Source organism: Haloarchaeobius baliensis (genome assembly GCF_052060055.1).
Lineage (GTDB): Archaea > Halobacteriota > Halobacteria > Halobacteriales > Natrialbaceae > Haloarchaeobius > Haloarchaeobius baliensis.
Map to the genome: position 1 here is coordinate 1 of NZ_JBPPFR010000005.1, position 55,053 is coordinate 55,053.

Genomic DNA, 55,053 nt, shown 5'->3' on the forward strand with positions numbered 1-55,053 from the left:
ACGGTTGGAAATATGACAAGAATGCCGCTTGGAGAGAGCATTGAGGTAGTTTCTGCTGACTAACTCGGCAAAATCCACGCATTACAGCCCTGCTATACCTGTTGTAGTCTCAACTTCCAACGCCAGATAATCCATATAGCGATATACGATATACAATTCCTTTTAGTGCGGAATTTCGACGCTATGAGCCTCCAGATACTCGATTTCTCCCGATGAGACGAATACAGCAAGTGGTCTTGATTACGCCGGTAATCACGACCACTTTGAAGTACCCCGCCGCCGTCGGTGAAGCACGAATGCTGCAACCGCCTCACGACGGCGCTTCCCCTGGGGTAGAGGCACCGAGACCGGGCCCGCAGGACGGTGGAGGGCCGGTGAATGCCTGACCGGGCGCTTTCGACGCCGCTCGACGATAGCTTCGAGCGCTACCTCCAAGACAAGGGGAAAGGCCGCGGCGGCGACGGTGGGAACTATCGACGTAACGCTGCACGCGAGCTCGAACGGTTCGCCGAGTGGGCCGCCGGCGACCGCGGCGCCGACGACTGGACCGGGATCGTCCCCGACGACGTCGACCGCGAGCCGACCTTCGACGATCTCGACGAACGCGTGTTCCGGGAGTACGCCCGACATCTCGGTGGAGATCGGGGACTCAAGCAGAACACAGTACAAACCTATTACCGCTATATCTCTGCCTGGTGTGGCTGGTGCGTCAACGAGGGATATCTCGAGGCGCATTACGCGCAGCGGGCCAGTGCGATGGCGCCGCTGCCGGAGGACGACGGCCGCAAGCCCGGCGACCAGCAGGCCTGGACGTCCGAGCAGCGCCACGCCCTCACCCGCCACGTCGACGAACGGGCCCGCTACGCCGTCGAGGCGTACACGACACTCCCGGAGGGTACTGACCCCCTCGACAAGCAGCGAGCACGCTACGCGGCGCTGAAGGCGGCTCGTGACCGGGCGCTGGTGTTCGTCCTCGCGTACACCGCCGTCCGCGTCGGCGAACTCCTCCGCGATCCGAACGACCCGCGCCGGCGCGGCGTCCGCTGGGAGGACCTCTCCCTCGACGACGGCAGTATGGACGTCTACCGGAAGAAACAGCAATGGGACGCCGCGAGTCTCCCCGACCCGGTGATCTCGCCGCTGCGGAGCTACCGCCAGCTGATGGACCCACCGACGGGGCGCTGGCCGGTGTTTCCCACGTTCGACCAGCGGACGCTCGCAGGGCTCGTCCAGGATGAGCTCGCCGACCGAGGGGAACATACGGAGGCAATCGCCGAACGCCGTGAGGAGTACGCTCGCGACCTCCTCCTAGCGCTCGATGAGGATATTCGGCCGCCCTCGATTACGACGGACGGCACACGATCGATTCTCCAACGGCTCTCAGAAGCTGCAGAGATAGACATCGACCATCCGAAACACGATTACCTTGCTCCACACGGCGGCCGGCGTGGAATGGGTGAAGTTCTCGTTCGAGCATTCGGATACACGGTTGCCGCCCGGTATCTCGACAATTCAGAGGAGATGGTGAGAGAGCGGTATTCACATATCGAGGCCGGAGAACTCGGTGATGTCGCTACTGAGGCGCTCGAGGAGATCGATAGTATACCGTAGTAACATATTTCGAGTGTGAGGGGTAGACCGTCGCGTTCACACCGCGTCGACGGTGAACAGCGAGTCGTCGCTGAGGACGACCTGTACCCGGCGGTGCCAGGCGTCAGCAAAGGCCTCCCGTTGCTGGTCGCTTGCCGATCCGTCGAGAATCCCCTGGAGGTTCCCGATCGCGGGTCCACCGCCAGGAACATCGCTGACGTGGTAGGCCACTTCGACGGTCTCGTCCGTGTCGGTTCGCCGGAACCGGAACGTCGGGTCCGCCGTGTCCGGGTCGAACGCGTCGAAGACGAGGAGGTCGCGGCGGCCGCCATAGCCGCCGGCGAGCCCGCTGAATCCGTCATCGCCGGTCGCGCCAGTCACGTACGAGATGATGCGGCTCATCACGCCGTACGCGGCATCGTCCTGCGGGCCGGCCGTCTGGACCTCGATTTTGCTCCGGACTGGATAGTCGTCGGGATACAGGGCGTCGAGCCCGAGCTGGACGATCCGGTAGGCGCCCGAGGCTGTCGGACAGGAGTGGCCCGCTTCTTTCACCGCGTCCCGGTAGGTGACGACGAACGGTTCGCCCGGTTCGAGGACGCCGAGGGCCTCCGCGACGGGGTCGCGGATTTCGATCGGGTCGACGTCGTAGTCGACCTGCCAATTGGTTCTCGTCTGGGTCGTGTCAGTCGCAGTCGAATTCGATGTCATGAGTTGTGGTTGTGATCGTGTCTCGTGGTCAGTAGCGGAGCAGTCGCATCCCGTTGAGGATGACGAGGAGGACGCTGGCCTCGTGGACCAGCATTCCCGACGCGAGGGTGACGTAGCTGGTGAGCACGCCCGCGAGGAGGACGGTCACGGTCAACACTGCCAGCCCGACGTTCTCGAGGACGTTCCAGCGCGTCGCCTTGCTGAGTTTGACCGCGTACGGGATTCGTTCGAGGTCGTCGGCCATCAACGCCATGTCAGCCGTCTCGATGGCGGTGTCCGTCCCCGCAGCACCCATCGCGATGCCGACGTCGGCGGTCGCCAGCGATGGCGCGTCGTTGATGCCGTCGCCGACCATCGCGACGACGTGGCCGTCGGCCTGGTAGCCCTCGATGACGGACTGCTTGTCCTCGGGGAGGAGTTCGGCACGGTACTCGTCGATACCGACCTCCTCGGCAACGGCAGCGGCCGTCCGCTCGTTGTCGCCGGTGAGCATCACCGTCTCGATGCCAGCGTCTTGGAGCGCCGCGACGACCCCAGAAGCGGCCTCCCGGAGCTCGTCCCGCATCGCAATCGCGCCGATGATGTCCCCGTCCCGAACGACGTGGACGACTGTCTCGCCGCGCCCCTCACGCTCGCGGACGTAGTCGGCGACCCGGCTGGGGACGTCAATGTCGCGGTCGGCCAGCAGTGCGCGGTTGCCGACAACAACTTCCTGGCCATCGGCGTGGGCGATGACGCCCTTGCCAGCGACTACGTCGAAGTCATCCGGATCGGGGACCGACCTGCGCCCCGCGTCCGTATCGTCCGCTTGGGCGACCGTCGTTCCGCCGTCCGTCGCGGCGGTCGGATCCTCGCGGGCCGCGTCGACGATGGCGTCAGCGAGGTGGTGTTCGCTCTTCTTCTCGGCGGTCGCCGCGAGTGAGAGGACCTCGTCATCAGCAACGCCGAACCCCTCAACATCGGCGACGGTGGTCTCGCCCTTCGTGAGGGTGCCGGTCTTGTCGAAGGCGACAAGGTCGATCTTGCCGGCGCGTTCGAGGTGTTCGCCGCCCTTCATCAGCACGCCAGACCGAGCGGCGTTGCCGATGGCCGAGACGATGCTGACCGGTGGCCCGATGACCAGCGCGCCGGGACAGCCGATGACCAACAGGGTCAGCGACAGGATCGCGTTCTGCGTGACGGCGTACGCACCGATAGCGAGCACGATGACGGCCGGCGTGTAATACTTCGCGAACCGGTCGATGAGACTCTCGGTCGGCGACTGAGCCTCTTGGGCCTCCTCGACACGGCGGATGATCCGTTCGAGCGTCGTATCCGAGCCCGCACCCGTCGTTCGGATCTCCAGTGCGCCTTCTTGATTGACCGTCCCGGCGTAGACCTCGTCGCCGTCGGCCTTGTGGACGGGCGCGCTCTCGCCGGTGACTGGTGCTTGGTTGACGGCGCTCTCGCCGTCGACGACGGTGCCGTCAACCGGAATCTTCCCGCCCGGCTTTACGACGACGACTTCGCCCTCTTCGACCTCGCGGGCGGGGACTTCTTGGAGTTCCCCGTCGCGACGGACGGTCGCCGTGTCGGGCGTCATCTCCAACAGCTCCTGGAGGGCAGTCCGGGTCTTCCGCATCGTCCGTCCCTCGAGGTAGCTGCCGAGGCTGAACAGGAAGACGACGGCGGCGGCCTCCCAGTACTCCCCGATGATGATGGCCCCAATGGCGGCTAGCGTCACCAGCGTCTTGATTCCGAGCGTCCGGTTGGTGACCTCGTGGTAGGCGGTTTTGGCGATGTCGTAGCCACCCACGAGCGTCGCCAGGACGAGGATGGCGGCGCTGGCCGTATTAAAACTCGTGAGGTAGCCCAGACTCCAGCCACCGCCGTAGAGGAGACCGCTCGTCGCCGTGACGATGGCCTTCCGGTGTTTCCGGTAGTACTGCGTGATCGATTGTTTGTTCATGGTGTTAGGCGGGCTGGGGCGTGTACCCCTGGTTTTCAATGGTCTGTGCGAAGGTGTCGGGGTCAGCGACGCTGTCGTCGTACTCGATCTCGACGCGGCCGGTCGCGTAGTGGACTTCGACGTGCTGGACGCCGTCGACGTTCGACAGGGCGCGTTCGACGGTGCTCGCGCAGGTCGGGCAATCGAAGTCGAGGACGCGGAATTGGGTTGTGTCGCTCATTACAGTTTGAGGTAGTGCCCATACCCCAATAAGTATTTTTTAGATGATATGTTTGAATTCGGAGACGGGTCGTTGGAACAGTCAAACAGGTCGTCTAGGGCTTTTGCTATCGTGGGTCTATTCTGTACTCGATTCCTCGACAGACACCTACCCGACTCCTGCCCCGCTACCTTTTCCCGCGTGCTCGCGCTCAGTTCTCGTATGAGTGATTTCGATACTGACCACCGTCTCGACGACATCGCGGTGCGAGACACTCGGGTTTCGGATGCCATCGACGAGCCGATGCGGGCGATGATCCTCGATATTCTGGCCGAGGAGGCCCTGACCGCGACCGAGGTCCACGAACGCCTCGACGTTCGCGGCGTCGACCGGACGGAGAACACGGTTCGCCACCACATCAACGAGCTCCGGGACGCCGGCCTCGTCGACGTCGTTCGGTTCGAGGAGGGTCGTGGTGGGACGACGAAGTACTACCACGCAAACACGATCGTTCTCTCGTACTCACTACCAGATTCGGCCGACGCCGCCGTCGAAGAGATGATCGACGCTGTCCAGCCCCAGATCACGGACGCGCTCACTACGCTCACCGACGAGTACGACGACGCTATTGAGGAGATCGTCGCGGATATGCAGCCCTGCGAGCACTGCCGGACCCAGAAGTACGAAACGTATGTGCTTCTGACTGTCCTCCGACGTGCGTTCGTTCGTGCTCACAGAGACTCCTGAGCGAGAAAACTCGGGACTATTGGGATTTCATCAGATACGACACGACACGAAACCACCGGTCGTTGAAGGCTGCGAATTGATCACTCAATTTCTAACTGACTGCTCCCACCGTCCTCCCTATTGTCGTTCTCATCCCATTCGAGTTCGAACTCGATACTCAATTCACCGGGTCCGTCCGTTGGTCCCTCGCGCTCGGCTTTGACCTCGAACGTCGGGCGCGCTGGTGGTTCCATTGTCACGGACTCGGAACCGGATTTGAGTGTGACTGCGTCCCCTTGTTCGAGTTTATCAGCGACGCTACGGAGATACGACGCGATTTCTTCTCGAGTCTGGCCACTCTCTGATTTGAACAGGACTTCTTCAGGCATACTGAACGATACGCTGCCTGTACCGATAAGTGAATCCCCTAAATCACCCTCGCTTGAGCCAGAATCATCATACACCAATGTTATCAACAGAGCTGAAACCAACCTCCGGTCACAGTTCCTCAGGTTGCCGTACCGTTGTCCGTCGGTATCCCTCGTACAAAGCTGGTAATCCGAGGGGGAGTGCGAGGAGTCCAAATCCGAGAAGGGCATACTCATCTGCGTCCTGATGTCGCATGGCGAGGAGCGTCGCGACGATGCCGAGAAGCGCAATTACGTAGGCTGTATTACTCCAGACCACGTCATATGAGGAGCAGTACAGCCAGCAGACGAACGTGTAGGAGGGGGCATTCCAGGTCGGTGGATGGAGTTTCGGCCAGAAGAATCGACAGTACGTCGTCCAGCCGAGCATCGCCAGCGTGGGAAGTCCCGCGAGCCATGTCGTCGAGCCGAATGGCGTCCGAGCACCGAATCGTCTGTAGCCAGCAAGGAACAACGCCGGAAATCCGAGGATCCACAGCCAGATGCCGATAGTGTATGACACGGGCCAGTGCTCGATCCGTGGTTGCTCGAAGGGAAGTCGGAGCGATTCCGGCAGCGTCGCCCAAGGGAATGAGGGATCAGGGACTGGACTTGTTACGAATGCGATCAGACAGAGTCCCGTCCCGACGAGTAGTCCGTAGAGGCCCAACGTTGTATATCGGCTGAGCCAGGCCGGGAGCGACGGGTGCACCGTTGTGGTATGGCGATCGGGTGTGCCCGTCATTCCTCGAATCAGTCTTCCTGTGACTCCGTGTCGCGTTCGAGTGCTTCGCGTCGCTGTTCGTATTCCTCGTCGGTCAGCTCTCCGCGGGCGTAGGCGACCCGGAGCTCCTCGAGGGCTTGGTCTGAGCTACTCTCACTTCCCGTAATCGCACGATAGATGAGGTAGCCACCGCCGACGAGGGCAGCGAGGAACAGTAACTGCATCACGATGCCGACGATGAACATCCAGCCAGGCATCGTCCCGTCACCCCACATGTGACCGCCCCACATCCCGCCCATCATTGGGCCGAACCCCATCATCCCGAAGCCCATGAAGAACAGAGGGACGATGAATACGGCACCGATGATAACGAGGAGGAGCGTAACAAGTCGCGTGTCGTCTGAATTTGTCGGCATATTGTAATCCCTCCGTGAGTTTGGGTCTCAAGTAATACTACGTCCTTACTATTCAATGCGGTTGTGCCTTCGACCTGCGTGTTCTACCCACCGCTAATCTTTTGAATTCACACTCTCAACGGCTCTAACCTGAACTATCTGAAGGAAAACTGCAAAAGATAATCCGTACGATGATACATCTATGCAGGTGACGATGGTCGAGGGCATCTTCGAAGCCCTCCGAATCGGTGTAGGATTCCTCTGGACGGCGGCGTGGGCGATCATTATGGGTCTCACGATCACGAGTCTGGTCCAAGTCTATGTCTCCAAGGAGCGAATGGCACAGGTGTTGGGCGACGGTGATCTGAGCGGGCTCACCAAGGCGACTGCGTTCGGTGCGGCGAGCAGCGGCTGCAGTTTCGGCGCTGTCGCCATCGGGAAGGGCCTGTTCAAGAAGGGAGCGCACGCGGTCAACTTTCTCGCGTTCATGTTCGCGTCGACGAATCTGATCGTCGAACTCGGGCTGATGATTCTGATTCTGCTCGGCTGGGAGTTCCTCTTGGCGGAACTGCTGGGCGGTCTCATCCTCATCGCCGTGATGGCGGTGATCGTCCACCTCACGCTCCCCGAGAATCTCTTTGCCGAAGTTCGAGAAACGCTCAACGAGCGCGACCGTGAGGCGGGCGTCACCGAAGACCCGACCTGCGGGATGGAAGGCAAAGACGAATACACGCTCACGACCGACGGCGGTGAGACGCTCAAATTCTGCTCGGAGGGCTGTATGGAGACCTACCGTCAGGAGACGTCGAGTCGCGGCGGGTGGCGTGACGAGTTGCTGTCGTGGGGTGGCTGGTACAAAATCGGGAATCAGTACCGCAAGGAGTGGTCGATGATCTGGAAGGACATCGTCGCTGGCTTCCTTATTTCTGGGTTCGTCATCGTTTTCGTCCCGCAGTGGGTGTGGAACACGCTGTTCATTCAGGGCGACGGCCTGCTCGTGACTGCCGAGAACGCGATTATGGGTGTCACCATCGCCGTCCTCAGTTTCGTTGGCAGTATGGGTAACGTCCCGTTCGCCGTCGCGCTGTGGGGCGGTGGCGTCAGCTTCGCCGGGATCATCGCGTTCGTCTACGCTGACCTCATCACGATTCCCGTGCTGAACGTCTACCGGAAGTACTACGGCTGGAAGATCATGCTGTACATCCTCGGCGTCTTTTTCATGACGATGGCGTTCACCGGCTTCCTCATGGAGCTGCTGTTCGACGCGCTGGGAATCGTTCCGGATCTGGCGGGCGGTGAGACGGCGACGGAGCAGACGTACTTCAAACTCAACTACACGTTCTATCTCAACCTCATCGCGTTCGCGCTCTCCGGGTTCCTGCTGTATGTTTATCGTCGCGGTCTCGGTGCGCCCGGCCAGTACCGCGACCCCGTCTGTGGGATGCGGACTGACGACAGCGAGCCATCGGCGGCGCACGACGGCGAGACGTACTACTTCTGCTCGCAGACCTGCAAGGAGACCTTCGGGGAAAACCCGGACGAATACGCCACCGGGCATCCGATGGTGATGGAGGGACACGACCACTGACGGACAGCTCGTTGATGGTTCACAGTCTCGATTGAGTACGTCAGTCGTGCTTGGACACATCCGCTGACGCGGCCATACTGAACACGCTACCGTGACTCTTGAGCAGAGAGAATTGGAAGCCGAATTTATGTTACCCGCCTTTGAATTCTGACTGAATGTACGACCGAATTCTCCTGTCGACCGATGGAACTGTTGCGTCTGAAGATGCTGAAACGCATGCACTCGAGCTCGCAGCCGCTCACAACGCAGTCCTCCATGTGCTCTACGTCGTTGACGAGGATGTCGTAACTGCGTACAGCGGGGACGAGTACGTCGACGAAGCCGAAGGTCCCGAACACGGCCTCGAAGAACACGGCGAGGAGACGCTTTCCGAACTCCGACGTCGAGCCGCAGAAACCGATGTCGATGTCGAGACGGCAATGCAACATGGCCGCCCCGCTGAGACCATCGTGGACCACGCAGACGACTGTGACGCCGATCTCCTCGTGCTCGGTACCAAACGCCGGCCCGACGAATATCGTGCGTTGCTCGGAAGTGTCACCGACCGCGTCCTTCGGCTGACGACGCGTCCGGCAACCGTCGTGAAAACAGAAGTCAGCGAGTAGGAAACGACCGTCCGTTACCGTCCATCATCTGGTGTGAGACGGGCGCGACGGCGGTCAAACTCCTCGCCGTCGATCTCGCCACGGGCGTACCGCTTTTGGAGGACGGCGAGTGCGCAATCCTCAGCGGGGCCGTTCGATTGCGACCGCGTTCCCAGCCAGTAGATGAAACCGAGGGGGACGGCGACGAGGAGTGCCATCCACAGGAGCCCGAACAGCATCATCCCCCAGCCCCAGCTACCCCATCCGGCCATGTGGCCGTCGTTCCACATCCCGTCGTGCCACCCCCACATCATTGCATCTGGGACAGTCGCGTGTGTTAGCGCCATTCCGGCGACGACGGCCAGAGCCAGCGCTCCGACGACGATGAGTCCCAGAGAACGAATCCCGCGTGCTTGAATTGGATTTTGCATTGTTGTACTCCCAAAGGTCTCGGCGTGGTTAGCCGAGGATGTATTCGAGGGCGGGGTAGCGCTCGACGAGCGTCTCGCCGCCGACGTCGTAGTTCTCGATGTACTGGTCGAGGCCCAGGATGCGGCCCGCGGCGAACGCGGCGACCGCGAGGAACACGAGCATGTACGCGAAGTCCCCGTTGATGAACCCGTGACCCATATCCCAGTTCCCGAAGTAGAACATGAGCATCATGAGCGCGCCGAAGAACGCCGCGAGGCGGACGAACGCGCCGACGAGCAGGCCGAGGCCGATGAACAGCTCGCCCCACGGCACGGCGACGTTCGCGAACTCGACGAACCACGGCGTGCTACCCATCCACGCGAACATCCCCGCGAGCGGGTTGCCGTTCGTCGCCGCGACGTTCGTGAGGTAACCGCCCGCGGCGAACTCGCCGGTGATCTTCGTGAACCCGGAGTACGCGAACGCGTAGCCCATCATGAGACGGAGCGCGAGCACGAACCACGCACTGAGACTGTGAACTTTCCCGCCGACGGTCAGACCGCCGACTCTGCTCTCGAGCTGATTCATGTCGGAGTCGAGTGTGGACATAGTTATTGCACCTTCAACTATCAGTACGGAGGCAGAGACGATATAACGGCGAGCCGGCGTTCTGAGTCAGAAAATCGGCGGGCTATATTACGCTCCTGTCGCGAGTAGAGACGTGTGACCGAGGAGTCCGACCCGTCGGAAATCTTCGCTACACTCGACGACGAGTACGCTCGCGACATCCTCGTGGCGACGAAGACCGACCGACTGTCTGCGAAGGAACTCAGCGAGGAATGTGACATGTCACGCCCGACCGTCTCGCGCCGTGTCACCCGCCTCGTCGAGCAGGGCCTCCTCGAAGAGTATACGCACGTCGACCCCGGAGGACGGCACTACAGCGAGTACGAGGCTCGTCTCGAACGTATTGAAGTCCTCCTCCAGGCAGAGGGCTTCGATGTCCAGGTCGATGTCCGGGCGGACCCCGCCGACCGGATTACGACCATCTTCGAGGAGATGCGGGGAGACTGACTTATGGAACACACGCTATTCGTCATCGGCAAACTGTTCACGACCGCGTTAGCACTGGTCATCGCATATCAGGCCTATCGCGGGTACCAACGACATCACACGCAGTTACTCCTGTACGTCGCCGCGGGCTTCGCGCTGGTCGGTCTTGGTGGCCTCCTTGAAGGCGTTCTCTTCGAACTCCTCCAAGTGTCGATTTTCGAAGCAGGATTCGTCGCAGCACTCGTCACCGCCGCCGGGATGCTGTCGATCCTCTACGCTCTGTATGCCCCAAACCCCTGAGGATTCGGGACGTTCATTCGAGAAGCGGCCTCTGGGCGTTGTTCCTCATTCGAAGTCGCTATTGTTTGGATTCCCCTTATTCTCGCCAGTGTAGGGTCGTAGCGGGAATTATGCCCATACCAGTCGTACAGTATCGTATGATTCGAACACTCGTGGGTGTCCTTGGCGCTCTCTCAGCGCTGTTCCCGGACAAAATCGTCAAGCTCTTCGAGAAACTCGCGATTGCGAATCCAAGCGAGGGAACGGTGAGAGGGTGGGTCGGCCCAGCTATCCGGTCTGAGGGCGTTCTGATAGCTGCGATTTCCCTCCTCAATGGGCGAGCATACGCGTGGCTGATGAATCTTACCGGTGTGTTCGGCGCTATCGTCTTCCTGTTTCCCGATCTGTATCGAAGATTTGCCACCGCGTTCCTATACGAGCGTCCGGAGTCGATCGAATGGAACGAGCGATTCCGCTCGGGTATTCGGGCTATCGGCGCACTATACGTCTTTTTAGCGGCGAAGACGTATCTGGAGCGCCACAACGATACCTGGGTCTTCCCGCCATCGTCAATTGCTGAATCTGAGATTTGGTTCGTTGCCGCTGCATGTATCGCTTGGAATCTAAAGTTTGACCCCCAAGAGACCTGTATAATCGAAGGGGAAATCCGCTAAAGAGAGGGAGCCGTATGTACCTCTGTATGACGACGACCATCACCGTGGAAGGAATGTCGTGCGGTCACTGTGAGCAGACGGTCGAAGAGGCCCTTGAAGAGGTCACTGGCGTAACTTCCGTGACCGTCGACAGGGAGAGTGAACAGGCAAGCGTCGACGGTGAGGCAGAGGTCACGGCCCTCGTGGCGGCCGTCGAAGACGCAGGATACACCGCTCACGCCTGAGTATCGTGCGCTGCGGATAGCACAAGTCGCTTCGAGACGACGACTAACCGTTGTCTTCGGAGCTTGTCTACGCTGGTCTTGCTGTACGGTTTCAGGGCCGAAGATTCAGGAAGCCGGCGGAACCACCTCAATAGAGAACATGACTCATGGACGACCACAAAGATACAACTGAGAATTCCCCGGGAGGAGAGGACCAGCCGGACACCACCAGTCACCAGCACGAACACGGTGAGCAAGATGAAGCGGTCGCGGAATCTGACGAAGAAGGGGTAGAACAGGAGCTACTAGAGGAGGAGGCTCACCCTGCTGCGGCAGGTGAGATGGCGTCCCACGAACAGCACGAACACGCCGGCCACGAGGGCGACGGGCACGGCCACGATTCCCACGAGGGACACGGCGAGGGCCATGGCGGGATGCACGAAGGCCACGAGCAGATGTTCCGCCGGCGTTTCTTCATTTCGACGCTCCTGTCGATCCCCGTCCTCCTGTACAGCGAAATGCTACAGGAGTGGCTCGGCTTCTCCGTCCCTGTATTCCCGGGGAGCGAGTGGATCAACCCCGTCTTCGCGGTGATCGTCTTCGCGTACGGTGGGATTCCGTTCCTCAAGATGGCACTTCCGGAGCTGAAAGACCGTGCGCCGGGGATGATGACGCTCATCTCGATGGCGATCACCGTCGCGTTCGTCTACAGCCTCGCGAGCGTGGTTTTCCCCACACAGTCAGCGTTCTTCTGGGAACTCGTCACGCTGATCGACATCATGCTGCTGGGCCACTGGATCGAGATGCGGTCAGTCCGGCGGGCCTCCAGCGCGGTCGACGAACTGGCGAAACTGATGCCAGACACCGCCGAGCGTATCACCGACGACGGGGAGACCGAAGAAGTTCCCGTCAGTGAGCTCTCAGAAGGCGATCTCGTGCTCATCCGGCCGGGCGCAAGTGTCCCTGCTGACGGCACCGTCGAGGAGGGTGACTCCGACGTCAACGAGTCGATGATCACCGGCGAGTCCAAGCCCGTCTCGAAAGAGCCTGGCGACGAGGTCATCGGCGGCACCATCAACGGCGACGGCAGCCTCCGTGTTCGCGTCGGTGCGACGGGCGAGGAGACAACGCTCGCGGGTATCATGCGCCTCGTCGAGGAAGCTCAACAGAGCAAGTCCAAGACGCAAGTGTTGGCCGACCGCGCGGCCGGCTGGCTATTCTACGTCGCGCTCGGGGCGGCAGTCGTGACCGCGATTGCGTGGACGGTCGCAGTCTCGTTCGACGCAACGGTCATCGAACGAGTCGTGACGGTGCTCGTCATCGCCTGCCCACACGCTCTCGGGCTCGCCATCCCGCTGGTCGTCGCGATCAACACCTCACTTGCAGCGCGCAACGGGATGCTCGTCCGCGACCGAATCGCGATGGAGGACGCACGGAACCTGGACGCCATCATCTTCGACAAGACAGGGACGCTCACCGAAGGCGAACACGGCGTCGTGGATATGGCGACCGTCGACGGCGTCGACGAGGACGACGCGCTCGGGCTGGCGGCAGCCGTCGAGAGTGACTCCGAACACATGATCGCCCGAGCGATCCGTGAGGCCGCCGACGAGCGAGATGTAACTACTCCTGACGCGACAGCCTTCGAGGCGATCAAAGGACGAGGGGTCCGGGCGACCGTCAACGGAAACGAGGTGTACGTCGGCGGGCCGAACCTGTTGACCCAGCTCGATAGCGAGATCCCCGACCACCTCCAGCGCTTCGCTGACGAGGCCGGACAGAACGCCCAGACAGTGGTGTATCTCGTTCGTAACGGAGAGCTAATCGCCGCCTTCGCGATGGCCGACGTGATCCGCGAGGAGAGTTTCCGCGTCGTCGACGCCCTCCACGATCTGGGGATCGAGGTGGCGATGTTGACTGGGGACTCCCAGGACGTCGCCAACGCCGTCGCCGACGAACTGGGCATCGACACAGTGTTCGCGGAGGTCCTCCCCGAAGACAAAGACGAGAAAGTCCAGGAACTCCAGGACCAGGGGAAGCTCGTGGGGATGGTCGGCGACGGTGTGAACGACGCGCCGGCGCTGACGCGAGCTGACGTCGGCATTGCGATCGGGAGCGGCACCGACGTTGCGGTCCAGTCGGCCGACGTCATCCTCGTCCAGAACAACCCGATGGACGTCGTCCGGCTGGTGAAGCTCAGTAAGGCGAGCTACCGGAAGATGCAGGAGAACATCGTCTGGGCGGCCGGCTACAACGTGTTCGCAATTCCGCTCGCAGCAGGCGTGTTGGCACCGATCGGGATTCTGCTGTCCCCCGCTGTGGGTGCGCTCTTGATGTCGTTGAGTACAGTCATCGTCGCGATCAACGCCCAGCTGCTCCGCCGCGTGGACCTGTCCATTCCCGAGCTTCCAGGCGGGACACCAGCGACTGACGCACAACCTGTAGACTGAAACGCTCCCGAACGCTTCGGAGCTTCTTTCAATTGAGTCCGGTTGGTGGACAGCAAATGGCGACACTGCGTGATTTCGGTGGGTATCGCTACGCGGTCACCGGTTCCACAGTTTTTCCGAAGGGTGCATAGTTCGGTATACACAGACGCTCGTCTGATGGGCTACATTGCTGCGCCAGCACTAGGTTTATACCGTTAGACGGGTTTCTTTCCAATATGAGCCTCGAAGAGACGGTTGACTACCTCGCCGAGGAACTTGACCTCGAGCGAAGTGAACACGTCCGTGAGGTTGGTCAGTCGGTCGCCGAGCTTCGCGACTGATCAAAACATTTCTCTGAAGTCTCGTTCGACCAGTCCGTTCTCCAGATACGTGATGAACTCTTGTTTCGTTGGTCCTTGACGGTCGAGCAGATCGTCCCGTCCTGCTCGTTCGAGAACTGCCTGCGCGAAGTCCGTACAGTGGAATTCGTGCTGCCCAGCATACTCTGAGAGGGCTTCTCGCCAGTGCATATCCAGCTCGAACTCGGCTAACCGGATTTGGATCCCATCTTTCCGTTCGACGAGGTCGACGTCCAGCTCTTCGAGTTGCTTGAAACGGAGGTTGTTCCGGCGGACCGTGATGAGCCGTTTAGAATCGACGATGTAGGGATTGACCCACTCTCGCCAGGTATCGTCGTCGACGTGTGTTCGTGGCATCTCAAAATCCGGGTTCACACTCTCAATACAGAACTGCAGCATCGCGATGCCAGTTCGATGATTCGCATTCGGGAGGGAATGTCGGAGGATCAAATTCGACATCACTTCTCCAGCGACGGTCGGAAGTGGTGCTCCCCAGGAGACGTGATCGAGTGCCTGTTGGATCTTTTGTGGTTCGAACTCCTTGTAGAGCCGAAACTCATCCTCATCTCGAACATCGACAGCTGCTTCGAGCAATTCCACTAATCGGAATGTGACAACTTGCCCAGCACGAGGGAGATCACGAATACGGTCGCTCAGCCATTCCTGATCAAAGTCGATGTCTTGGGCAGATTCGAGCTCTGACTCGCCTTCATAGAGTACATAGACCGGTGTTTCGAAGGGGTAGCCGATGAGCTTTGTCGACTCGTCGGACTGCTCTCGTTGAGACAGGATCTCTGCTACCGATGCCGAGCTATATTTGAGTGAGAAATTCTCGGCCTGTGGGTGATGATAGAAGACGAGCCGAACCATCTCAATGCGTCTTCGGGGGAAGTGGGTAAAGCAGTCCCGCTTTTATATTGAGTTCTACTCGCCTGGTTCTACGACGTAGTGGGTGCGTTCACGTCCTCTAAATACTGGCTTTCCCACTCACGTCGCGCCTCGATTTCCCGCACTCCGCGTTGTGTGACCGTGTACACGTTCGTCCGTTTGTCGAGTTCAACTTTCTCCAGGGATTCATCTCGCGCCTGAAGGCACGGGTATTCTCCTTGCTCTTTACAAATTCTATTTCGAAGATAGAGTGTTACAAGTTATCAAATAATACTATGAATATAAGTGTCCGCAACAAGCAGTCATCGAACGCACGTGGCAGAAATGGTTGTTGCATATCACCACTACAAAAGATGACACGGAACACTGTCAACACGACCGTCTCGCTCAGGCCCGCAGACGCGGTCTTCTTGGAATGGGCGAGCGGCGTCAACGCCTCTGGTCTCTTCCGAGAAGAACTCGCGGACCAAATGGCCTACCGGGGTATCGACCGTCGGCAGCTGGTCTCCCTCGTCGATCAGGCTCTCGACGCGGGAGCCGACCTCGACGATCTACTCGAACAGACCACAGACATGGACGACCTCGAAGCACTCCTCGATACTAACAAGAAAATAGATGATGACAACTGACACGACGGACGACCACGACCGGGACGATTCGACGACTGACAAGCACGACTTCAAACACCGCATCGCACACCAGCTCCCACCTGAGGCCGTCTCACTCGCTGTCGGCCTCGGATTCCTCATCGTTGGAGTTTCCCCCGTCCTCGCAGCTCCAGACGACGTTGGGAACGTCTACTGTGACACCGGTGTCGAGACCGGCATTGATCTGGTCTTCGGCGCTGTTGCTGGTCTCGGTCTCCCAGCTACCGGCTACTACATGAGCAAGGGCGGACTCTCGTACATGCGAGCGGGCGGGAATCCTGAGAAGAAAAACCAGGCCAAAGAGCGTCTCGTCATGTCCGGGGTTGGATTCGCCATCGTCGTTCTGGCGCTCCTGTCACCCGAACTTGTCGACAAAATCGGTTCCCAGATGGGCTTCGGGTTCTCCGATTGTGTGAAGCCTTTCTAACGATTATATTTCATGTCTGCCCTCCGTTCGTTGACTCTCGGCGTGTTCGCCCTCGCCCTCGTCGCACTCGTGGGTAGTGGAATCGGGAGTGCTGACACTGTCTCACGGACGGCCGAGCCAGCGCCGAACAACACGACAGTACCCGACGATGGCCCAGCGTACGGCGTCAACAACAGCACGTTCCAGCGGCTCTGGTCGGGAGACTCCGATCAACCCGACCTCTCCAGCGACGCGTTCAACTCCTGGAACACCTCACGACCAGAGTTCTTCCGCCGACTCGCGATGACGACCGACGTTCCCTTCGATCGGCCGCCAGAAGCAGTCGAAGCCTGGAACAGTGGTGACCTTCGCGATTTCGCTCCCGGGAATCACTCTCGGTCGATCCATCCGGACGGCGTCCGCCTCCGGAATAGTGAATTCATTCGCGATGCGTACCTCGCAGTGTACGCAGTTCAGCCCTCGACGATAGTTCACCAATCGAACGGCACAACCCACTACATCGCGCCCGACGGCGAGGTCCTCACGACGGCTGACTTCCGTGTGCAAACCCCAGATGGTGACCCAATCGGACCGATTCGCCGGTCATGGGACATCAGCGAGGCCCGCATTCAGACGGTCGCACTGGAGGCACAGAACGAAACACAGGACACCAGCTCCGGGCACACGACGACGCTGGAGTACGCGGGGCTGAGCGGGAATCGGACGCTGACTGTGCGCGCCGAAATCGTCGTCGAGGCCGAGGAGGTCATTCGCTCGTGCAACAACTTCAACGGAAGCACCCGCGAGTGCAACGAGGAGTGGAACGTCACCATCAACGAGCATACGGACAGCGTGAACGTCACCGCCAATCGCACGGTCCAGGTGAACGATCTCTCCACCGCAACCATCGAACGTGTTGCGTTCAGGGATGGGTCGGAACGTGACGGTGCGATACTCCAGCCGAATTCGACATGGGGGCGAATCATCGTCGACGATGCAGACGGCGTCGGCGTTCGGAGTGGCTACCTCTACTACACGGCAGGAAACGAGAACTGGCATACCCTGACGACCAGCGCTGCAATCTGGAACGAAACCCACGAGTCCTCGGTTCGACCGCTCCAGGTCCATGCCTTCCCTCGCCCGAGTGGGACTAGCATCCTTCACGGCAGCGCAGACTGGTCCTGGAAGCCACTCAGAATCCAGCACAGCGAGGCGACAGAAGTCGCCGCGCCCACCATCCCGCCGAACTTCCACGTGGATAGTGGTGCGCCGTATTCGGAGACAAATCGTCTCGTCGTGACGTCGACTGAGTACGACACCGGGACGTTCCAACAGGCGACTGTGTACGGTGTTGTTCGCTCGCAATCCCGGACAGTGTCGTCGAGCTCGGTGAAGACCGTCCAGGAGACCATGGTTACGGTGGACATTGTCGCGCCGGAAGCAGCCGGGACAACGCTCCGAATCTGGGTGGGAGAGACGGATGGAACACCGGTCCAGCACGGACGCGTCCACGTCGGGTCGAGGACGGTGCGGACGAACGATGACGGAGTCGCGTTTGTCACCATACAGAACCCGCCCAGTCTGGTCGAAGTCGCGTATGACCCGCTCCCGTGGTGGAGTACGGACCGACCACACACCCCATCGCGCGAAATCAAACAGATGCCACTCGATCTGCCGTCGATGACCGACATCCTCAACCTCACCATAGTGACGCTGCTGTGGTTCATCCCGGTCGCAGTCCTCCTGTTCGGGGTCGATTACGCCTCTGACGGTGCACTTCTCGGTATTCGCGAAACAGAAAGTCATGAGTGAGAACACAGAATCCACAGACACGAGTCGTATCGCCCGCCGAACACTGCTGAGTTCGATAGCTGCCGGGTCAGTCATGTTGGCAGGCTGTTCATCCGATTCTTCGTCGACAGCCACCTCGACTTCGGAGTCGGAGAACTCGTCCCAAACTGAGCCGAATACACAGCTGACGACACCGGACGAAAGCAGTGTCTTCGCCGACATCCGGGTCGGAACGACCCACATCGAAGTCGAGCTTGCAGAGGGGAGCTCGCTCGACCGCGTGAACCTCATCAAGCCCAATGGCGAACTCCAGAGCCGGAGCGGTGTGAGTACAGGAGTGAGGCAAGTCTCACTCCGCTTCTCCGATGACTGGGAGTACACCATGGGCGGATACAGCCCGGGGACGTACCGGCTGGTCGCAATCGCTGGCGGCGAGTCCGTCGAAGAGGCCGAGATAGAGCTTCGTCCCGATGTGTCGATTACCGACGTTCGCTGGGCGAAGAACCATCCCGATATGCCCTACGAGCCGGGTGATCCACCATCGGACCTTGCTCGGGTCATCCTGGAGAATACTGGGACTGGCCCAGCCTTTGTCGAGGAGCTGCATCTGGCCGACACTCCATTCAATCTGACAAGGTCTCGTGACGGTTTAGTTTCGCCTATGCTTCAGACGATTTCTCCAAGAGAGACAGTTTCGCAAACAACAACGAGCATATTTAAAATCACCAACGCTGGTGCTCCCGGTCTCGACTGCGAAGAATACGAGACAGTCACGTTCACCGTTACAGCTCGGCTTCAAGTGAGTGATTCGAACCCAGCCTACTCACAGGCCGTCAGATACGGCACAGATGACAATGGTAACTGTGATCTCTCCCTTGTTTCAGGAGAGGAGGGAACAAGCGAGGAGGGAGGGGAATAGGCGATGGGATGGTTCGCCGACCAGATTGTCAGCGGGGTAATGTCTCTCATCGAGGTGGGAATTAGCCAACTCCAAGACCTAATAGAGTCCCTCATTGGATTCCTCATTCAGAAAATCGTCGGTGTTCCCTATCCAGAAGGGTCGCGATATATGGTCATCGGAAGTCCGGAAGACGACCTTTGGGGACCACTCTACTCGGACGTGTATCTCCAGTATATCCTCCCGCTCTCACTGGGGATCCTGTTCATCGGTGTTGCCTATATCGGTGTTAGAAGCGGGTCGGTTAGCCCCTATCGGCGGAAAAAGCTGCTCCGCCGCGCAGGCTTAGTATTCATGGGTATTTTCGTTTGGTTTCCACTGGTGTCCATTCCGCTACACTTTGTCCACGACATCGGAATGACGCTGGCACCAGTAGATGAGATGACTAGCTCGTTCGGTGGAGCCCTGAAGGGTTTGACCGGCGGTGTGATTCTTATTTTAATCATCTACTTCGTCGAGAATGTATTGCTGATCGCTGCGGCACTCGTCTACGCTCTTCGATGGCTCGGCATCATCGTATTGACGCTCACGATGCCGTTGCTCGGTGTGTGTTGGGCGTTCGATGTCTGGCCCCTCAGCCCCGTCTCTCAGATTGCTAAACGAGCCGCGGCTGTATATCCCGGTCTCATCGTGGCGGGACTGCCCGCAGCGGTGCTGTTCCGAATTGGCTGGGAAATGGAGCTGTTCTCGCTTGATGCCGAGGCGCTCACGTTCAATGTCATCATGGCGGTGATGTTGATTCCGGGAGCGTGCATCGCGAGTATTCTCACAGTTTACTGGAGTAGTCCGATGATTCAGCGCGTTGCACAGAAGGGGGCAAATCCAACAGCCCGTGCAGCCTCAACTGCGGCCTCGAACACCAAACAGTCAGCAAAACGCGGTGTCCGCGGAGCAATACAGGTCCATCGAGACCTGACACGGAACCCGAACCCACCCACGAGACCCGCAAACGGTACCGGTGACGGAGATAGACCGGACGATCCATCGGAGGGTGTTAATGCGGTCTCTCGTCCTGGACGCACAGTCAAGCAAGACGCAGAGACACCCGCACTCCCTGGCCGAACTTCCGGCGACACGAACACAGGCACGAACAGGTCATCGAAATTCGACAAGGCCGCGTTCAAACGCACCCAGCGGAAGGTCATGCGGTGGACCGACGACTAACGCTTCAGACACACCATGAGTACGAAATCGAATCCAGGCGAGTACAGCGCCCGACGAATTCACCAGTCACTCGGTGGCACGACAGCCTTCCTCCGGGGCTACAGCATCGCCGAACTCGTGCTGTTCCTCGGCGTCGGCTTCGTTACCTTCGTCGCCGCGGCACTCGTTCCGGCGACACTCACGATCCCCGCGTTCGGGTTCGGGCTGATGCTGCTGTTGCTCTTGCTGTTGCTGCACAAAGCCAAGCCGAACCACCTCTGGCTCACCGAATGGCTCCAGGCCCGACTCTCCTGGGCACTCAAAAACAAATCCTACACCCACGGCGGCGAGGACAACAGCGAAGTCAGGTACATGACTCGACTCGACCGTGTCTACCCCTACGGTATCGAGCGTACTGACGGCGCGCTCGTCGGTGCGGTGAAGGTGACGCCGGCGAACCTCTCCCTGGAGGACGGCGACGCCTGGTCGAGAGCCGTTCAGTCGTTCTCCGAATTCACGAATGCCACCATCGACTTCCCCGTGACGATCTACACGACAAGTCGAACGGTCAACCAGGACGACCTGGTCCGCACGTACCGCGACCGACTCGGGGACGATGACGTGCGCTCTCGCCCGATTCTCAAGCGACTACTGGAGACACAGGTCGAGGAGAACACTGACGACCACGGCGAACCGGACTCCGACACTACGACCGTCCGCGAGTTCTACATCATCACCGAAGTCAGGGACGCCGATATCGAGGCAGACACCGGCGCAGACGACAGCGTCCTCTCCTATCTCGGGAACCTCCCCGTCGTTGGGTCCACCTTCGGCCGATTCCAGTCGAACAGTCTCTCACCCGAAGATCGTGACCAGCTGAAACAGTCAAAGCTCGAATCCCAGTTGGCACAGCTCCGTCGCGGTGGGTCGTCGCTCTATCAATGCTCGGTCGCACCGGTCGACTCCTACGAACTTGCCCGCGTGACCAAGGAGTACTGGAGCTGTGAGCGCGAGACCTACGGCGACCTCTCGAACGCCATTGGCACGTTCCCAATCGTCTCTCACGGCCTGAGTGACGGTGTCCCGTCGACGCCGCACCCGGACGATGTCGTGAGTGATCTCGGTGACCCTGCAATAGACGACCCTGAAGACGAGTGGGAATTCCCGCTCGAGGATGAAAGCAATGGAGAAGACGCCGGGAATGCTGACGATGAACAGGAGGGGACGGAGGACGCATCGGACGAGTCGTCGACGACAGAGACGGTCGACGACATCACGACCCGTCACCAGTCCATCGTCGCGCCGTCGACGGTCGACTGGAACAAGACATATGCGGTCATCAATGACGACACCTTCGTCCGCACGTTCTGGGTCGACCAGTTCCCCGAACAGCCCATCGAAGGGATGTTCGAGCGAGTGCTGCTCGAAACGGATTTGAACACGGACATCAGCATCCAACTCGACCCGTTCGACAACCAGTCCGCCAAAGACATGATGGCCGACTGGATCTCCGATTTGAAGGTCAACCAGCACGACGCTGCTGGCCTTCACGCCGAAGACCTCGATGACGACATCCAGCGAGCGAAGTACATGCGCGGGCTGGTTCGAGCGAACAAAGCATCGTTCTATCGTGGGGGTGTGTTCATCCGACTCACCGCAGAGAGCAAGGACGACCTCGACTCGCAGACGACGCGCCTGCGCTCGCTCGTCAAGGACGCTCCGTCGAACTGCACACTCAAAGTAGCGAATCGCTGGCAGGAGAAAGCCCTCGCGACAGTCTCCCCCCTCGGCCGGAACGAACTTGGTCGCGACCGGATGTCGACCATGACCAATCAGGCCGTCGGCGCGATGTTCCCCTTCTCGTCGGACTACCTCATGATGGACGACGGAATCGACTACGGCTACCACGGCCACAACGGCTCTGCCGTCCAGGTCAACCCGTGGGACCTCGAAACCGGGCACAGCGAACTCGTACTCGGAATGCCGGGCGGCGGGAAGACCTTCGGTGGAATCTTGCGCCAGCTTCGGACGATGAAGCTCCGCAGCGATACGATGCTCGTGCTCATCGACCCCGTCGGCGGCTTCGAGGGCATCGCAGACGCGCTGAACGCGAAGACGATCAGCGTAGGCGGAGACACGAAACTGAACCCACTCGAAATTCGGCAGACGCTACAGCACGTTATCGACGCTGACGACGGTATCTCACCAGTGTCGGCGAAGAAAGACGAAGTGTTCGCTGTCCTCGAAAACTTCCTCGATGGGCGGGACATCACACTCGGTGCACAGACCGGCGTGCTGTCCTATGCGGTCGACGAGGCGTATCGACAGTCCGGGGTCGTCGCTGGCGATGCGAGCACCCACACCCCGGCGAACTCGCCGACGATGCAGGACGTCCTCGGTATCCTCGCAGACATCTCCGACCACCCCGACACGCACAACATCGCAGAATCGGAGTCCGCTCGGGAACAAGCAGCGCAGTACGCCGATGACCTCGCCATCGCGCTCCAGCCATTCAGCGAGGGTGGGTCGTACGAGAACCTCGCGAAGCAGTCCGAGGTCGATATCCTCGAGGGAGACAACAAGGTCGTCTACATCGACCTCGGCCAGATCGAGGGCAGCGCGTCGGGCATCGACCGCCAGACGTTCCTCATGCAGTTGCTGCTGTCGACGGTCTACCAGCAGGCGAAAAAGACCGACCGGAACGTCGAACTCGCCATCGACGAGGCCCACTACCTGTTCGAGGATAAAGCGAACCTGGACTTCCTCGAAACGGCGTTCCGCCATCAAAGGCACGCCGGGTTGCGAATGGTACTCCTCTCCCAGACCGCTCAGGAGTTCTACGAGAGCGAGCAGGCCGAGAAGATTCTCGGGATGTGCCCGATCAAGGTGTTCCACAAGCTGCCGGACCTCGACGACGAGACCGCAGACAAAATTGGGCTGACCCGAGAGCAGCGCCAGTACGTCCGTGGAGCCGACGCAGGCAAGGAAGAACTGGGCTACTCGGAAGCTCTGGTTCGCGTCGAAGAGCAGGGTACGTACCCCGTTCACGTCATCGCTGACGAGTTCGAAAAACGCGTCATCGAATACGAGCCCGACGACCAGGCATTCATCGAGCAGGCCGTCACCGATGTCCCCGACGAGTACGCGGACTTCGAATCGTTCGTCGAACACGAGGCACAGGCGAACGCGCTCACGAACCGCTACGGCTTCTCTCCGGAGCGTGCGGAAGCACTCCTGAACGACGGGTTGACTGCGGATGAGCTACTGCAGGCCGCCGCAGGGAGCGCCCACCCACAGTCGGACGTGGTCGCACGCGCAGACGGCGGGGCCATGGGAGGCGAGTCCAATGAGTAGTGGATTCCTCGACCTCCTCGGTAGTGACCCGCAGTACGAGGCGATACAGCTCGACCGCGACGAGCCGCTCGTCTGGTCACAGCAAGACACTGGTGGAACGCTACTCAGGATTCGACCGTACAAAGAGAACGACGGCATCGTCGACGGCGCTGGCGTCCTCCAGTCAGTTCACGACGTGACGACCAATCGTCGTGGGAAGAACACGAGCGATCACCACTCCTTCGAGGTGTGGTTCGACGGGGGGAAGGTCAAATTCTTCATGCACGCCGCGACCGACGCAGCAGCGGACAAGTTCCGGCGACGTGTCGGGAACAACTACGCCAATTCGGAAGTCTTCACAGTCGATACCGGGGCCGCCTTCCCGCGCATCGAGCCCGACGAGTACGTCGCCGGTGGGTGGCTCGAAATGGAGAAGATGCCGTACTACCCGATTCGTCACCACAACAGCGATGGCTGGGAGACGGACCCCTACGGTGAGATTACCAGCGAAATGCTCTCACTCGACGACAGCAAAGTTCTCACACAGGTCATCTTCAGGCCCGCCAAGCAGTCCTGGACCGACGGCGACCGCTTCAAGCACAACGGTGTCGACGACCTCGCCCACGGGCTTCGCCAGGGCACCTCAGTTGGCTGGCTGAATCCGAAAACACGCCCCGCGAGCGAGAAGGACAAGCAAGCTGCGAAAACTATCGAGCGACAGCGCGGCCAGCAAGGCTTCCACGTCAACATCCGCGTTCTCGCGATTTCTCGTGAGCAAGCCGAAGCCGAAGCGCGTGCCCGCGGCGTCGCCGGAATGTTCAGGAAATACTACAACGCCATCACCGAGCAAGGACTCGACGACACACCTGTGTGGCACCGACGTGACTCGAAACGGCAGTGCAAGCTCTCCGAGTTCGTCGAGCGGATGGCCGACCGCGAATGGGTCGACCGCGAGATGATCATGACCGTCGACGAGCTCGCCGGGGTCGCCCATATCCCGAACGACGAGATTACGACCCCGAAGATCGACTGGCGGTACACCCAGCGCGGTGATCGTGTCCCCGCCGATACGGGCAAGCACGAACACACCCAGACCAGGCCACCAGCCGATGTCCACTGGGCCGGACAGGGAGGGCAGGACCGTGTTTGATCGGTTCATCGGTAGCGACGATGACCAGGACGGTGAACCGGACAGCGCATCAGCGACCGACGACACGACACCCGAAGCAACGACTGACGGCACCCCTGAAAGTGACGCAGACCAGCGAGCCGCGACCAATCCTGGCCCACGAACACTGCTCGGGGAGACGTACGACATCACCGAACAGGAGACAGACAAAGTCGGGACCAGACGCGTCATCACCGAAACAGAGAGCGAAGGCACTGTCGCCGGCCCGTACGTCCGCGAAATGCTCGAAGCCGGCGTCAGCCGAGACCCGGCACCGCTGTGGATCGGCTACGACGAAGACCCTCAGACTGGGTTCCGCGAAGCCCCACTCCGCTTCGAGTCGCTGTTCCGCCACATCTGGATTACCGGCACCACCGGCTACGGCAAGACCACTGAACTGCTGAACATGATGGTCCAGTGGGCGTACTCGGGCTACGGTTTCGTCTACTTCGACCCCAAAGGTCGTGACTCGCGCGAACTCCTGCGGAAACTCCCCGAGGACCGCCTCGACGATGTCGTCTGGATCGAACCCGGCTCGTCCGAACACGACAAAACTGTCGGGCTGAACTTTCTCGAAATCCCCGATTGCAACACCGAAGAAGAGCGTGAAAACGAGATCGAGAACCGCATCGAGAATCTCAAAGCGATCTTCGACACGGACGAGTACTGGGGCATCAACATGGAGTCCATCACCGAGTCGATGGGCCGGGCGATGATGCAGTCCGACCAGCCGTTCTCGGTGATCGATATGTACTTCACGCTGTTGCACGCCGAACGGCGCGAAGAGTTCGCCCTCGACGTCGAAGACCCCTACGTCAGAGAGTTCTGTTTCGAAATCGCGCGGATGGACGACGAGACCATCCGGCCGCTGCTCAAACGCATCAAATCCTGGGTCGAAAACTCGGTCATCCGTCGCATCATCTCTCACCGCGAGAGCACTATCGACTTCCGCGACATCATCGACAACGACCGCATCGTCATCGTCCGCACGCCCGTCGAGAACACCGACATCAAGAAGATGGTCACACTCGGCGTGATGCGAAACCTCTGGAGTGCCATCCAACAACGCTCCTACGAGAACGACACCGACCCGGACCCATACTTTGTCCTCTGTGACGAGTTCGACGACATTGCGAGCAAAAATCTCGATATCGAGTCGATGCTCGCTCGCGCCCGGTCCATGCGCCTCTCCGTCACGCTCTCCTCCCAGTACCCATCCCAGTTCGAAGAGGACACGCGCAAGGCGATGCAGAACAACTGTGACAATCTCATCGCCTTCTCCGTGAACGACATCGACGACGCCCGACTCCTGATGAAGCGGTTCCGCAACTACACCGCCGAAGACCTCATCTCGACCGACCAGTACAAAGCCTGGACGAAACTCCCACTGGAGGGCGGTCGCTACTCCGAGCCGGTCCTCCTCCGGACGTTCCCAGCCTATCCCCCGCTCCGCTCTGCGGATACCGTCGACGACATCATCGAGACGAGTCTCGACCAGTATGGCACCGACCCGCTGACCGACGCCGAAATCATGCAGAACCTCATCTACAGCGACGCCAACGAGGCAGCTGACCCAACCCAGATTCTGGATGTGACGATGGCCGAAGCGATTCGCGCCGTCCAGATTCGGGAAGGCTCGCGGGAAGCGAACGACTGGGTCGGTGTGGCTCCCGTTGACGAAGAACTCTCGACGCGCCTCGAAAACAACTATCCCGACATCGACTACGCTGACGACGACCTACCCGAGATACGCGACGCTTCGCCGCTGATCGATGTCGAGTTGCACGACGGCGATGTCGTGACGCGACTGTCCGAGGCTGGCGAAGCCGAAGTCCAACCGGACACTGGGTCGGTACCGTCGGCAGGTGGATCCGACCACGATTCAGTGCTCGTCGAGACCGAGCAGGCACTCACCGAGCGCGGGTTCAGCGTCGATATCCTCGAACAGGACGGCAGCGAGCAGCCCGACGCCACCGCGACCCACCCCGACCACGACACCGTGTTCAACATCGAGGCCGAAACGACGACACCGGACCGGCCCGCAAAGGTCTTGCAGAACCTCACACGGGCACACGAATCCGAGCGCGTCCCCATCTTCGTCGTTCGCGCCGGTAACACCGACGAGGCGGACTGGGCCTCCCGCGTCGAGAACATCCTCTCGGTGCCACTGCGAGAGCTGGCCGATGGTACCGAACAGTTCTACAACTGCGACGAGGTCGTCAGCTTCGGCGGCGGTGCCACAGCCCACGGTGGCGTCACCGGTGTTCGACCTGCGTCCGACACGAATCGGACTGTCTGGACGCGTGAGGACGACGAGCGTGTGCTGTCCGACGGTGAAACGGAGTTCACCCGGGTTTCCGACGAGGGACCGCTCTCGAAACACGACGTGCCGGCCTACTACACGCACGACCGCGAGTCCGGCCAGTACACCGTCTTCGAACACGGTGACACCCACAGCTTCGACTCACGAGACGCCTTCAAAGCGGCGTGGACACCCATCAAGCGGCCGTTCATCCCCGATGTTTCCCTACCAGACTCGACGTCCACGCATGACAGCTACGTCGTGATGATTCTACCAGCGGAGGGCCCCCCGATGCTCTTCCAGAACGGCGAGACGTATCCCCTGGGCGAATCCTCGGACGACGTGGACCTCTGGCCGGACCCGCCATCCGATGTGTCGTCAGCTGCGGCTGCACCGGATTCACCAACCGGTGACGAGACGGTAGACATTGATCCGAACGACGATGGTGTGGAAGCGTTCGCAACGATGTACGTGAAGGAGACTGATGGAGTACAGGTCCCGAAGAACGATCTGTTTCAGGCGTATTCCAACTGGATCGAGACACACGATGTTGACGGAACGAACGATGTGTGGTTCGGTCGGAAGCTGGCGGAGGTTATCGACTGTGGTAGTGACCGCGTCAGAGACGGCGACGAGAAAGTAAATGTCTACACTGGTATCGACCTGACGACAGACGGACACCAGCTACTCGAACAATGAGAAACATCAGATTTGTGGGTGTTTCTGGCCGGGGCGCACTGCGATCCTCCCCCGCCTGGACCCACAAACAGAGACCCGCTGTTTGGTGTCCGTTCTATAGCGAAAAACAGGTTTCCGGTGCAAACGTCCGGGGTAATCCGATGTCCGGGGTAAACCCGTCATCGTCTGTCCGGGGTAAAAATCACCATACTGCAGGATTGTCCGGAGTAAATCGGCGGTCAAAACCAACTAGTATAGAACGGGTTGACCCCGTTGGAAAGGGATGGGAACAGCACAGCAGCCGCAGCGCATTCTATCAACATAGTGATAGAGGATATGGAATGTCCAGAAGGACGCTCACCACGAGGGTGATTGACCGTGTCTGAGTCGCTGATTCCTGTCTCGGTACTTCCGGAAGTGATCCGCGAACGCGAGCAGTGGGTGTGCTGGCGCGAAGAGAAACGGGAGGGGAAACCGACGAAGATTCCGGTGATGCCGGGGACCGGGAGATTCGCTTCGTCGACGGACCCAGAAACGTGGGGTGAGTTCGAGCAGGCACTCGAGTACGCCGAGACGGAGTACGCTGATGGTGTCGGGTTCGTGTTTACCGACGAGGACCCCATCGTCGGTGTCGACCTGGACGACTGTCGTGACCCCGAGACGGGCGAGGCCAATGACGCAGCGCGGGACATCATCGACCGATTGGACTCCTACACGGAGGTGTCGCCGTCCGGGACTGGCTTTCACGTACTCATCAAGGGGAACCTCCCCGAGGGACGGAACAGACGCGGCAGCGTCGAACTGTACGACACAGCGCGGTTCTTCACCGTCACGGGCGACCACGTCGCCGACACTCCCAGCCGGATAGCGCGTCGACAGGACGCTCTCACAGCGGTTCACCGTGAGTACGTCCAGGACACCGATACGGACGCAGAGTCCGACTCCGGGCACCGTGACGCGGCTGACGAACGGTCAGCAACGACCCGGCCGGTCGATGTCGACGGTGACCTCGAGGACGAAGAACTCCTGGAGAAAGCCCGGAATGCCTCGAACGGCGAAAAGTTCGACCGGCTCTGGAACGGGAGTACGGCCGGGTACGACAGCCAGTCGGAAGCCGACATGGCACTGTGTTGTCTGCTGGCGTTCTGGACCGGCGGCGACCAGACGCAGGCGGACCGCCTCTTCCGCCGTTCTGGACTGCACCGTGAGAAGTGGGACGAAGTCCACTACGCCGACGGCTCGACGTACGGGGAGAAGACTATCGAACGGGCAGTCGCAACCACCTCGGAGTTCTACGATCCAACCAGTAGCGTCGACACCGCAGACGACCGCAACAGCACTACGAACGCTTCCTCGGATGTCGACGGCGATGACTCCCAGCCGAGTCGGGCGTATCTCGTCGAGAAGAATCAGCTGTTGACCGACCGCGTCGACGAACTCGAAGCGACAGTGGCAGAGAAACGTGAGCGGATCAGCACGCTCGAAGCGGAGATCGAGCAGCTCACCGAGGCACTCGACCGCCGTGACCAAGACCGAGAGGAATCTCACGACGCGGGTGCTGTGGATACCGGTGAACGCGATGGCGAGTCCGAGACCTCGTCCGTGTGGGGGCGGACGAAACGATTGTTCGGAAACTCTGAGTAACGGCGTGACACCGATGTAGTGTTTCTCAGGAGGGCGTCTCATGTACCACGTCAATACGGAAACTATTCCCCGAGATAAGAAATATATCCACCGAGTCGAAAGAACACGTATGGCCGATTCAGAATCCACGACCGGACCACCGCCGTTTGAGGACGCCTTCAGCGGCGAGGATGTCGAACAACGCATCTACGGGACGGTCCTCCAGACCCGGGAGCCAGCGACGGGGAGCGAAATCGCGGAGCGTGTCGATTGTGACCCGAAGACAGCCCGAAAGTACCTCAACTGGTTCGCGGACCTCGGCATCGTCACGCACCACGACGGGCATCCGGCCACCTACGAGCGCAACGACGCGTACTTCGAGTGGCGTCGCATCAACCAGCTCGCTGCAGACCACTCTGTCGAGGACCTCCAGCAGCGCGTCCGCGAGCTGACGACCCGAATCACCGACTACGAGGATGCGTACGACGCCACGACACCGGCCGCGGTCGACGCCGTCGCCGCCACGGAGGCGAGCGACGAGCGGACAATTGACGACGTGTACAGTGACCTCGCCGACTGGGCGACCGCACGCGAAGAGCGCGAACGCTACGAACGCGCCCGCCAGCAACGCGCCAGCACCGACGGCGAACACACCTCAGGGTAGGACTAGCGATGGCACCACCAGCTGGAGATGGGAGCAGCCCCGCCCCCATCGACCGTCCGATCCTCGAATTTCTTCAATCCCGGCTGCAAGCCACACAGCAAGTCGAACGGGCGACCACCACGGACGCCAACGGGCATCTCGAACTCCGTGTTGTGTTCACGTCGGCGTACTATCCCGCGACTGTCGACGAGGCGACGCTTGCTGTTCGCTGGTATACGAATGACGACTTCAAAATACACTATCGAGAGGTACACCCAGAGCGCACCTGGGAGTGCCGGTGGGATCGGCACCCGAATCCCCACAACACGCGAGACCATTTTCACCCCTCGCCCACCGCCCCGACGCCCGGTGACGACGCTTCGTGGCCGACTGACCACCGTGATGTCCTGCGACTCGTCCTCAACGAGGTCGAGAAGCGGATCGCAGACCTGTGGGACGAGTAAGGGGGTCCACCACCCGTGACTGTTGATCTACGCCAGGAGGTGTGGTTTTATCGCCACCAGGTATGGTGAGGCGCGTCACCAAACCCGCCTCAAGTGATTCTAGTATGAACGAATACCTAGACAACGACGAGTACGTGAACATCGGACCCGAAACCCTTCCACCTGCAGTGGCTGAAATCCCTGCTGACCGCGTGGACACTACCGAATCAACTCTCTCAACTGACGGGCACTACGAAAAGCTAGCAAAACACGAATTCGCACTTCGAAAAGAACGCGGCGAAGAAATCCCGGAGTCGCTCAGAGAAGCCGTCAAAGACCTATAAGCGGGCTGGTTCGTACATCAGTCGGCCTTTTTCTGCCACGGTATGTCTGTCTCGCCCACCAGGACCGTGAGTATGGCAGCATCATCGCAGCCCGTCAGTCCGGTGTGTCCGCAGCGGTCCGTTCGGGGTGGACTCCTCGGGTTGTGCGCGCTCCGGCCATGCAGACCGTTCCTGCCGGGCCCGGGCTTTCGCGTTTCCGTTGCGTCTGCGACGGACGGGACACGGTCCTGGGCCGGGTCGGGCCGAGTGCAGCCGCCCGATACCGGATTCACCCGAGAGCGGGCCTGCGAGCCCTCGGCCCGCGACCGGGCTCACCCGGGGCCGGGCCGGCTGCATCTTCGCCTGCGGGAGCCGACGCTCGAAACCGCCCTCGCGTCGGCTCCCGCTGGGCTCAGACGCGGCCTCTTTCGCGGTCCGGGTCGGGCTGCTCGCCGTGCCGGCGACCCCGACGACCGCTGCCGGGGTCGCCGTCACCCACGCTCGTCGGCCATCGGTCCCTCGTTCCTCGGAACCGATGACCGTCCTCGCGGGGGCTGGCTGCGCTGCCTGCCGGGCGTGCGCTCAAACTCGCTCGGCGCGCGGGGACGGTGCCGGGCTGCGGCTCCCAGCCCCGAGCTTCCACGCTCGCGAACGAGTTCGCTCGCACGGACTCCTCGGGGGCTGGTCGCCGGTCCGGGCTGTGTCCCGCGCGCCCTCACTCGCTGCGGCCTTATGCGAGGCCGTTCACCGACGTAAACCGTGCTGCTTGCCGTCTCTGTCCCGCCTGCGTTGCGTCTGCGACGGACGCGGCGAGACAGACCCGCGGGTCAGCAGGATTACGTCGGTGAGCGCGCGCTCACCACGAGCTTCCACCCCTCACTGGATTGTCTGGGAGTGTCGCCGGCGTCGCGGCGCGCCAGTACTACACCGAAGGCGCGCCGCGACCGCCTCGGGGACAACGTCCCTGAGAGGACGATGTGACGAAAGCCATGGCTGGAGAGTCGTGGTGTCGGAAGAAGACGCCGAGTGAGCGCCTTCAGAGAAACTACAATGTCATCTAAGAACCGCTTCGGTAATGAAGTTTCGGTCGATGAACAGGCATTCGAGAAACACGAGGAAGTCGAATACGACGAAGACGGGTTCGAAGTCGTCGACGAGACCCCAGAGTTCCGGGCGACGGTCGAAATGGAAGTGCAGGCGAAGGTCGATTCGAATCATCCCGACGCTCGTGTCCAAGACGGGTCGGACCACATGGTCGGGAAGACGCTCGAAGAAGAAGAGAAAATCAAGGCGCGCGAAGCCGAACTGGAACACATCAGTGCTCAAAGCATCCTCGGAGAACAGGTGGGTCGAGAGGTGCGGACCCGAACCGTCGCAGCCACTCACAGTGCGGAGCGGCGCGAAACGTTCCAAAAGCGCAGAGCGAGCGTGAACCCCCTGGCTCACCCGGACGAACCGGACCCCCGTGAAAAACTCGAACGAACGCAGCTGGCGGCTGTGAACAAACAGTCGATGCGGCTCGTGGAAAAACTCGATGGCTGGTCACGGGCGGCCGTCAGTCGGCGGCTAGCCGAAGCGGTCGTCACCGGGATGGACATGATGAGTGCAGTCGTCAGCGTGTTCGAAGAGCTACAGACGGCACCTGGACAGATGCTGCCACTGGGGAAGATCGAGGACGTGGATCAATACGAAGTGTGCATCCAAGGGACGGTGACCCAGCTGTGGGAGCCGTCAAACTCGGCCATTCAACAGGTCGGACTCATCGAGGACGAGACGGGGAGAACGAAATTCACGGTCTGGAAGAAGTCGAACCAACCCCTGGTCGACGAAGGCGAGCGCGTGCAGATTCACGGTGCAGCGCGGAACTGGTACGAGGGGCGCGTCTCGGTGGCCCTGACCGGCTGGAGCATCGTCCATTTCCCAGAACGCGGGCGATGGTGGGAAGCGTAGCCGGCTAGCGCGGTCTCCCCTTTTTTGCTGTGCCCCAACACCCACGACCCGCCGCCCCACCCACCTCCACGTACCGGGCGGTTCACTGCGTTCACCGCCGGGCTTTCGCCACCGCGTTCGTCAAGACAATCTCGAATAGCGGAGAAAAATTGTCTGTCGGTAGTCTGAAGTACATGGACTTCGAACTAAAAAGTATGACCTCAGATTACGATCAACTACGCTCAGACGGTGGAATCAGGACACTCGACCCACCCCCAATCGACGCACTCGACGAAGAGACGCTCGAGCCGGAAACGCTAGCACAAAACGCCTCGCGGCTCGAAACCATCGTGGAACTGCTCAACCACCCAGCACTCGCCCGAGTCTACGTCTACGTGTGCTACTGGGGACCGGTCGCCCCGCCGGCAGTCATGGAGGCACTTGACCTCTCGAAATCGACCACTTACGAGTACGTCGACCGACTGGTCGACCTGGGCCTCGTCGACCGTGACGACTCGACGCGCCCCCAGCAGTTGACTGCCGATCCGATCATCATCGTCGAGCAGTACATCCCGATCGTCATCACGCCAACCGTCCTCCACGCGCTCGCGCTCCAGGAGATCGATGAAGACATCTCGTACTTCATGGACCGCTACGGCATCGGGAAGCTCATTGCCGCGTTGCGAGGTGCCGGGCTCCATTTCGCGGGAGAGACCACCCAGCGGATGGTCGCCAGCGACATCGACGTGCGCGAGACGGAGGCGATGATGATCGTCTACGCGCTCGAACCCGCGCTGGCTGTCGGCCGGGAACACGACCCATTCTTCGAGTACCTCTTCCCGGATGTGCATGACGAGATGGAACTCCCCGATCTTGACGAGATAGCTGGTGCCCCGACGGATTCGGCGGACACCGACGAGTGAGTCCGATAGATGGGTCGAGACACACCATTATCCCCCGACCAGGATATCCTCGTCGACGCGAACATTTTCTACGCAATCGGCCGTCCCTCGAACCCCCAGTATCGCCGCTTCCGAACTGCAGTTCAGAATGCCGGCGTTGTCTGCAAAGTTCCCCAGCGCGTAATCGGAGAACTCGGTGGCCCAGAGACGGATCGAGTCCGGACGGCTCTCGACGACGGCTGGGCCGAAATCATCGAGGCAACCCCACCGACGGACGGGGACGCTGTCGCCGCGAGCGATATCGCCAGACGGACTATCGCGAGCGAAACCAACCGAGCAGAACACGAGGTCGAAAAGACCGATGCGATTCTCGCAGGGCTCGCCATCCAGTACGTCAGAGACCGCTCACCGTCGACCGTTGTCGTACTCACTGATGATAAACCTGCCAGAAAGGGCATCAAGAACGCAGCTCAATCGCAGGGGTACGAGGAGACGATTACGGTGTACGGCTTGGTGGACATTATCGGCGACGATGCCGGTGACTCAATGCGACTGATATAGGCCGAGTGGGCCGATGTTCGAAATCTCAGCGCGCGGTCAGTAGTGGGACGCGTAGCCGGCTAGCGCGATCCCCTTTTGCTGTTCCCCAACACCCACTACCCGCTACCGCACCCACCTCCACGTACCGGGCGGTTCCTGCGTTCACCGCCGGGCTTTCGCCACCGCACCGCCGAACAGCTACACCGCACCGTTGGCTGTTTATCTCCCCCTGATTGGGTGAGGGGGACAGAGAGAAACGACCTCCTCCGAGAACACTATGGCAACCAGCGATATCTATCCGACCACGTTCGACGAGGACGTACCGACTGAGAAGACCACCAACCACTGCCCGGAGTGCGACGGACGCGTCACGCCGGCTGGTGACGAATCAGTCTGTGAGGACTGTGGGCTCGTCGTCGACGAACAGCGACTCGACCGTGGGCCCGAGTGGGGGAGTTACGATGAAGACGAGCGCAGGCGCACTGGCGGCCCGCGCACGGTCGCCAGACACGACCGTGGTCTCTCGACCACCATCGGGTACGGAACCGACTCTCGGGGAAACCAGCTCTCCAGACGCAAGCGCCGGCAGCTCGCGCGGATGCGTCGCGAACACTCCCGTGGTCAGTACGAGTCCAAAGCCGACCGCAACCTCATGCACGGGTTCACAGAAATTCGGCGCATCGTCGGTGCCTTGAGCCTCGGCGATTCGCTCCGTGACCAGGCGTGTTCGCTATTCCGAACGGCACAGTCCGAGTCTCTGCTTCGAGGCAGGTCCATCGAAGGCATCGCTGCTGCCTGTGTCCACGCGGCAATCCGATGCAACGGCCTCCCACGAACCCTCGACGAGGTCGCGACGCTCGCGCAGGTGTCCCAGTCCCGTGTGAAGTCCTGCTACAAGTCGCTCAACGCCGAACTGGGACTGCCCGCAAAGCCGATGAACCCGAGCGAGTTCGTTCCCCAGCTCGCCTCGGACCTGGACGTCCCCGATCGGCTTCGACACCGTGCTCGAGAGTACGCGCGTCGGGCACAGGAGAGCGGTGTGACGACCGGCGTGCGTCCCTCCGGGTTCGCAGCGGCCTGTCTGTACAGAGCCGGTGAGAGTACGATCCTCACACAGGACGACGTGGCCGAGGCTGCGGACACCACACCGGTAACAGTGCGCACGCACTGGCAGACGCTCAATGAAGTCATCGACTGAACGTTTATACTCACCTGAACGGGTGAGGTGAGACAGAATTCCCACCGAGAATCATCCCTTATCGCAACTGTCGTTCACGAACCGAGTCCGCAAACGCGCCGAGTACGAAGCCTTCGAGTTCCAACTCACCGGCGACGCTGTCCTTGTGACCAACTGCAGCCACGACGACCCGAACGAGCATCGGTACCTGGTCCGCGCCGTCGACGGCGTTCCGACCCACTGTACGTGCCCTGCTGACGAGCACTACGAGGAGGCCTGTAAGCATCGCGTCGCCGTCGCCATTCGGTGTCCTGTCCTCGATGCGGCCGTCGACGCAACGGTCGCGACGGACGGCGGGAACGTAGTCAGCAAGACAGAGAAGACTGGAGCAGAGGATGACCCGGGGTGTGAGTGTGACAATCTCCCTGATGGAGTCCCGTGCTGGCCCTGCTACCGTGATGCGGAAGCGACGTTCGAACCTGTCGACCGATCATCGCACACTCCCTGACAGACCGCTCTGTGAGTCCACTAGTTGACCCTAACGCTCCGGACCCACCGAGACACACTCGACGAACTCGGCGTTTGAAGACAGCCGCACACTGAGACTTTGTTGCCGGAGTACCGTTCACGCTCACGCCCGAGTTTAAATACTATGCCGGGGCAAGCCTCCCACAATGACCGACCACTCCGAAGATTACGAAGAACTCCGACCGCTCGGTGAAGCAACACACGTTCCCGACGAACAGACCCCCACGCACAACAGTGGAACGGCCCACCGCCAACGCCTGGCTGGCGTCGATGCTGACTATCCGGACGACCTGATGGCAACCACCACCGACTGTCCCTCCTGTGGCGCGTCGATCCCCGCCAGTCTGACCAGGTGCCGGTTCTGCCTCACGAATCATCTCGACCCAGCCACCGACGACCAGGACAGCTCTGACTCGGAATCTGACCTCCTCCACGTCGTCCACGCGCTCGTCGAGGCACCCACCTTCTACGGTGCCGCCGCAAAGGGGGCCGCCGCGGCCTCGCTCCTCGCACAGTCGGGTTCCGACTGCACCGTCAAGGACTGCCAGCCCATCTACGACCTCGACGACGACCCGGCCGCTCAGCTCCTCAACCAGTGGCCTGCGCTCCCCCCAGCAGCACGAGTCTCCTCGGAAATCGGGGGCAGAGTCCTCGCCGCCGCTCGCGACCGAACGGTGTGGACAGACTCGACACAATCGTGTTGCGATGACGAACACTCGACGTTCCTCTATGACGAAACCGGGACCGGGATTCTCGACGAAGAAGATCTTGAGTCGCTCCTCAAGGACGCAGACGATGACATCTGGCTGGTGCCAGCGATTGCCCTCCAAGAATCCGTCGACGAGCCCAGTCCCGAGAGCCCGCAACACAAGAGTCCAACCAGAACCGAACTCAACTGCTGGGAGTGCGACCGCGACACCACCCACCGATTCCGACGATTCGTCGACGGACCTAGCGAGGAGTGGCCCAGCCAACCCATGTGGAAATGCCAAGTGTGCGATACTCCTCAATACGGGCCCGAGCCCGAAGCGAACTGGTGAACCACCTCGGGGTCAACCCACCGCCTGCCGTCCACAGCCAGAGTTTTTCGAGCGCCGGCGATGGGTGCCGGCGCAGTAAGTCGTGACGAAGAGTTGAGTCGCGTCCGTCGGCAGACCAAGGTGAAAACAGATGCATATGGTCATTCACGCACTCGTAGAAGCATCGACGCAAGATGACGCACTGGCGACCGGGAAGACGGTGTTCGACCGACTCGTCGGTGCCGTCCCACATGCAAACCCCGTGTTCGACTACTACGTCACGTTCGATGAAGACGAGACATCGGTCGCCGGCACGGCCCGTTGGGGGCAGCTACCCGTGGCTGCTCCCGTGGACTCAGCGGCCGGCGAGAAGCTGCTCGAGCGGGGCTGGAACGCGACGAAAGAGGAGTTCCAGCGAAATCTCGACCGCGTGAAGGAGGCACTCGACGAACACAGCGACGAGGAGATCATGCGCGATGCGGACCTCGCTCGCCACGCCTTCCACCAGGTCGGCGCGTACGATGGGCCCACAGTCTTCCTGTACGACGAACACGGAAGCGGCATCCGGCATCAAGGAAAGTTGGACCGACTCCTCGACGAGAGTGAGGACCTCTGGATCGTCCCCGCGGACGTCCACTACTAAAACGGACACCACCATGCCACCAATTCCGAACTGGACCCGAGAGAGCCGAACACCGAGTCTGGCGTATCGGAACACGGAGACTGAAGCGCGAGCAGTACTCCACCGAGCGCCTGATTCATACGTGTACAAATGGCGGGCGGCGATCCTCGCCGACGGCTACCCCATCTGGTCGCGTGGCTCCAAGACGAAGGAAGCCCAAGCTCTTCGTGACGAACTCCAGAATCGCCCGGGTCCCAACCTCAGATGTCCGGACTGCATGGTCGATGCCGCCGCTGTCGGCCAGAAGAGTGCTGACGGAGCGAAGGTTCAACGCTGGTTCGAGTGTCGAAACTGCGGCTACGAAAGTCCCTCAGAGATCGTCTACGGGCCCGAACGCTGAGAAGTCCCGGGTTTAGAGCCCGCCGATTGCAAGTTAACCAACGTCTGGTCTCGTTGTTGGTTAATGCGTGCAACACCCACTCTGGCACTCAGCGACCGCAGCAAGTTTTTCGCCCCCTGAGGGGTGCGGGGGTGCTCGAACGAGTGCCTTCGAACAGACCATGAGTGGAACTACCAACACACCATCGCTCGAACAGACACCGTCCGAACGTGAACATACTGTCGTCTACGTCGGCTATCGAAAACGAGGCCAAACCATCGTGAAGAAACAGCCCAACCAGGAACAGCTCACACCGGCCCGGAGCCTCAAACTGGTCAGCCACAGTTCAACCGGATTCGAATGGGGATACGGTGGCAGTGGCCCAGCACAGCTCGCACACGCCCTCCTACTCGACTACACAGACGATGCAGAGATCGCCATGGCGCACTACATCGAATTCAAAAATCGGGTCGTGAGCCAGCTCGAATGCAGTGGTCCCGGCGGACGCTGGCGACTCACCGGCAGTGACATCGACGCTGCTCTCCACGAACTCGCCGACGACGTGGTCGCATCGTCTCTCTGAACAACGAGTATCGAAAACATACATGTCTGAACGCACCCAGCCGACTGAAACCAATGTCGAATCGACAGCGAACAGTGAGCCATCGTCGCCGACGGAGTTCGTCGAGCGCACCGACATCGGTGTCTCACTCACCGTGAAGCTCACTCGCGGAACCGGCACCCGTGATCAGGACAAGATCATCGCGAAAGCGAAGGGCAAAACGCTCGACGATGCCCGCGAAGACATGGAAATCCTTCGCGAGTACATCCACGACCTCGCCGAAGATACACGTCAGATCCAGCCAGCAGACTCACACGAATAGTAATTCTTTTGTCTGTTGCACAACTTTGTGCAATTATAGAATGTACGAAGTGTGTGGTGAGAAGGAATTCAAGGTCCTCCTCGCACTCGATGCCGGGGACTCCATCTCGGGCGTCGCACGGAAGATTGACGAGAACCGAGAGACGATTCGTCGCGTCGTGAACCGCCTCGAGGAGGCCGGGTACGTGACGTACGATGACGGTCTCCAACTCGTCGATCGGACGATTACTGACGTCGGCCTCGAATTCCTGGCCGCAGCAGCGGCTACCGTACCACCGTCAATCCCTGAGGCATATGTACTCCCACAGTTCGCCGACATGGACTATGCATTCACTGCCATCGATGCAGTCTACGTCTGGACCCGCGGTGGCTACCAAGTCGCCCGCGACCCCGACGACTACCCGCTGTTCATCGCCGTCGACGAATCCGACCTCGACGCCTGGACAGTGTTCTTCGACCGGTTCGGAATCCCGACTGCGGAGGAACGCCAGCCCGCCGACGGCCTCGATGGTGCGATCCAGGTCGTCCTCAAGCCACGGTCACAGTTCGAGACCGAGATGGTCGACGGACGGCCCGTCATCCCACTTCAGGAAACCGTGGCGTTCGCAAATGAGTACTACGCAACCTTCGAGTCGGCACTCGACATGCTCGGCCGAATGTACGACGACGTCGACACTGACGCGAGCTACCGCATGGAGCCAGCCTGAACATGAGTCAAGAAGACCGAAGCGAGGCACTCATCGAAGTACTCGAAGAACTGGAACAGTCAGATATTGGGTTCGTCCTCGTTGGTGGGTACGCGATCAGTCAGTTCGAGACACGGTTCTCGACCGATCTTGACCTCGTCATCGCTCCGGACGACTACGACGAGGTCGTGACATTCCTCGAAGCACGCGACTTCGAACGAACGGCCGATCTCGAAGTCCCACCGGAAGAGACCATCTACAATCGGGAAATCGAATGCTTCGAGCGAACCGAGGGACTACCCCATCCGGTCGGCGTGGACATTCTCGTGAACGGTCTCGGCTGTAGACAGACCGAGGCAGAGTGGTCGTTCGATTATCTGCGTAAGCATAGTACCTCAACGACGGTCTCGGGAGGGACTCGGTCGACGACCGCACGAGCAGCTAATGGGGAAGTACTCGTCGCCGCCAAGCTCCACAGTGGCCGGAAAACGGATCTCGCTGATGTCCTCGCCGCAATTCCATCAATCGACTTGGACATGGTCGAGGCGCATCTGCATCGCGGAGATGGTGATGCCCTCCGAACACAGCTCAGTGAGGCACAAGCGTTCATCGAAGAAGGCGGGCTGGATCACCGCTTCAAGAGTATGTTCGGCCAATCGTCGGCGTCGACCGAAGACATCGAGACCCTTCTCCAGTTCCTCAAACAACAACGGTAGCGGGACCACACTCGCCGTGACTCTCGCACTGGGGCAGTATCTGCTATCACTGAGACAGAAGCGAATCAGTGAGTGAACTATCCCTGTTTTTCGTCGCCTCGCAGGCGCGGAGGCGATATACAGTGAGCAACCCCACAGAGCAGTCCACGGAACCGAACGGCCTGTCACCGGAACAGCGGGTCGAACCACCGAATCCGCGACTCATCAACGCCGGCATCGTGACGATTCACGATATGGAGACGCTGCGAGCCTGCGTCGCCTACGAGAACGCCCACCAGCAACGAGTACAGATCCTTCGGCTGCTCGAACACCGCGCCAACGAGATCCGTTCCTCGGAAGAATAGCCGGTCGCTGTGAATTAACCATCACCAGGAACGGCCAGCAGTGGTGTTGGTTAAGGCCGGCTTCCACTGCCTGTTTTGTCTCCCCCTGAGAGCAGCTGCGGGGCGAACAATCCCGCATCTTCTGGGTGATTTGAAATGGCACTCTCAGCACGTCCGACCAGCAGCAGCGCCGGCAAGATTGCGGAAGCACGGCAGGCCGACCACGTGGCGTTCCTCCACCGCGTTCCCTTCGCACTCGACGCGTTCCGTCTTGGCTTTCTCACAGGCTTTCGTGAGGACTGTACCTACCAACAGCACCAGTATACGAACCTTGAACTTCCGGTCGGGATGCTCGATAACGACTTTCGCAATCCCGACCTCGAACGGTACATCGAGCGCTTCTTCGAGTGCGAACCGCGGGTGGGCGTGATTGGTGACGCCTACGACGTCGACGACGTCAACGAGTACGTTGCCGCGGCGCGCGAAATTCAGAGCAGCTACCCCCAGGCAGACCTCGTCATCGTGCCGAAGTGTCGCGCTGCGATTCACGCGGTCCCCGACGACCTCGTCCTTGGCTACTCACGCGGCTACGCTGATCGACTCGCCCACGAGTTCTCCGACCCCGTGGACTGGCGTGGCCGTCGCGTCCATATCCTCGGTGGGAGCCCACCCAAGCAACTCAACGTGATCGACCAGCTCACCTGCCCGACACTGGCGGGCAACCCACCAGCCGATATCGTCGGCCTCGACTGGAACGGTGTACATTTCGGAGCACAGTTCGGCGAGTTCTGGACGCCGGATGGCTGGGACGATAGCGGTCGCGACGCCGACCACGTCACGGTTCGCAAGACGGTCCGTCACGGTCTTGCCCGAATTCGTGAATTTTGGCAGGTACACGGCGTCTGGCCCGAGTCGACACCCAAAAAGGACGGTGTCGGACTTTCGTATCGCGGTCCATCACCGAGCGATCCCGAGAGCGCCGCGTGTACAGAGTGTAGCGCGAACGTCTGGACGACCGAGCGCGGTCCCTACGTCGCCGAGTACGACACGGGCGACATCTGTGGGTATTGCAGCTACGACTGCTACCTCTCACACCGACACCGGAACAACCTCGAGGAACTCGCCGGCGAGCAGAGCGTATCCTTCCCACCGGCGTGACGCCACAGCGAGTTTTTCTGCGCTCCGAGGGGTGCAGCGCGATTCAGTAAAAACAATGGCTACGAACAGTGACTCGTCGGTTTCGTTCGAGGAGACCGATCCACGACGCGACCAGATGCACAGTACCATCGAACAGTGGGTTGACGACCTCGTCGCCAGCGTCGACGACGCCCAGACTCAGTACTTCACAAAACCGGTTAGTTAGAACGTCTGCTTGCTGAAGGTGTGTTCAAAACCCAACAAGCAGACAGTGAAATCCACGAGGACCAACTCCTTAACTTCCTCGTCAACCGTCTTGACGAGGAAGTTTCTCTGAACCTTAGCAACAACGCTGAAATCGATGCAGAGGACATTTACGAGGTCCTCGTCGGCGCAACCGCCGACGGGACCTGGTCCCCACACTGTGTAACTCCAGCAAGGACTCACCCTCTGCGAACGCGATCCTCTACCATCTCCGGACGAAGTTCGAGCCGGAACGGCTCGAACAAGTCGCTAACACGCTGCTTCGACGAGATGTCGTCGAACTGCTCCCCGAGCAGGTGGAGGTCTGCGCAGACCTCCACCTGCGGCCCTACTACGGTAACGAAGACGACACAGACGCTCTCTACCATTCGGAAGCGAAGTGTGGTAATACCACGTTTCACGCCTACGCACGCGTGATGAATAAACGCTACACGCTGGCGGTGCGCCGTCTCGAAGACGGCGACACCGCCAGCAGTGTCCTCGCAGAGTTTCTTGATATCCTCGACGGCCTTGAGTTCGACGTCAAGGCCGTCTTTCTTGACCGTGAATTCTACGACAGCAAGTGTCTGACACTGCTTCAAGCACACAACCACGCCTACGTCATGCCGATCGTCCGCTGGGGAAAGACGATCAAGCAAGAACTCTTGGAAGACTGCAGTCGCGTGATTCAACACAGTCTGACGGGGAAACTCGACGGTCACAGTTGGACCGTCGAGTTTTCCCGTCTACATCGACTGTACCTACCAGAACGGTCGGTACGACGAACATGGGTGGCGCGTCACGGTTACGCCGCTGACGCGCCGTTCATCGACTCACCACGAGACGCTCGATACCACTACGGGAAACGCTTCGGTATCGAGGCCAGTTACCGACTCTCCGAGCAAAGTATTGCGACGACCTCGACACAAAATCCGGTCGTACGGCTGCTGTACGTCGTGGTGAGCTTGCTGTTACAAAACGCTTGGCGGTATTTGCAGGTAGTGTTCAGATTAGCTGATTCCATGCGAAGGCGAACGCTTGCAACCAATTTTCGGCAGTCTCTGCTTCGGCGTGGCTAAAACAGTTTGAGAACTGGTTTGTTCTTCGCTTTACTTCTCTAAAGACACGTTCGACACTGTTGCGATTCCCGTGAGTTTCGTGCTGGAATCGGAGCCCGTGACGGTGACAGGCTGCCTGTAACCACGGCGCTCCATCGACGAGAAAGATCGCATCGTCGACGAGATGTTTCTCGTGGAGTTCCGCGAGGAACATTTCGGTCAGTGCCTGCGTTCTCGTCGGGTAGAGCCGGACGTGCAGCAGGCGATTCGTTGCTGGATCGACAGCGGCGTACAGCCAAAATCGTTCGTCGTTGAGGTGGATCACCGTCTCGTCAACTTCGACGTGATCCGGGTCTGCACCATCTGTGGGCTGTAAATCGGCTTTCTGCACCCAGTTGTGGACGGTCGAGCGACAGCGGTCGACACCCAAGCTATCGAGAATAGAGACGGTATCCGAGGTTGAGAGTCCAGCCAGATGGAGTCGGATACCGAGCTTCATTGCGGGCTCGGGTGTCGCTTCTCGCTCCAGAAAATCTAACTCGAAGGAGTCGCTACCTTCGACGAGGCGGGCGATTTCGAGCATGGATCACTAGAAATTCGCTCCGCCTCATCCTTCATCCTTATCTGAACACTGCCTTGCACTGGGAGTACGTGGCGACACCTCGCCGAGGCGGGCGTCGCCTCTGGCAGTGGTCGTTCAAGGAGTTCATCAATATGATCCGACGGGCAGCGTGGACGGCCCTCGCTGTGCGTCGGGCCGTCCCCGCAAACCGGCCACCGGACTACCGGTTTCGCCGGTAACTCCCGGCCGGGTTGACCTGCAGTGTGAGTGGCGACGCTGTCACGGCGGCGGCAGCCGACAGCGACAACTCTCCGTCGATTCGTCCATGGTTCTCCCGCCAAGACCATCAGTGCGACCGCTCCAACACAGAACTCAGGCTTCAGAAACAGCTAGGCGAGGAAGCTTTGTGAAGTACTGACTCTTCCCCCACCGGTAAATCATCCGAACTCACCTCGTTAGCTATCCGCGCATAGATTTTCTCGTTTGCAACTCCAGGCCGAGCGGTGAACTCGATGTCGAAGGGGAGCCCTCAACATCGAGTCGATCTGGAAAGCTGTCAAGTGAGCCGTCACCGACACCACTTCTGTTCGTCACGTTTTGAAAAGCCGACGTGAGTGCGAGACAACGAAAATGAGAACGGAAATCTCCAATAGCCAGCACCAGTAGACTTATGAATCACCATTCACTATAGCGATATGCAATATGAAAGGTACCAATACAACTCCCACAAGACGAACAATCCTTGCTAGTATCGGTGGGTCAAGTATCGGCCTCGTCGGAATTGGATCTGCGAAAAAGTCCACTGACGATATAGTAACTATCACGACAGTAAAGGCAGGTGACACGCCTGTTGTTACCAAAGAGGTTCCAGCTAGCTGGTACCGACATGAATTGCGCGCACGCGAGGCTCGGTCAAGGTTACTCAGCCAATGGGAAGATAAGGCTGGGGTGACTGGGGTTGGTATTGGGACCTCGAAGGACCAAATTGAGGGTCGAAAAGTAAGTACAGTGGACGTATACGTCGACCCAGCTGGTGCCGATATCGCAGTCCCGAGTAATATCGACGGTGTCGGAGTAACACTTCAGGAGACGGTCCAAGTGGAGCCCTCGACGTGCAATGTGGGCGATTTCAGCATTATGCCTGGTGGTGTGGTGATCGAAGAAGCCAATGGTAGTAGCGGTGGAACGTCGACGTGTGAGGTCTCTCGAACCGTCAGTGGGAACAAAAGATACTACATGATGACTTCCGCTCACCTATTCACCTGCTCGGGCAGCAACATTGCCGGTGACGGAGTCAATCAGAGTGGCCGCTCCTTCGGTACGGTAGCGGATTACGACTTCGATCAGGACTGGGCAATTGTGGAGCGGGACCCCAATGGTGCTGTTAGCGACTTCGATAATGGCATTGAGGATACCGCTGGTATCATGGCTGGACACGTTACAGAGAATGGGTTAGCTGACCTCAAGGGTACGGACACCACCGTCTATAAACAGGGTATTACTACGTGTAATGAGAGCGGACAAGTTGACCAATACGACGTGTCGGTTAATACATCCTGTAACAGCATTTCGTCGAACGATTACGTTCGTTTGACAACCGATGAAGACAATGGGGATTCTGGAGCACCACACTACCATCAGTACACGTACAACGGATGTAATTACCTGGCCCTCATAGCTCCGCATACTGCTGGTGCCTGCTCGTCGAGTCCGTGTGCTGACTCCGTGGGCTGCGCGGCGTTTCACATCAATAGTGATCATAACATCAACTTCGATCCGGAATTCCAGTTTGGTCACTGTAAGTGACTGAGGGTCGAACCCACACTATACGTCCAATCTCTGTTATCATATGGTTTTAGCGGGGTTGAGACTACTCAGAATAGACCATTAATCCATTCTAATGGGTGTCAGAGAACATACAGAGACGGCGATATTTGGGAATGTTTAGTGACCTCTACACGTTCCCTCCGTGGGCATCCGTCTTTAGCTAAGAGGCGAACCACGTGACTGCGGCGGCTTATCGGGGGTGCTTTTCGAGAGGAATGAGGAGGTATCCGCTGTGCACACAGACACCTCCCCATCGAGAATTATATGTCGGTATACTACACTGCTTCCCTCTGAGTTCCTCGAAGAGTACGCCGAGGAACTCGGCGTGGTCGAACGTAAGGGGAAGCTTCAGGTTCCAGTCCTCGTGTGGGCACTCGTGTTCGGCTTCGCCGCAGGCGAGAGTCGAAAACTCGCTGGGTTCAGACGCTGCTACAACGCCACAGTCGACGAGACAATCTCTCCCGGTGGCTTCTATCACCGGTTGACGCCGACGTTGGCGGAGTACCTCCGCGACCTCGTCGAGGTCGCTGTTACCGACGCTGTTGACGTTGATATCGACCGATTCAGGAACGTGATGATCACTGATGGAACCGTGTTGCGGTTGCACGAGTTCCTCGCTGATGAGTTCCAAGCTCGTCACGAGGAGCAGGCTGAAGCGAAGCTCCATAACGCCACCGACCAGACGATTGAACGGATCGACGTGACCGACGAGAAAACGCACGATAGCACGTTGTTCAAGACGGGGTCGTGGCTGCAAGGACGACTTGTTCTATTCGACCTCGCGTACTTCAAGTACCGCCGCTTCACGTTGATCGATGAGAACGACGGCTACTTCGTGAGTCGGTTGAAGCAGAACGCAAACCTGGTGACAACGGAGGAACTACGGGAATGGCACGGCCGCGCCATTCCCTTGGAAGGCAAGCAGATCCAGAATGTGGTCGATGCCCTCTCGCGGAAGTACATCGACGTGGAGGTCGAAGCGGAGTTCAAGTGCGGGCAGTATGAGGGAACGCGGTCGTTGGACACAGAGCGGTTCCGCGTCGTCGGCGTCTTCGTTGCGGACGCCGACGACTACCATCTATACATCACGAATCTGCCGAGAGAGGAGTTCTTGCCCGCGGATTTAGCGACATTGTATCGGTGTCGGTGGGAGGTAGAGACGCTGTTCCATGAGTTGAAGACGCAGTACGAACTGGACGAGTTCGACACACGCAATCCTGTTGCTGTGGAGATTTTGCTGTACGCAGCGTTGCTGTCACTGCTTGTGAGCCGTGATCTGTTGAATCTAGTCACCGAGTACGCCGATGTCGAGATCGTGTTTCCGCCGGAACGCTGGGCGACAACCTTTCGGTCGCACGCCCGGCTCATCCTCCATGAACTCGGTGAGTACCTCGGCTACTCGCCACCACCACTGTTGAAGCGGTTGATCGAAGACGCACAGAAGATCCACAAGCAACGACCGATCATACAGGAGACGCTCGCTACGGCTATACAACCGGGGTGTGAGGCTTAGCTAAAGACGAATGCCTCCGTGGGTTAAAAGCTGTTTTAACGCTACAGAAAGCATATGTAAGTCACAGTAGTAGTAACTTCTATGCGACGAAGAACTGCCCTCTCACTGGTAGCAACCACACTTTCGGCTGGATGTATTGGTGCGGCATCAAGTAATAGTTCAGATATGAGGACCTCAATGCCAGATCATAAGCGGGTTAGTGTCATCGACCAGCGTGACCTCCCGAATGACGTACCGGTCACGCTATCAGCTACGACATCACGTGAAGAAATCACTGCGGAGCATCCAGCCAGGCTCCGGATTGTATTCGAAAACACCGACAAGAATCCGCGGACGTTCAGTTTCGGCACAAATCCTCCGTTCACCCCTAAGCTGAGCCAAACCCAGAGCCCTGGGTTGATGCTGCTGCCTCTCGATACTAGATACGACCCTGTGACTGAGAGCTGTTGGCAACCCACCATTTCAGACGATACTGAGTACGTCGTGCCGTCGGTTCTCAATCAAGTGACGCTAGATGCTGGCGAATCTATCGCTACTGAACTTGATGTGTGGGGAAGTTATCGGAACGACGACGACATCTGTGTCCCCATTGGTGAGTATCAGTTTGAGGAGTCCTACGGCGACTTCACGTGGAATTTCACGGTAGCGGTTTTGGGGAATACCTGATCACGACGGATGCGAAATCTAGAGTTAGAACCCAACATGGCGAATTCGAATGATAAGGCTTATTTACTCCAGATAACGGACGATGCAGCAGACAATATTCTCGAGAATCTGTCCTCAGAGACAACCCGTAGCGTTGTCCAGTACCTTTCTGAGACCACAGCGACTCCAAGTGAAATCGCTGACGCCACCGACAATAGTATACAGAATGTGAATTACCACCTGACGAAACTCGTAGATGCGGACATCGCTGAATCCGTTGGGTCGCAATACTCTGAGAAACGAACCGAAATGGAAATTTACGGGTTAAAATACGATCCACTCGTGATTGTTGTTGGTGAAAAAAACCCGATTCTCCCGTTCAAACGTATACTGAGTATTGTTGGAGTTTGGGTAATCGGGTTCCTCGCCGCAACCGGAGGTTTCAAATTGCTTATCAACTATCTACCGGAGATACTCTCGTCCAAATCCTCTGAAGACGCTATTTCATTAAGTTCAGTTTCAGCTGGCCCACTGATTTCTCCGGTAGTCGCGTTTGCTTTTGGCGGGTTTGTTGGGGTTCTGTTGGCCATTTTAGTAGTAACTAGACTATATAGAAATTAGATTTCTATCCACCTATTTCATATGATTGCTCTTCGGAAGCAGATTGTTGGTCGGGTAGAGCTGACGCTGTGAAAGCGTAGCGGGCAAGGGTGACGCGGCAGCGTCACCCGAATGCAATGTTCCCATTTGAATTGCTGAGTTCAGAGGCGAGCGCCGCGAACCTGCGCCAGCAGGTTCGCTGGCGCGAGGGCCTCCAGTGCCCGCACTACCGGTCTGAGTCGGTGATCAAACACGGCAGCTATCGAGAGTATCAGCGGTATCTCTGTAAGGATTGCGACCGCACGTTCAACGACAAGACCGGCACGATCTTCGCGCACGCGAAGATCGGCCTCGACAAGCTCTTGTTCGCGTTCTACTCGTTCCTCCGGTTCAACACGAGTATCCGCCAGTTAGACGCTGAACTCGACGTTTCGTATCGCTCGCTTCACCGGCGCGTCGAGCAGTTCGCCAGAACGCTCGACGTGCCAGCCATCTCTCTCGTTGGCCCGAGCGAGATCGACGAGTTCTACGTCTCTGCCGGAAAGAAAGGCCGCGAGCGCGACCGAGAGTCGCGCTCACGTGGCCTCTCGAAACTCGGACAAGGAACGTACGAGGGGGTACAAGCCACCGGTGTTCACACTCGTTAATCGCGGCAGCGGTCAGCGATACGTCGTCCCGGCGAAATCCGCCGACGAAGCGACCGTGAGACTCCTTCTCGGCAACCGCGAGAAGGAGTCGCTGACCGTCTATACTGACGGATTTCGGGCCTACGGTCCACTCGACGATGACGAGAGCTTCCACCGAGAATCAGTAATTCACGGTAACGGCGAGTACGTTGATGGAGACGCGCACGTGATCACCTGCGAGAGCCACCGTCGCGCCAGCGACGCGTGGCTCTCGCCGCACCGAGGCGTCTCAAAGGACAAACTGACAGCGTATCTCAGACCGTTCCAGCTTCGGCGACAAATCCTCCGCAAACCGGGTCGAGAGGCACTGAAAGAGATCGTCCGAGCAGTTCTCTGACTCACCAACAATGTACTTCACAAGAGCGTCACCGATATCTGGTTCACCTGTACGCACCAATTTCCGATTTCAAACTCCCGTACTCAGAGCCACTGGATGAATCTTCTTGAACGAACAATTTATCCCTCCCTCAAGGGGTGAGGGAGAAACCTCAGATGCCAACCGAACAAGACGCAGACCGAGCCGAACAGCAGCCCGAACCTCCAGCCGACTTCGACGCAACAGAACACGTCACACGTACCGAAACTGGAGCCTCGGTCAAGATCTCACTGACCCGCGGTACTGGTACCCGTGACCAGGACCGCCTCGAGTGCAAAGTGAACGCTCCGACGGTCGAGCAGGCGAAGACCGATATCGACGAACTATTCCCGAAACTCTGCCGGCTCGCAGAAGCAGCCCAAGCGTTCGATCCGGCTGTCGACGAAGACGAGTAATTCCCATGACTGACTATCCACCCGAGCGCGGCAGCTACGAGCAGTTCGAACGACGCCAACTCGCACAGGACCGAGACTGTATCAGGCCCCTTCAGCTGGCGGAGTCAGACGCACAGTACGTCGTGAACTCGCTCATCGACGCCGGTGTCGTCGAACCGCTCCCCCGGGCGAAACAGTTCGTCCACCGACCAACTGACCGGACCTTTCGGTCTGCGATCTGTCTCGCGTACTTCCATCGCGGCTGGCTTGCCGGCTTCGAGGGACTGAGCCTGTTTGTCAACCCCCTGGCGGGTGAGGGGCGTCTCGAACTGCCTCTCGGAGCATTCTGATGTCGCAAAACACCTGCCAGACAGAGACAGAACACCGTGAGCAAAACCTGGACCCGAGACGGACGCATTTCGACGACTCGGACACCCGTCGCGACGAGATGCACGACTCGCTCGAAGCGTGGGTCGAACAGTTCGCCAGGCTCTCGGAGGAAGCCAGCGCGAGTGCAGAACTCCAAGAGTGGCTGGACGTCCAGTCCAACTTCCACGACTACTCGTACAGAAACACGCTCCTGATCAAGCGCCAGTGCCCCGAGGCGACGAAGGTCGCCGGCTACAACACCTGGCGAAACGAGTTCGACAGACACGTCTTGGAGGGCGAGTCGGCGATCTGGATCTGGGCACCCATCATCGCGAAGCAGTGCCCCCGCTGTGGGAACTCGCAGCCCTACCACGCCAGTGGCGACTGTGAGTACGACGAGACGCCGTCTGAGGAGTGGGACAAAGGGCTGGTCGGATTCAAACCTGTCCCTGTCTTCGATGTCTCCCAGACCGACGGTGAGCCACTTCCGGAGCTCGATACGACCGCCCACGGCGACGGCAGTGAGGGCGATCTACTCGACGCGCTCCTCGAGGCTGCACCGGAGCTGGGAGTCCGTGTGAATCTCGTTCCACTAGAGGAATGGACCCATGGCGACGCTGCAGGCGTCTGCACCGAGCGCAGCACGTACGACTGCTCCCTGCTCGTCGAGGTCGAAGACGTCGAGAACGACGCGCAGGTGGCCAGCGTCCTCGCTCACGAATACGCCCACGCCCTGCTGCACTTCGACGTCGACGACGAGGATGAACGGGCGAAGCGCGAGGTCGAAGCCGAGAGTACGGCCCACGTGGTCTCGCTGTACTTCGGGCTCGATGCCTCCAACAGTGCGTTCTACGTGGCTGCGGGGGAGAGCGAGTCCGCCGAAACAATCCAGGACCGCTTGCAGCGAATCGTGAATACCGCGCAGGAAATCATCGACGCGGTCGAACTGACACAGTAACTGCCCATCCTGAACTGGCCGATCAGTGGGGTCCTGCACGGCACTCGTCCAACCTCGACAGCTTTACTTGTCAGCGAGTGCTAATGTGTGGCACGATGCACGATCTGACTGGCTTCCAGCGCGATCTGCTCTACGTCATCGCTGGCCTCGACGACCCGAAAGGGCTTGCCGTCAAGGACGAGCTCGAAGACTACTACGAGACAGAGATCCACCACGGACGACTGTATCCCAACCTCGACACGCTCGTCGATAAAGGTCTCGTCGAGAAGGGCGAACTCGACCGGCGGACGAACTTCTACAAGCTCACTCGGCGTGGGCGACGTGAGATCGAAGATCGGACCGAGTGGCAAGAGCAGTACGTCGCTCCCTCGGCCTGAGCGTGAGGATTCGAGCAACGGAGCGTGGCATCGACAGGTACTTTCTGAGTCTCGGTTGGGAGCGGACTCTGGGCACGCTGATACTCAGCAAGACCCTCATTGACTCACTCTCTGTGTCCACGTACGGCATCTGCGGAGAAAAATACAGATTCAGAAACTCTGGATATACCTTTAATCACGACTAGGGACAAAATAGGTGTAATGGAGGTCTCTTTCCAGCACGCGAACCCCTACTCTGGGCACGAGTCGGTATTGGTCCGACTCTCGGGGGGCGTGACCGATCAAACAGCGTGTATCCTCTTCGATTCAGGCACAGACGTCGACGTCAACGGGCTACTCGAGGACGATGAATACCTCACAGCGATCGTCCTCACACATGCCCATCTGGACCATTACGCAACCCTGGGCACGAACCTGTGTGATGGCGCTCCAGTCTACACATCCGAGCCGACGGGGGCCATCCTCGACACGGTCCTGACCGAAGCAGCAACGAACTACGACATCTCGAACGTCGACGCTGTCGTCGACGCACTCGAACCGATCTCGGACTGGACGCTGGTCCTGGGCGATATCGAACTTCGTCCCGTTCCAGCCGGACACACCCCTGGTGCAGCCGGGTTTCTGATTCGGTTCGACGACGGTGGTGAGACCAGAACGATGCTCGCGACCGGAGACTGGACGCAGCGACCCGCCGCCGGATATCCCGGTCTTCCCACAACGCTCTCGCCCGACGCCGTCTTCCTGACCGGAGCGACGAACGAGGAGTTCGAGAGCGAGCTCACAGCCGCCGTCGAGACGATTCTCGACCGCGTCCAGGCCGGGTCGACCGTGCTCGTCACGGCCAGTGGGCTAGCCGGGGTTCACATGACCGCACTTCTGGCCGAACTCGATACGGTCGACATCGATCCGCCTGCAGTCTCGATTACCGGGCATGCCGCGAAACTGTACGAGACCCTCGGTTACGAGTATCCCACTGTAACGTCTGTTCCGACCTTCGACGATGCAGATGCAATCCTCGAACCCGGCGCTGTGACCATCGCCGGACCAGAAGTCCCTGTCGAGGGGAGCGCGGCGAAGTTCTTCGATCGTATCCAGGACGACGCTGGCGCGACGCTGGTACAGCTCACGAGCGGGAGCGTTTCGGCGGTCGAGTCTGCGGGCTGTACTGTCGAGCGCTTCCAGTACAGCAACCATCCACCAGAGGCGGCTGTCGACGGCCTCGTCGAGGACCTTGCCCCGAGACAGCTCGTCATGATGCACCAGTCCGGACCAGCGCTCTCCCGGTACAAGGACCGCTACGACAGCTTTGTGTGGGCAACCACCGACCGGGACGAATACACGATTTACGAGGACGGAACGTGGGTGGCACCACCGTGGGTGAAGGACCGTGTCGCCCGCCGGCTTCGCAGCCAGCAGTATGGAAACGGGAGTAGCCTCGGCTCATACATCGACACCGAGGGAGCACAGCCCGATGTCGAACGCGGTAAAATCAGTCTCGAAGCAGAGGGCCTCGATGTCTCCGCGCTCAGGACCCGGTTTCAGCAATCCTCCCCGGAACTATCGAAGTCGGAATCAGCGACCCAGAATACTGATTTTCAGGTCGAAGGTGGGGATTCAGATATTCTCGAGCACGTCGACGAGATCGAGTCACGGCTTTCCCGGCTCGAAGAGGCTCTCACCGACAGAGATGATGCAGGGTACCGGACTCATCAGGTTCGCGTCGTCGACGCCGGCGACGGGGATCTGTTCCTTCGTCTTAGCAATCCGGACGACGTGGCGCAGCGCCTTTCTCATGGGGACACCGTGACGATTCGACTCCAGAACACACCCGACTGACCCCACGGGTTCACTGCCGGAGTCGGTATCCCTACTACATTGCAGACACAATGTTGACTCAATTAGGTACATGGACGGTGGTTCCACTCCGATTCCCCCGTTCGCAGAGGAGGCCCTCGCTGTACTCCAGGACACGATAGACGATTCCTCGGGGATCGAAGAGCAATCTGCGCTCAAAGCACTTGAGGCCGAAGGGTTCAGTACTGCTGATGCCAGGGAAGCACTCGAAGTTCTCGAGATGCGGGGTTACCTCTACCGTGTCGAAAACCAGCTCCGGATTACGGATTAATGGCTCTGTTGAAACCCTCTTAGTCAGACACCATCTGCGGTGAAACAGCCGGTAGGTAGGATTGCGTATTGCCCACGGAAAATTTCTTCCGTTTCAATGAGGTGTTTCGAAAGATGTGCGAGATACAGGGCGCGTATCGGTCTTACAATCTCCGTAGAGAACGCCCAGAGTCGACTCAATGGAAGAAATTAAATCGGGATGACAAACGCAATCTCGGGGTGAGTTCCCTCAGTCGTCGGCTAAGGAAGCCGTGGATGCGAGGGCGATGAGCGCTTCGGCCTGCGTGAGCACGGTCCGGAGATCGTCACGCTTGACCTCTGTAATCGTCAGTTGATTGGGCTTCAACGGTTTGGGAAGGTCACTATTGTCGAATGTGATGACCTCGCCGTTCTCGTCACGCAGGAAGCGTATGTTCCGGACAAAGGTATGGTGGTCGTCAATATCTCGCTGTGGGGTATCTTCGGCCAGCACACGAGCTGGGCCGGTGAACACTGCGAGCATCGTCCCGTCTGTACCATTGATAAGTCCGACATCGCCGTCCTCAACCTCGAAGAGGAACCGGCGGATGCAGCCTTTGGCGTTTCCAGCTTTGTGTTTGGTATCGTGATCATAGCGGGTGTGAATGACATCGCGGACAGCGTTCCAGTCAACTTCTCCTGTGATGTCGTCTCGATACTCTTCGACAAAGATAGCAGGAGCCACCTCGGTGCCAGCTTCGACATCCGAGTCGATCAGTGGCCGTCCTTCATGCCGGAGCCCCCAGTCAGAGATGGTAACTTCTTCGTGTCGCCTCGCCACCTGTGTCATCTCGGACTGATCTTCCTCTTCGTCCTGGTAGACCAAATTGAGCCGGTACACCGATACCTCACGGAATAGGGCCCGCAGGTCCTCAAGTAATCTATCCATGTGCATATGGTGAATACACACCTTATAGTAAAACGCTTTCGAATGGTGATTTGGAACTTGGATAGATTTACCCTTTGATGGTGTGTACGAATTGGATCCAGTTCACTATTTTAGCGTCCAGAGTGGTCATATTGGGATGAATCTCCGTGCTGGGTGGGCAAGGCAACGACTCGGTGCGGACGTTCGTCGGTCATATAGTGGGATTCCATGCAGGTGGGTCGCACGGGACCGTCGAAGAATTTGAGAACTCAATGATGAACCGCATTCCAACGGTGTAGAGTAAAGAGGTACGAATGGTGGAGTGACGTGGTCAGTAACCCCTCCTGCTGACTACATCCTCTGTATCTTGTGCGTGTTTTCTGACATTACGGAGGTGGGTTGGCGCTCTACATCGGTATGCAAGGCTCCTGTACTGAGCGTTCAGCCTATTCGCCACACGACGCGAAACGAGGATGCACAAACTACTCTCTGACATTCTCAGTCCGGCGCTGTTTTTTCGTCGCCTCAGCAGGAGCGGAGGCGACACTCAGTGAGCAACTCCTCAGAGCAATCCACGGAATCGAGCGGCCTATCACCGGAACAGCGTCTCGAACCATCGAATACGGGACTTCTCAACGCCGGCATCGTGACGATTCACGACATGGAGACGCTGCGGGCCTGCGTTGCCTACGAGAACACCCACCAGAATCGGGTCCAGATTCTCCGGCGTCTCGAACACAGAGCCAGCGAACTCCGCAAAGAAGAGGGCTGAGACAACGCTCGTGGAAGTTTTTCGGAGCCTCCAGTGGGTGGAGGCTCAATTCACATGAGCAATCGACCGGAAATCGAGATTCAACAGCAGACCGCCTTCGGAGACGATGGCCAGCTCGAAGTGACCGAGACGAGCGTCGAAACCTCCCTCGAGGACTTCGGTGCGGACGTGGACCATCGCGACCGTGATTCACGGCTCGATCGGCCCGAGGCGAGT

At 59.4% G+C, this 55,053-nt stretch carries 60 protein-coding genes and 5 pseudogenes (1 of these 65 only partly in view); 51 read left to right on the forward strand and 14 right to left on the reverse strand.

The window, feature by feature from the left end; all coding sequences use genetic code 11:
• Positions 1-378: 378 nt before the first annotated feature.
• Positions 379-1,611, forward strand: coding sequence for a site-specific integrase (locus ACSG06_RS21470; protein ID WP_095637939.1), 1,233 nt, complete (start codon positions 379-381; stop codon positions 1,609-1,611).
• 36 nt (positions 1,612-1,647) lie between these two features.
• On the opposite strand, the gene ACSG06_RS21475 is transcribed toward ACSG06_RS21470, so the two are convergent.
• From ACSG06_RS21475 to ACSG06_RS21485, 3 genes are read right to left on the reverse strand one after another with little or no spacing between them, the layout of a single operon-like run.
• On the reverse strand, positions 1,648-2,301 hold the full coding sequence (locus tag ACSG06_RS21475; RefSeq protein ID WP_058984794.1) for a hypothetical protein: 654 nt from the start codon (positions 2,299-2,301) through the stop codon (positions 1,648-1,650).
• A 28-nt stretch (positions 2,302-2,329) separates the two neighbouring features.
• Positions 2,330-4,249 carry a heavy metal translocating P-type ATPase gene (locus tag ACSG06_RS21480; RefSeq protein ID WP_440992335.1) on the reverse strand — a complete coding sequence of 640 codons (1,920 nt, stop codon included), beginning with the start codon at positions 4,247-4,249 and terminating at the stop codon, positions 2,330-2,332.
• A 4-nt stretch (positions 4,250-4,253) separates the two neighbouring features.
• Positions 4,254-4,469 (reverse strand): heavy-metal-associated domain-containing protein, encoded by a 216-nt coding sequence (locus tag ACSG06_RS21485; RefSeq protein WP_092664579.1) that lies wholly within the window; start codon positions 4,467-4,469, stop codon positions 4,254-4,256.
• 201 nt (positions 4,470-4,670) lie between these two features.
• Here ACSG06_RS21485 and ACSG06_RS21490 point away from each other — a divergent pair, with 201 nt between their 5' ends.
• Positions 4,671-5,195, forward strand: a complete 525-nt coding sequence (locus tag ACSG06_RS21490) for an ArsR/SmtB family transcription factor (RefSeq protein WP_277543570.1) — start codon at positions 4,671-4,673, stop codon at positions 5,193-5,195.
• An 80-nt stretch (positions 5,196-5,275) separates the two neighbouring features.
• Here the strand turns inward: ACSG06_RS21490 and ACSG06_RS21495 are convergent, their stop codons facing one another.
• The 3 genes from ACSG06_RS21495 to ACSG06_RS21505 form a co-directional block, all read right to left on the reverse strand.
• Entirely contained in the window at positions 5,276-5,563 is a 288-nt protein-coding gene (locus tag ACSG06_RS21495) for an amphi-Trp domain-containing protein (protein ID WP_049986819.1), read from the reverse strand.
• A gap of 109 nt (positions 5,564-5,672) precedes the next feature.
• Complete coding sequence (locus ACSG06_RS21500) at positions 5,673-6,104, reverse strand: hypothetical protein (RefSeq protein ID WP_231727187.1); 432 nt, start codon at positions 6,102-6,104, stop codon at positions 5,673-5,675.
• A gap of 230 nt (positions 6,105-6,334) precedes the next feature.
• Positions 6,335-6,721: an SHOCT domain-containing protein gene (locus tag ACSG06_RS21505; RefSeq protein ID WP_382216045.1), complete on the reverse strand. Its 387-nt coding sequence runs from the start codon at positions 6,719-6,721 to the stop codon at positions 6,335-6,337.
• A gap of 181 nt (positions 6,722-6,902) precedes the next feature.
• Between ACSG06_RS21505 and ACSG06_RS21510 the strand changes: the two genes are divergently transcribed.
• Positions 6,903-8,288, forward strand: coding sequence for a permease (locus tag ACSG06_RS21510; protein ID WP_058984789.1), 1,386 nt, complete (start codon positions 6,903-6,905; stop codon positions 8,286-8,288).
• Positions 8,289-8,443: 155 nt separating this feature from the next.
• Positions 8,444-8,893: a universal stress protein gene (locus tag ACSG06_RS21515; protein WP_008364394.1), complete on the forward strand. Its 450-nt coding sequence runs from the start codon at positions 8,444-8,446 to the stop codon at positions 8,891-8,893.
• Between the two features lie 14 nt (positions 8,894-8,907).
• Here ACSG06_RS21515 and ACSG06_RS21520 read toward each other — a convergent pair whose 3' ends face one another.
• Together ACSG06_RS21520 and ACSG06_RS21525 are read right to left on the reverse strand one after the other, a co-directional pair.
• Positions 8,908-9,186, reverse strand: coding sequence for an SHOCT domain-containing protein (locus ACSG06_RS21520; RefSeq protein ID WP_440992336.1), 279 nt, complete (start codon positions 9,184-9,186; stop codon positions 8,908-8,910).
• 145 nt (positions 9,187-9,331) lie between these two features.
• A complete protein-coding gene (locus ACSG06_RS21525) occupies positions 9,332-9,892 on the reverse strand; it encodes a DoxX family protein (protein WP_058984787.1) in 561 nt (186 codons plus the stop codon).
• A gap of 114 nt (positions 9,893-10,006) precedes the next feature.
• Between ACSG06_RS21525 and ACSG06_RS21530 the strand changes: the two genes are divergently transcribed.
• The 5 genes and pseudogenes from ACSG06_RS21530 to ACSG06_RS21550 all read left to right on the forward strand — a co-directional run bounded on the left by ACSG06_RS21530 (position 10,007) and on the right by ACSG06_RS21550 (position 13,942).
• Positions 10,007-10,357 carry an ArsR/SmtB family transcription factor gene (locus tag ACSG06_RS21530; protein WP_058984786.1) on the forward strand — a complete coding sequence of 117 codons (351 nt, stop codon included), beginning with the start codon at positions 10,007-10,009 and terminating at the stop codon, positions 10,355-10,357.
• 3 nt (positions 10,358-10,360) lie between these two features.
• Positions 10,361-10,636 (forward strand): DUF7521 family protein, encoded by a 276-nt coding sequence (locus tag ACSG06_RS21535; RefSeq protein ID WP_004515576.1) that lies wholly within the window; start codon positions 10,361-10,363, stop codon positions 10,634-10,636.
• A gap of 137 nt (positions 10,637-10,773) precedes the next feature.
• Positions 10,774-11,166: pseudogene (locus tag ACSG06_RS21540) on the forward strand (hypothetical protein); the annotation flags it as partial.
• A 149-nt stretch (positions 11,167-11,315) separates the two neighbouring features.
• A complete protein-coding gene (locus ACSG06_RS21545) occupies positions 11,316-11,513 on the forward strand; it encodes a heavy-metal-associated domain-containing protein (RefSeq protein WP_006183483.1) in 198 nt (65 codons plus the stop codon).
• A 146-nt stretch (positions 11,514-11,659) separates the two neighbouring features.
• Entirely contained in the window at positions 11,660-13,942 is a 2,283-nt protein-coding gene (locus ACSG06_RS21550; RefSeq protein WP_440992337.1) for a copper-translocating P-type ATPase, read from the forward strand.
• Positions 13,943-14,262: 320 nt separating this feature from the next.
• Here the strand turns inward: ACSG06_RS21550 and ACSG06_RS21555 are convergent, their stop codons facing one another.
• Complete coding sequence (locus tag ACSG06_RS21555; RefSeq protein ID WP_440992338.1) at positions 14,263-15,150, reverse strand: DUF8172 family protein; 888 nt, start codon at positions 15,148-15,150, stop codon at positions 14,263-14,265.
• Positions 15,151-15,218: 68 nt separating this feature from the next.
• Positions 15,219-15,350: pseudogene (locus tag ACSG06_RS21560) on the reverse strand (PadR family transcriptional regulator); the annotation flags it as partial.
• Between the two features lie 171 nt (positions 15,351-15,521).
• Between ACSG06_RS21560 and ACSG06_RS21565 the strand changes: the two are divergent.
• The 16 genes from ACSG06_RS21565 to ACSG06_RS21640 all read left to right on the forward strand — a co-directional run bounded on the left by ACSG06_RS21565 (position 15,522) and on the right by ACSG06_RS21640 (position 35,195).
• Positions 15,522-15,797, forward strand: coding sequence for a hypothetical protein (locus ACSG06_RS21565; RefSeq protein WP_440992339.1), 276 nt, complete (start codon positions 15,522-15,524; stop codon positions 15,795-15,797).
• Complete coding sequence (locus ACSG06_RS21570; protein WP_440992398.1) at positions 15,787-16,242, forward strand: pilin; 456 nt, start codon at positions 15,787-15,789, stop codon at positions 16,240-16,242. The genes ACSG06_RS21565 and ACSG06_RS21570 overlap by 11 nt, the downstream gene beginning before the upstream one ends.
• A 42-nt stretch (positions 16,243-16,284) precedes the next feature.
• The gene (locus ACSG06_RS21575; protein WP_440992340.1) at positions 16,285-18,033 is read left to right on the forward strand and encodes a DUF8186 domain-containing protein; all 1,749 of its coding nucleotides are present in this window, start codon (positions 16,285-16,287) and stop codon (positions 18,031-18,033) included.
• On the forward strand, positions 18,026-18,931 hold the full coding sequence (locus ACSG06_RS21580) for a hypothetical protein (RefSeq protein ID WP_440992341.1): 906 nt from the start codon (positions 18,026-18,028) through the stop codon (positions 18,929-18,931). The genes ACSG06_RS21575 and ACSG06_RS21580 overlap by 8 nt, the downstream gene beginning before the upstream one ends.
• Positions 18,932-18,934: 3 nt before the next feature.
• On the forward strand, positions 18,935-20,134 hold the full coding sequence (locus ACSG06_RS21585; protein WP_440992342.1) for a TrbL/VirB6 family protein: 1,200 nt from the start codon (positions 18,935-18,937) through the stop codon (positions 20,132-20,134).
• A 15-nt stretch (positions 20,135-20,149) separates the two neighbouring features.
• On the forward strand, positions 20,150-23,467 hold the full coding sequence (locus ACSG06_RS21590) for a VirB4 family type IV secretion system protein (protein WP_440992343.1): 3,318 nt from the start codon (positions 20,150-20,152) through the stop codon (positions 23,465-23,467).
• The gene (locus ACSG06_RS21595) at positions 23,460-24,596 is read left to right on the forward strand and encodes a DUF8128 domain-containing protein (protein ID WP_440992344.1); all 1,137 of its coding nucleotides are present in this window, start codon (positions 23,460-23,462) and stop codon (positions 24,594-24,596) included. The genes ACSG06_RS21590 and ACSG06_RS21595 overlap by 8 nt, the downstream gene beginning before the upstream one ends.
• Entirely contained in the window at positions 24,556-27,615 is a 3,060-nt protein-coding gene (locus tag ACSG06_RS21600) for a type IV secretory system conjugative DNA transfer family protein (RefSeq protein ID WP_440992345.1), read from the forward strand. The genes ACSG06_RS21595 and ACSG06_RS21600 overlap by 41 nt, the downstream gene beginning before the upstream one ends.
• 357 nt (positions 27,616-27,972) lie before the next feature.
• Complete coding sequence (locus ACSG06_RS21605; RefSeq protein ID WP_440992346.1) at positions 27,973-29,238, forward strand: phage NrS-1 polymerase family protein; 1,266 nt, start codon at positions 27,973-27,975, stop codon at positions 29,236-29,238.
• A 109-nt stretch (positions 29,239-29,347) separates the two neighbouring features.
• Complete coding sequence (locus tag ACSG06_RS21610; protein ID WP_440992347.1) at positions 29,348-29,881, forward strand: DUF7342 family protein; 534 nt, start codon at positions 29,348-29,350, stop codon at positions 29,879-29,881.
• A gap of 8 nt (positions 29,882-29,889) precedes the next feature.
• Entirely contained in the window at positions 29,890-30,324 is a 435-nt protein-coding gene (locus ACSG06_RS21615) for a toxin-antitoxin system TumE family protein (RefSeq protein ID WP_440992348.1), read from the forward strand.
• Between the two features lie 104 nt (positions 30,325-30,428).
• On the forward strand, positions 30,429-30,647 hold the full coding sequence (locus ACSG06_RS21620; protein WP_440992349.1) for a hypothetical protein: 219 nt from the start codon (positions 30,429-30,431) through the stop codon (positions 30,645-30,647).
• Positions 30,648-31,676: 1,029 nt separating this feature from the next.
• Entirely contained in the window at positions 31,677-32,576 is a 900-nt protein-coding gene (locus ACSG06_RS21625) for a DNA-binding protein (protein ID WP_440992350.1), read from the forward strand.
• A 173-nt stretch (positions 32,577-32,749) separates the two neighbouring features.
• Positions 32,750-33,478, forward strand: a complete 729-nt coding sequence (locus ACSG06_RS21630) for a DUF7437 domain-containing protein (RefSeq protein ID WP_440992351.1) — start codon at positions 32,750-32,752, stop codon at positions 33,476-33,478.
• Positions 33,479-33,487: 9 nt separating this feature from the next.
• A complete protein-coding gene (locus ACSG06_RS21635; RefSeq protein WP_440992352.1) occupies positions 33,488-34,018 on the forward strand; it encodes a PIN domain-containing protein in 531 nt (176 codons plus the stop codon).
• Between the two features lie 256 nt (positions 34,019-34,274).
• Positions 34,275-35,195: a transcription initiation factor IIB gene (locus ACSG06_RS21640; protein ID WP_440992353.1), complete on the forward strand. Its 921-nt coding sequence runs from the start codon at positions 34,275-34,277 to the stop codon at positions 35,193-35,195.
• Between the two features lie 58 nt (positions 35,196-35,253).
• Here the strand turns inward: ACSG06_RS21640 and ACSG06_RS21645 are convergent, their stop codons facing one another.
• Positions 35,254-35,460, reverse strand: a complete 207-nt coding sequence (locus ACSG06_RS21645; RefSeq protein ID WP_440992402.1) for a hypothetical protein — start codon at positions 35,458-35,460, stop codon at positions 35,254-35,256.
• Between ACSG06_RS21645 and ACSG06_RS21650 the strand changes: the two genes are divergently transcribed.
• From ACSG06_RS21650 to ACSG06_RS21700, 11 genes and pseudogenes are all read left to right on the forward strand, one after another.
• Positions 35,383-35,682 carry an SWIM zinc finger family protein gene (locus ACSG06_RS21650; protein ID WP_440992399.1) on the forward strand — a complete coding sequence of 100 codons (300 nt, stop codon included), beginning with the start codon at positions 35,383-35,385 and terminating at the stop codon, positions 35,680-35,682. The genes ACSG06_RS21645 and ACSG06_RS21650 overlap by 78 nt on opposite strands.
• 166 nt (positions 35,683-35,848) lie before the next feature.
• The gene (locus tag ACSG06_RS21655; protein WP_440992354.1) at positions 35,849-36,742 is read left to right on the forward strand and encodes a biosurfactant protein 1; all 894 of its coding nucleotides are present in this window, start codon (positions 35,849-35,851) and stop codon (positions 36,740-36,742) included.
• A gap of 130 nt (positions 36,743-36,872) precedes the next feature.
• Positions 36,873-37,364, forward strand: a complete 492-nt coding sequence (locus ACSG06_RS21660) for a DUF7995 family protein (RefSeq protein ID WP_440992355.1) — start codon at positions 36,873-36,875, stop codon at positions 37,362-37,364.
• Between the two features lie 13 nt (positions 37,365-37,377).
• Positions 37,378-37,743 (forward strand): DUF7568 family protein, encoded by a 366-nt coding sequence (locus ACSG06_RS21665; protein ID WP_440992356.1) that lies wholly within the window; start codon positions 37,378-37,380, stop codon positions 37,741-37,743.
• Between the two features lie 160 nt (positions 37,744-37,903).
• Positions 37,904-38,305 (forward strand): DUF6166 domain-containing protein, encoded by a 402-nt coding sequence (locus ACSG06_RS21670; RefSeq protein WP_440992400.1) that lies wholly within the window; start codon positions 37,904-37,906, stop codon positions 38,303-38,305.
• Between the two features lie 22 nt (positions 38,306-38,327).
• A complete protein-coding gene (locus tag ACSG06_RS21675) occupies positions 38,328-38,606 on the forward strand; it encodes a DUF7389 domain-containing protein (RefSeq protein ID WP_440992357.1) in 279 nt (92 codons plus the stop codon).
• 40 nt (positions 38,607-38,646) lie between these two features.
• Positions 38,647-39,312 (forward strand): helix-turn-helix domain-containing protein, encoded by a 666-nt coding sequence (locus ACSG06_RS21680; protein ID WP_440992358.1) that lies wholly within the window; start codon positions 38,647-38,649, stop codon positions 39,310-39,312.
• A 2-nt stretch (positions 39,313-39,314) separates the two neighbouring features.
• Positions 39,315-40,007, forward strand: a complete 693-nt coding sequence (locus ACSG06_RS21685) for a nucleotidyltransferase family protein (RefSeq protein WP_440992359.1) — start codon at positions 39,315-39,317, stop codon at positions 40,005-40,007.
• Positions 40,008-40,129: 122 nt separating this feature from the next.
• The gene (locus ACSG06_RS21690; protein WP_440992360.1) at positions 40,130-40,351 is read left to right on the forward strand and encodes a DUF8129 domain-containing protein; all 222 of its coding nucleotides are present in this window, start codon (positions 40,130-40,132) and stop codon (positions 40,349-40,351) included.
• Between the two features lie 135 nt (positions 40,352-40,486).
• Entirely contained in the window at positions 40,487-41,488 is a 1,002-nt protein-coding gene (locus tag ACSG06_RS21695) for a DUF6610 family protein (protein ID WP_440992361.1), read from the forward strand.
• A 55-nt stretch (positions 41,489-41,543) separates the two neighbouring features.
• Positions 41,544-41,663: pseudogene (locus ACSG06_RS21700) on the forward strand (DUF955 domain-containing protein); the annotation flags it as partial.
• 26 nt (positions 41,664-41,689) lie between these two features.
• Here the strand turns inward: ACSG06_RS21700 and ACSG06_RS21705 are convergent.
• The gene (locus ACSG06_RS21705) at positions 41,690-41,890 is read right to left on the reverse strand and encodes a hypothetical protein (protein WP_440992362.1); all 201 of its coding nucleotides are present in this window, start codon (positions 41,888-41,890) and stop codon (positions 41,690-41,692) included.
• Between the two features lie 38 nt (positions 41,891-41,928).
• On the opposite strand from ACSG06_RS21705, the gene ACSG06_RS21710 reads away from it, so the two are divergent.
• Complete coding sequence (locus tag ACSG06_RS21710) at positions 41,929-42,789, forward strand: ISH3 family transposase (protein WP_440992401.1); 861 nt, start codon at positions 41,929-41,931, stop codon at positions 42,787-42,789.
• Here the strand turns inward: ACSG06_RS21710 and ACSG06_RS21715 are convergent.
• The gene (locus ACSG06_RS21715) at positions 42,716-43,351 is read right to left on the reverse strand and encodes an IS6 family transposase (protein ID WP_440992363.1); all 636 of its coding nucleotides are present in this window, start codon (positions 43,349-43,351) and stop codon (positions 42,716-42,718) included. The genes ACSG06_RS21710 and ACSG06_RS21715 overlap by 74 nt on opposite strands.
• A 53-nt stretch (positions 43,352-43,404) precedes the next feature.
• On the opposite strand from ACSG06_RS21715, the pseudogene ACSG06_RS21720 reads away from it, so the two are divergent.
• The 12 genes and pseudogenes from ACSG06_RS21720 to ACSG06_RS21775 form a co-directional block, all read left to right on the forward strand.
• Positions 43,405-43,569: pseudogene (locus ACSG06_RS21720) on the forward strand (ISH3 family transposase); the annotation flags it as partial.
• Between the two features lie 463 nt (positions 43,570-44,032).
• On the forward strand, positions 44,033-45,136 hold the full coding sequence (locus ACSG06_RS21725; RefSeq protein ID WP_440992364.1) for a hypothetical protein: 1,104 nt from the start codon (positions 44,033-44,035) through the stop codon (positions 45,134-45,136).
• 283 nt (positions 45,137-45,419) lie between these two features.
• Entirely contained in the window at positions 45,420-46,670 is a 1,251-nt protein-coding gene (locus ACSG06_RS21730) for an IS4 family transposase (RefSeq protein ID WP_257300621.1), read from the forward strand.
• A gap of 81 nt (positions 46,671-46,751) precedes the next feature.
• On the forward strand, positions 46,752-47,336 hold the full coding sequence (locus ACSG06_RS21735) for a hypothetical protein (protein WP_257300609.1): 585 nt from the start codon (positions 46,752-46,754) through the stop codon (positions 47,334-47,336).
• 36 nt (positions 47,337-47,372) lie between these two features.
• Positions 47,373-47,936 (forward strand): ArsR/SmtB family transcription factor, encoded by a 564-nt coding sequence (locus tag ACSG06_RS21740; protein WP_257300610.1) that lies wholly within the window; start codon positions 47,373-47,375, stop codon positions 47,934-47,936.
• A gap of 116 nt (positions 47,937-48,052) precedes the next feature.
• Positions 48,053-48,938: pseudogene (locus ACSG06_RS21745) on the forward strand (IS1595 family transposase).
• A 155-nt stretch (positions 48,939-49,093) separates the two neighbouring features.
• Positions 49,094-49,372: a DUF7389 domain-containing protein gene (locus ACSG06_RS21750; RefSeq protein ID WP_257300611.1), complete on the forward strand. Its 279-nt coding sequence runs from the start codon at positions 49,094-49,096 to the stop codon at positions 49,370-49,372.
• Between the two features lie 5 nt (positions 49,373-49,377).
• A complete protein-coding gene (locus tag ACSG06_RS21755) occupies positions 49,378-49,701 on the forward strand; it encodes a DUF8069 family protein (protein ID WP_257300612.1) in 324 nt (107 codons plus the stop codon).
• A gap of 98 nt (positions 49,702-49,799) precedes the next feature.
• Positions 49,800-50,678 carry a M48 family metalloprotease gene (locus tag ACSG06_RS21760; protein ID WP_440992365.1) on the forward strand — a complete coding sequence of 293 codons (879 nt, stop codon included), beginning with the start codon at positions 49,800-49,802 and terminating at the stop codon, positions 50,676-50,678.
• Between the two features lie 95 nt (positions 50,679-50,773).
• The gene (locus ACSG06_RS21765) at positions 50,774-51,055 is read left to right on the forward strand and encodes a helix-turn-helix transcriptional regulator (RefSeq protein ID WP_257300613.1); all 282 of its coding nucleotides are present in this window, start codon (positions 50,774-50,776) and stop codon (positions 51,053-51,055) included.
• Between the two features lie 201 nt (positions 51,056-51,256).
• Positions 51,257-52,891: an MBL fold metallo-hydrolase gene (locus tag ACSG06_RS21770; RefSeq protein ID WP_440992366.1), complete on the forward strand. Its 1,635-nt coding sequence runs from the start codon at positions 51,257-51,259 to the stop codon at positions 52,889-52,891.
• Between the two features lie 70 nt (positions 52,892-52,961).
• Positions 52,962-53,180 (forward strand): hypothetical protein, encoded by a 219-nt coding sequence (locus ACSG06_RS21775; RefSeq protein WP_089736530.1) that lies wholly within the window; start codon positions 52,962-52,964, stop codon positions 53,178-53,180.
• 228 nt (positions 53,181-53,408) lie between these two features.
• On the opposite strand, the gene ACSG06_RS21780 is transcribed toward ACSG06_RS21775, so the two are convergent.
• Positions 53,409-54,092: a hypothetical protein gene (locus ACSG06_RS21780; RefSeq protein ID WP_049987715.1), complete on the reverse strand. Its 684-nt coding sequence runs from the start codon at positions 54,090-54,092 to the stop codon at positions 53,409-53,411.
• 523 nt (positions 54,093-54,615) lie between these two features.
• Here ACSG06_RS21780 and ACSG06_RS21785 point away from each other — a divergent pair.
• Together ACSG06_RS21785 and ACSG06_RS21790 are read left to right on the forward strand one after the other, a co-directional pair.
• Positions 54,616-54,837 carry a DUF8129 domain-containing protein gene (locus ACSG06_RS21785; RefSeq protein ID WP_049892641.1) on the forward strand — a complete coding sequence of 74 codons (222 nt, stop codon included), beginning with the start codon at positions 54,616-54,618 and terminating at the stop codon, positions 54,835-54,837.
• A 54-nt stretch (positions 54,838-54,891) separates the two neighbouring features.
• On the forward strand, positions 54,892-55,053 hold the 5' portion of the coding sequence (locus tag ACSG06_RS21790) for a hypothetical protein (protein ID WP_257300914.1). The gene runs 138 nt beyond the window's last position; the window shows 162 of its 300 coding nt (coding positions 1-162); the start codon lies at positions 54,892-54,894; the stop codon falls past the right edge of the window.

Excerpts from the sequence above, each read along its gene's own strand:
- ACSG06_RS21665 (WP_440992356.1), top strand. The coding sequence starts at position 37,378 with ATGCCACCAATTCCGAACTGGACCCGAGAGAGCCGAACACCGAGTCTG.
- ACSG06_RS21495 (WP_049986819.1), bottom strand. The coding sequence starts at position 5,563 with ATGCCTGAAGAAGTCCTGTTCAAATCAGAGAGTGGCCAGACTCGAGAA.
- ACSG06_RS21680 (WP_440992358.1), top strand. The coding sequence starts at position 38,647 with ATGTACGAAGTGTGTGGTGAGAAGGAATTCAAGGTCCTCCTCGCACTC.
- ACSG06_RS21735 (WP_257300609.1), top strand. The coding sequence starts at position 46,752 with ATGCGACGAAGAACTGCCCTCTCACTGGTAGCAACCACACTTTCGGCT.
- ACSG06_RS21645 (WP_440992402.1), bottom strand. The coding sequence starts at position 35,460 with ATGCTTACAGGCCTCCTCGTAGTGCTCGTCAGCAGGGCACGTACAGTG.
- ACSG06_RS21490 (WP_277543570.1), top strand. The coding sequence starts at position 4,671 with ATGAGTGATTTCGATACTGACCACCGTCTCGACGACATCGCGGTGCGA.
- ACSG06_RS21630 (WP_440992351.1), top strand. The coding sequence starts at position 32,750 with ATGGACTTCGAACTAAAAAGTATGACCTCAGATTACGATCAACTACGC.
- ACSG06_RS21770 (WP_440992366.1), top strand. The coding sequence starts at position 51,257 with ATGGAGGTCTCTTTCCAGCACGCGAACCCCTACTCTGGGCACGAGTCG.
- ACSG06_RS21655 (WP_440992354.1), top strand. The coding sequence starts at position 35,849 with ATGACCGACCACTCCGAAGATTACGAAGAACTCCGACCGCTCGGTGAA.
- ACSG06_RS21615 (WP_440992348.1), top strand. The coding sequence starts at position 29,890 with ATGGCACCACCAGCTGGAGATGGGAGCAGCCCCGCCCCCATCGACCGT.
- ACSG06_RS21620 (WP_440992349.1), top strand. The coding sequence starts at position 30,429 with ATGAACGAATACCTAGACAACGACGAGTACGTGAACATCGGACCCGAA.
- ACSG06_RS21480 (WP_440992335.1), bottom strand. The coding sequence starts at position 4,249 with ATGAACAAACAATCGATCACGCAGTACTACCGGAAACACCGGAAGGCC.
- ACSG06_RS21555 (WP_440992338.1), bottom strand. The coding sequence starts at position 15,150 with ATGGTTCGGCTCGTCTTCTATCATCACCCACAGGCCGAGAATTTCTCA.
- ACSG06_RS21595 (WP_440992344.1), top strand. The coding sequence starts at position 23,460 with ATGAGTAGTGGATTCCTCGACCTCCTCGGTAGTGACCCGCAGTACGAG.
- ACSG06_RS21675 (WP_440992357.1), top strand. The coding sequence starts at position 38,328 with ATGTCTGAACGCACCCAGCCGACTGAAACCAATGTCGAATCGACAGCG.
- ACSG06_RS21755 (WP_257300612.1), top strand. The coding sequence starts at position 49,378 with ATGACTGACTATCCACCCGAGCGCGGCAGCTACGAGCAGTTCGAACGA.
- ACSG06_RS21670 (WP_440992400.1), top strand. The coding sequence starts at position 37,904 with ATGAGTGGAACTACCAACACACCATCGCTCGAACAGACACCGTCCGAA.
- ACSG06_RS21505 (WP_382216045.1), bottom strand. The coding sequence starts at position 6,721 with ATGCCGACAAATTCAGACGACACGCGACTTGTTACGCTCCTCCTCGTT.
- ACSG06_RS21570 (WP_440992398.1), top strand. The coding sequence starts at position 15,787 with ATGACAACTGACACGACGGACGACCACGACCGGGACGATTCGACGACT.
- ACSG06_RS21510 (WP_058984789.1), top strand. The coding sequence starts at position 6,903 with ATGCAGGTGACGATGGTCGAGGGCATCTTCGAAGCCCTCCGAATCGGT.
- ACSG06_RS21775 (WP_089736530.1), top strand. The coding sequence starts at position 52,962 with ATGGACGGTGGTTCCACTCCGATTCCCCCGTTCGCAGAGGAGGCCCTC.
- ACSG06_RS21760 (WP_440992365.1), top strand. The coding sequence starts at position 49,800 with ATGCACGACTCGCTCGAAGCGTGGGTCGAACAGTTCGCCAGGCTCTCG.
- ACSG06_RS21545 (WP_006183483.1), top strand. The coding sequence starts at position 11,316 with ATGACGACGACCATCACCGTGGAAGGAATGTCGTGCGGTCACTGTGAG.
- ACSG06_RS21520 (WP_440992336.1), bottom strand. The coding sequence starts at position 9,186 with ATGATGTGGGGGTGGCACGACGGGATGTGGAACGACGGCCACATGGCC.
- ACSG06_RS21625 (WP_440992350.1), top strand. The coding sequence starts at position 31,677 with ATGTCATCTAAGAACCGCTTCGGTAATGAAGTTTCGGTCGATGAACAG.
- ACSG06_RS21750 (WP_257300611.1), top strand. The coding sequence starts at position 49,094 with ATGCCAACCGAACAAGACGCAGACCGAGCCGAACAGCAGCCCGAACCT.
- ACSG06_RS21470 (WP_095637939.1), top strand. The coding sequence starts at position 379 with ATGCCTGACCGGGCGCTTTCGACGCCGCTCGACGATAGCTTCGAGCGC.
- ACSG06_RS21660 (WP_440992355.1), top strand. The coding sequence starts at position 36,873 with ATGCATATGGTCATTCACGCACTCGTAGAAGCATCGACGCAAGATGAC.
- ACSG06_RS21610 (WP_440992347.1), top strand. The coding sequence starts at position 29,348 with ATGGCCGATTCAGAATCCACGACCGGACCACCGCCGTTTGAGGACGCC.
- ACSG06_RS21550 (WP_440992337.1), top strand. The coding sequence starts at position 11,660 with ATGGACGACCACAAAGATACAACTGAGAATTCCCCGGGAGGAGAGGAC.
- ACSG06_RS21635 (WP_440992352.1), top strand. The coding sequence starts at position 33,488 with ATGGGTCGAGACACACCATTATCCCCCGACCAGGATATCCTCGTCGAC.
- ACSG06_RS21535 (WP_004515576.1), top strand. The coding sequence starts at position 10,361 with ATGGAACACACGCTATTCGTCATCGGCAAACTGTTCACGACCGCGTTA.
- ACSG06_RS21600 (WP_440992345.1), top strand. The coding sequence starts at position 24,556 with ATGTCCACTGGGCCGGACAGGGAGGGCAGGACCGTGTTTGATCGGTTC.
- ACSG06_RS21580 (WP_440992341.1), top strand. The coding sequence starts at position 18,026 with ATGAGTGAGAACACAGAATCCACAGACACGAGTCGTATCGCCCGCCGA.
- ACSG06_RS21515 (WP_008364394.1), top strand. The coding sequence starts at position 8,444 with ATGTACGACCGAATTCTCCTGTCGACCGATGGAACTGTTGCGTCTGAA.
- ACSG06_RS21525 (WP_058984787.1), bottom strand. The coding sequence starts at position 9,892 with ATGTCCACACTCGACTCCGACATGAATCAGCTCGAGAGCAGAGTCGGC.
- ACSG06_RS21685 (WP_440992359.1), top strand. The coding sequence starts at position 39,315 with ATGAGTCAAGAAGACCGAAGCGAGGCACTCATCGAAGTACTCGAAGAA.
- ACSG06_RS21725 (WP_440992364.1), top strand. The coding sequence starts at position 44,033 with ATGAAAGGTACCAATACAACTCCCACAAGACGAACAATCCTTGCTAGT.
- ACSG06_RS21565 (WP_440992339.1), top strand. The coding sequence starts at position 15,522 with ATGACACGGAACACTGTCAACACGACCGTCTCGCTCAGGCCCGCAGAC.
- ACSG06_RS21475 (WP_058984794.1), bottom strand. The coding sequence starts at position 2,301 with ATGACATCGAATTCGACTGCGACTGACACGACCCAGACGAGAACCAAT.
- ACSG06_RS21590 (WP_440992343.1), top strand. The coding sequence starts at position 20,150 with ATGAGTACGAAATCGAATCCAGGCGAGTACAGCGCCCGACGAATTCAC.
- ACSG06_RS21485 (WP_092664579.1), bottom strand. The coding sequence starts at position 4,469 with ATGAGCGACACAACCCAATTCCGCGTCCTCGACTTCGATTGCCCGACC.
- ACSG06_RS21695 (WP_440992361.1), top strand. The coding sequence starts at position 40,487 with ATGGCACTCTCAGCACGTCCGACCAGCAGCAGCGCCGGCAAGATTGCG.
- ACSG06_RS21780 (WP_049987715.1), bottom strand. The coding sequence starts at position 54,092 with ATGCACATGGATAGATTACTTGAGGACCTGCGGGCCCTATTCCGTGAG.
- ACSG06_RS21585 (WP_440992342.1), top strand. The coding sequence starts at position 18,935 with ATGGGATGGTTCGCCGACCAGATTGTCAGCGGGGTAATGTCTCTCATC.
- ACSG06_RS21640 (WP_440992353.1), top strand. The coding sequence starts at position 34,275 with ATGGCAACCAGCGATATCTATCCGACCACGTTCGACGAGGACGTACCG.
- ACSG06_RS21740 (WP_257300610.1), top strand. The coding sequence starts at position 47,373 with ATGGCGAATTCGAATGATAAGGCTTATTTACTCCAGATAACGGACGAT.
- ACSG06_RS21765 (WP_257300613.1), top strand. The coding sequence starts at position 50,774 with ATGCACGATCTGACTGGCTTCCAGCGCGATCTGCTCTACGTCATCGCT.
- ACSG06_RS21715 (WP_440992363.1), bottom strand. The coding sequence starts at position 43,351 with ATGCTCGAAATCGCCCGCCTCGTCGAAGGTAGCGACTCCTTCGAGTTA.